We start from the raw sequence: 57,671 nt of genomic DNA, 5'->3' as shown, positions 1-57,671 counted from the left end.
GCTTACCTGACGACCGAGGAATACCAGCTGCCGCAAATTAAGGACGGAAAATTTTTAACGACTTTAAGCAACAAGACGCTCCGTCAATCGTTCGGACAAAACAATCCGATGTATACCGGCAAAAATGTAAAAGCGTTTCAGCCGGACAAATACGCTCCCGCCGGTTCGGTCAACAAATACAATGGATCGTACAACGCGGAATTCAACACGATCGTACGCGATGTCGTCTTCAACAACAAAGACGCGAACACGGCGCTTCGCGAAGCCGCCGAGCGGGTTAACAAGAAAATCGAGGAAACCGAGGTGGCATCCGGAGCCAAGTAAACGGTTACCCGCATGTGGAACGAATCATCCATCGCAGCTACGAACTACGCGACCGATCCCATCCGAAGGAGAGTGTCCCCGTGAACGTAATCGCTTCGTGGATTCGAATCACTCATCGTCCGTTCCGCCGCTTTATGGCTATAACGCTAATCTTCTGCTTGTCGCTCGGCCTTCTCCCCCTCGCTTCCGCACAAGCGGAAGCCGGGGTTCCGGAAGGAACGAACTTGCTGGCAAACGGCGGTTTCGAGCAGGCCACAAACTCTTTGCCCGCTGTCTGGAACCGGTGGATTGCCAGCGGCACACCGCAATATTCCGTCGATCAGGCGGTCTACGAGGAAGGCACCCGTTCGCTTCGCATCCAGGCGGAAGCGCCGGCCAGAAGCAGCGCGACGCAATCGGTCGGCGTAGAGGCGGGCAAGGCGTACCGGCTTAGCGTTCGGGTGAAGATGGACAATATCGTCTCCTCCGACAAAGGAGTTGTGCTGCGCTATCAGTTTTTCAATTCGGCCAATCAGAAGGTCGGTGCCGACTCCTTCGCCGGGGCCCGCAAAGGGACGAGCGACTGGGAGCAAATAACGCACAAAGTTACGGTTCCCGAAGGAGCGGTGCGCATGCTGTTCGAGCTGTTCCTGTGGAATGCGTCCGGCACCGTCTGGTTCGATGAAGCCAAAGTGAGCAAGGAGGTTATCGTTACGGACATGATTGCTTCAGGGCATCCGCGTCTTCTGACTACGGCCTCGGACTTCGCCGCCTTGCAGGGGCGCCTTTTGACGGATTCCCGGCTTGCGGGCTGGCAAACCATTTTGACCGCTAAGGCGGATCAAATTTTGACCCAACCGGCCTCCCATTACGAGCTTCCCGATGGGGTACGACTGCTCAGCGTGAGCCGCAAAGTGCTGGAACGCATTTACGCCTTGGGCATGCAGTATAGGCTGACGGCAGATTCCCGCTATGCGGAGCGGGCTTGGACGGAGCTTGCGGCCGCGGGCAGCTTCCAGGATTGGAACCCGAGCCATTTTCTCGACACGGCCGAAATGACGCACGCGTTCGCCATCGGATACGATTGGCTGTACGACTACTGGACTCCAGAGAGAAGGACGTTTCTGCGCGAAGCGATCATAACCAAAGGATTTACTCCCGCGCTCGCCGGATACAACCGTCCCGACTTCTGGGTTAATACGACCAACAACTGGAACTTCGTGGTGAACGGTGGAATCGGCATGGGCGCATTGGCTCTCGGTGACGAGCCGGATATCAAGGCGCTTGCCGAGGATTTGCTTCAGCGCGGCTTCGCTTCGCTGCCGAAAGCGCTGCCCCAATGGGCTCCGGACGGAGGCTGGTACGAAGGCCCCGGTTATTGGCAATATTCGATCCAATACATCGGCGTCTATTTCAAAGCGCTGCAGACGGCATTGGGCACCGATTTCGGTTTGTCGCAGAGCCCGGGGCTACAGCTAAATGGCGACTTCCCGATCTTCATGTCCAGCCCGATCAATCAAATATTCAATTTCGCCGACGCCGGGTCATCCGTTCCCAACTCCCCTTCGCTGCACTGGTTCGGCGAGCAGTTCGGCAAGCCGGAGTACGGCTGGTGGCAAACGCAGCGGGTCGATACGAATCCGTCGCCCCTCGATCTGCTCTGGTATGTGCCGAACAGCTATACCGGGCCGCGGGCCGCGCAGGTCGGGCTCGACAAATATTTCCGCAACGTGGAAGCCGTCACGTTTCGCAGCGCTTGGGAAGATCCGAACGCCCTGTTCGTCGGCTTCAAAGGGGCAAGCGAGCAGAAAAACCATCACAATCTCGACGCCGGTACGTTTCTGTTCGATGCGCTGGGCGTCCGCTGGGCCCAGGAGCTCGGAGCCGACAATTACAATTTGCCCGGATATTTCGGCAACCAGAGATGGAACTATTATCGGATGCGCGGAGAAGGGCAGAACGTGCTGGTCATCAATCCGGGACTGGGCCCGGAGCAGGATTCTTCCGTCGCGATCGAGATGAGCCGCGTGGAGTCATCACTCAAGGACGCTTTGGCCATCGCCGATTTGACCGCCGCCTACGCGCGCGATGTCCATAAGGCGGAACGCGGTGTCCGGCTGCTCGACAACAGACGCCAAATGGTCGTCCAGGATGAAGTGTACGCGAAAGCGCCTTCGGATTACTGGTGGTTCATGCATACGTCGACGGAGGTGGACGAAATCGCTCCCGACGGCAGTTGGGCGATGCTTACGAAAAACGGCAAGCGGCTGTGGGCCTGCATTCTGTCTCCCGCGCAAGCGAAGTTTACGGTGATGGACCCCGTACCGCTGCCGACTTCTCCGAGCCCCGGCGGGCAAAATGCGAACGCCGGCATCCGCAAGCTGGCTATCCATATTCAGGACGTCCAGCAATTGAGCTTGTCCGTGCTGTTCGTCCCGCTGCGCGAGGGAGAAGCGCCGCCGGTCACGCTGCCGCCCGTCGAACCGCTGTCCGAGTGGCAAATCGCTTCGTCGGCAACGCCTTTGCTTAACGGCATCTCGTTGGATGGCAGCCCGCTCTCCGGATTCGACGGCAAGACGTTTACTTACGACGTCACCCTGCCCTCCGGCACTTCCGCTCCGCCGGTCGTTACGGCTTCGGCCGCCGACCCGAATGCGAACGTCGCGGTCCACCAGGCGTCAGGCTTGCCGGGAAGCGCAACGGTCGACGTATCGCTGCCCGGTGGCGGGAGCACCCGATACGCCGTCTACTTCCCGGGCCGCTCAAGCGCGGGGCAAGCCGGACTGCCAGTATCCGCGGTAACGGCAAGCGGAGACGACGGCAATGTTCCGGCCAATACGATCGACGACGATCTCGATACTCGCTGGTCCGCTCTCGGGGACGGACAATGGATCGCTTTCGACCTCGGCTCGGCACGTACCGTGCGCAGCGTATCGCTTGCCTGGTATAGAGGCAAGGAGCGAACGTCCTCCTTCGATATCGACGTTTCGGCCGACGGCGCGAGCTGGACGAACGTTTATTCAGGCAGCAGCTCCGGCCTCAGCGAGGAATTGGAAAACTATGGGACCGGTGATCATTCGGCGCGTTATGTCCGAATCGTCGGACACGGAAATTCGCAAAATTTGTTCAACAGCATTACGGAAGCACGGGTATACGACCGGGTAGCCTCCGAGCAGAACAAACCGCCCAATTTGAAAAGTGTCGTCCTTGCCGCAGACCAGACGCGGTTGAAAGTAAGCCAAACCGCCCAGCTCCTGCTTTCCGGCACGATGACCTCGGGTGGACCGTTGGATACGAGCGGGGCCGGCGTGGAATATGTATCCGTCAATCCGGCCGTCGCTGCGGTAAGCGGCAGCGGCGTCGTGACCGCGATTGGCGAAGGCACCGCCAAAGTAGCGGCCATCGTCACACTGGGTGGTTATGTCAAAATCGCCGCGCTCGAATTTGAAGTGAACGATCCGCTTAGCGCCAAATTAAATCCGGTGAAAGACACCTTCGTGCGAAACGGCGATTACGCCGGCAGCAATTACGGTGGCAATACCAGCATGGCGGTGAAGAAAAGCAGCGTCGGCTTCCAGCGCGAAGCATTTCTCCAATTCGATTTGAGCGGCATCGCCGGGGATGTAATGTCCGCCTCGCTTTATTTGTACGGAGCGACGAACGATTCAGCCGGCACGGAGGTGGACAATACGATCCGCGCGGTCTCGGACGATAATTGGACCGAGACAGGGCTGACTTGGAACAACAAGCCTGCCGTTCAGGAATCGTTATCCACCGTTCGAGTGGACAATACCGCGGCATGGCGGAAGTTCGACATCACACCCTACATTGCGGCGCAGCTCGCGGGCGACAAAATCGCCAGCGTATCCGTCGTTCAAGATGTAACGTCGGGTCTGGCCTCGAACTTCAATTCCAAGGAGAATGCCAACAACAAGCCGTATCTGGAGATTAAATTGGCCGATAGCGAGGCTCCGGCTCTCAGCGTTACGGGAGTAACCTACAATCAAGGCTACGCTTATGGTGCCACGCCGATCATCTCGGCAACCGATGCGGGCAGCGGAGTCAAGTCGCTATCGCTGCAGTTGAACGGACAGCCGTTCGCTTCCGGTTCGTCCGTTACGGCTTTGGGGCTGCATACGTTGAGCGCGACCGCCGTCGATTTCGCCGGTAACGCCGCGGCGCAAACGGTCGCCTTCGCCGTATACGATCCGACAAAGGGACCTACAACCGCAGCAGGCTGGTTCTCCGCTGCGGATGCCGGTACGGTTACTGCGAGTACTTACAATAAAATCCATCTCGTCGCCAAGCTGGGCTACGACAACCACATGCTGCCGGAAGGAAGATTGAGCTTGCACTTCCAGTCCAGCGGGCTCAAGCTCGAGCTGGACGGTCTTCAAATGCTGGCGATCGATACATCCGGCTTCATTGCGCAGGGCATCGCTCGCGGTTCGGATCAAGCCGATTATAGCGTTCGGCTTTCGATACGGGAAACTGCCGCGAATATGCGGCCTCTCGCCTCATTGACCGTATTGCCGATGGGGATATCCGATCCGATCTTCGAGGCAACCGATCGTCCGCTAACCGGCAATGTGAATTTTCACTAAATGACTCCTAAACGAGAAATAGCTTCCATCGGCGCTTATCGGCGTCCGTGGAAGCTGTTTTCTTTACTTATCGGGATTGGCCGCCGGGACTAAACTCGCGCGGGAAATCCTGGAACCATTTCGAAGGAGGCCAGCCGTATTGCGAATAAGCGACAACGGCCGCGGCGACGAGTACCGACACCAGCACGCCCCCGAGACCCAGACGCGTGCGCTGATTGTTGTTCCTGTACTTGAAGTTGACCCATAAATACTCCAGGCCGAGCACGATAAACACAAGGGGCCATGCTTGCTCCGCATAACCCAAAACATCCGAATCCACCGTCCAGTCGGCAAGAAGAGCACCGCCGCTTGCCAGGAGGATAAGCCCTGCCGTTATTTTTCCCACTCGGATCATGACAGGCACCCCCACCCGCGTATCATTTAGGCTTGGACGAATTTCTTAGAAACACCACGATCCCGATGCCGATCAGCACAAGTCCCCCTACCATCGTCCCCATCTTGTCCAGCAGCATGCCGATCCAATCGGGCTTGGCACTGAACACGAAGAACAATCCGCCGCATCCGACCAACAGCCATCCGATATAAGTAGGCGAGCCCGGCTTGGCGGCAGTTCCAGCGTTCGGACCGGGATCACCGTTTGGAAAAGCGGAGATCGAATACCGGTAAGCATTCACCTTATCGACCGATTGCAGCGCATCGAACAAGCTGTAGAAATATATAATCGGCAAAAACAGGGCAAGAAGCGTGATGAGCGGAATGCTCGACATATTGATCGAGAAATGCACGATCGCGAAAATGTCCATGATGATGAGCAGCATGATCATCAGCCCTTTTTGCATCAGCCCGAGATAGAAATGCCCGGTTCCCGGTATGCATAGCGACAGCACCCCGGCAACCCATTTGCGCTTTCTCGGCATGATCGCGGCATATGGATCGAACGCCCCCCACGGGGGAGGCTCGGGTGTTTGCGCCTGATGCGCATCCAAGCTGCCGCTGCGCTTATCGGCACCGTCATTTCCCCGTTCGGGATTTCGTTGCTGCGGTTCATCCATAATCTCGTACTCCTCCTCCTTACTCTACCGATATATTCGATACATCGCCGAGCGCCTTCAGTTCTTCGGCTGCGGCCATCAGCAGCTCGGGCTTCCCGAGTCTTAAGGACAACGTAATGCGAACCTGCGACTGTCCGGAGCCGGACGTCCCCAGCTGTACGATCGCCACCTTGCGAATTTCCGCGCCCTGCACCGCCAGAACGGACGTGACGGAGGCCAAGCCGCCGGGGCGGTCGGACATTTCGATACAGACGGTTCGCAGCTGTTTGCCGCGCAGCCACTTTTTCTCGACTTTGTTTAATATCCATAAAATGATCAGAACGAACAGCGTCGTTACGACTGCGGAATAATAAAATCCCGCACCTGTAGCCAATCCGATCGCGGCTACGACCCATAACGATGCAGCCGTCGTCAATCCGGAAATGGAGTTGCCGTTCAATACGATCGTTCCGGCCCCCAAAAATCCGATGCCGGTAATGACTTGGGCGGCCAGGCGCGCCGGGTCGAGACGCACGTTCGGTTCGTTCACGAATTGCCCGAATCCGTACATGGACAACAGCATAATGAGGGAAGCCCCCAAACAAACGAGGATGTGCGTGCGAAAACCGGCCGGGTGATTGTTCTGCTCCCGCTCCAATCCGACAAGTCCGCCGAGAACGAGAGCGAGCACCAGCCGCAGCGTCATATGCAGCGGATCGAGAATCCACGGGTTATCCAAGTTGTCACCTCCGGTCATTGCAGGGCTTGAAAACGTTGGCAACTCCTATTGTATCACGGAATGCGGAAAAAAATGAGCGAAATAACCCTGCATAGCAAAGTCTATAAAGAGAGGCGGCAAAAAAAGCAAGGAGGCGGGAAGGCGCTCCACTTCCGTTAAAATCATGTTCTCTTTACAGGATATAAGCGGTTAGAACACGACTTTAAAGTCAGACGCTCCGCTTTACGCACACTTCCCCGCCTCTTTTTCGTATTCCATTCTCACCTATCGACTTTGACAACAAATAACCCTAAAAAGCCTAACAAAAAAGAACACCCGCTCGGGTGTCCTCTAAGGCTGATACCATATTTGTTAATGTTCATGCAAGAAAAAATTATGGCTTGATCCATTTGACGATATCGGAAATGATGTAGTCCGGAACGTTGGCCGGAACGGCGTATTCGGCGCCTGTCGACTCCCCGTCGAACTCGACGAGCGTATGATTTACTTTCGGGTACAGCTTGTACTCGACGTCGGAACGGGCCGAGAGAGACTTTTTCCAACCGTCCAGATTGTCCGGGAATACTTGCACATCGTTGCCGCCTTGCAAGATAAGCATCGGCACCTTCTGGTCGGCCGCCTCTTCGCCCGCGTACAGGTTGCGAATATCCAACCACCAGGCCGGGCTGCCCAGCAGGAAGCCTTTAGGCGGATTGTCGAGGGAATATTGAGGATCCTTCAGCAGCTTCACCTGCTGCTCGTATACCGCGACCTGCTGCTCCGCCAGCTCGGTCGGCTGTCCCGCCTGTTTCAGCAGTTCCAATTGAACATTCATTTGCTCGACGAGGAGATCCTCAAGCGGCCGGGACGGTCCCGACATAACGATCGCACCGGCGATGCCCTTGCCCTCCTCCAAGATGCGCGGCATGAGCATTCCGCCTTGGCTGTGCCCGGCAACGTATACCTGCTGCGGATCGATGCCTTCTATCGATTTGAGCAATTGTACCGCGCTGACGGCATCGTCGACGGTCTCCTCGTTCGCCGTAAAAGGAGCAATCATGCGCTGCGATTTAATCGGATGCTCGCGGGTAATTTTCTCGTACCGGAGAACGGCTATCCCTTGTGCGGCCAATCCGACGGCCAGATCGCGGAACGGCTTGACGGAGCCGATCGATTCGTCCCGATCGTTCGGACCCGAGCCGTGTACGAGTACGACGGCGGGGAACGGTCCGTTACCGGCAGGCATGGTCAAGGTGCCGGGAAGCGCCAGCGGGCCATCCCCGATCTTCACTTCCTTCTCGCTGTATTTCGTTGTATCTTCGTATACCGGCTTCGTATAGCCGCTGCTCGAAACCATAGGCGAAATGTACAGATCGTCAATGCCGCCATACGTATCAAAACGTACGGTCATCTCGAACGGAGCGACTGCGGAAGTTTGGTATAGGACCGTCGCGTTGCGATGCACCGAGCTGGAGCTTTCGGCTACGGACAATTGCGGTCCCAGCTGACCGTACATTTGGGCGATGCTCGACCAATATTGCATAAGGAATTGCTCCGGCATAAAAGACTGCAGCGAGCCGTTCAAATAACCTCTCGCATCTGCGAACCGGCCGCCGTTCAATGCTCCGATGAACGCGCTGGCCAGCAGCGGGTAATCGTCCTTTGCCGCAATAATGGAATTCGTCTGAGCGTTCCAGTCCGCTTTTATGCCGAACGCTTCATTTAACGCCGCGAGCGGAACAACCGTTTTCTCGTTTATTAGCTGAACGGGCTTGTCCAACTGGATTTGTTTTTCATTTACGACAATCGCCGATTCGCCGATTTTGGCCAAAATACGGATTTTCCCCCGCGCGACGACAGCGGTCCTGTCAGCTTCATTCCAATTGACAACCGCGCCTATCGCTTCGCTGAAATCACGCAAAGGCACTACTGTCGACGCCGCTGCTGGAGCAGGCACCGGGGACGCAGGCTGAATGCTTTGGGAAGCGGGCTGCCCGGACGCGGACGGCGCAGGCGCGCTCTGCGCAGATACGCCGGCGGCGGGAACGGCCAGAGCCAACGCCAATGACGCGGCGGCAAGACGTCCCGCCGTGTTTAGTCTTTTTTTCATAGTGAAATTCCTCCTTGTCTCTCTTCCTTTTCTCTATGAATAATACGAACGAAAGGCCTAATGGTTCATTTTCTGCGAAAATTTTTTTCAGGAAAAAAATGACGGGAGGAAAATCCCTCCCGCCACTATTCCGGTGCCGCCACTTCTTATTCGCGCTTGAGCCGCTCGACGATCAACTGATTGACGAGCCCCGGATTCGCTTTCCCTTTCGACTCTTTCATCACTTGGCCGACGAGGAAGCCGACCGCCTTCTCTTTGCCCGCCTTATAATCGGCCACCGATTGGGGATTCCCCTCGACAACCTTGTCCACGATCGCCTGGATGGCGCCCTCGTCGCTAATTTGCACGAGTCCTTGCTCCTCGACGATTTGTCCCGGCTTCTTGCCCGATACGAGCATTTCCTTGAACACGGTTTTGGCTATTTTGCCGCTGATCGTGCCTTTCTCGATAAGCCCGATCATTTCGCCGAGGCCTTGTCCGGTCACCTGCACCGAATCGATTTCCAAGCCGTTCGTATTCAAGTAGCCGAGCAGATCGCCCATAATCCAGTTCGAAACGGCTTTGGCATCTTTCGTATGCTCCAGGCTTTCCTCGAACAGATCGGCCAGTTTCTTGGAGGACGTAATGACTTCGGCATCGTAAGCCGGCAGCCCGAGCTGTTCCGTATATCTCGTTTTCCGCGCGTCCGGCAGCTCCGGAATCGAGGAGCGGATGCGAGCCTTCCATTCGTCGTCGATATACAGACGGACAAGGTCCGGATCGGGGAAATACCGGTAATCGTGCGCTTCTTCCTTGCCCCGCATCGATAGCGTCTTCCCTTGCGCTTCGTCCCAACGTCTCGTTTCCTGCACGACGACTCCGCCGCCGGACAAGATGTCGGCCTGGCGCTTCTCTTCGTACTCCAGCCCGCGCTGAACGCCGCGGAACGAGTTCATGTTCTTAAGCTCCGCCCTCGTGCCGAATTGCTCCTGCCCGAATGGGCGAATGCTAATATTGGCATCGCAGCGCAGCGAGCCTTCCTCCATCTTCACGTCGGACACGTCGCAATATTGGATAATCGCCTTCAGCTTCTCCAAATAAGCGCGCGCTTCCTCCGGCGACCGGATGTCCGGCTCGGAAACGATCTCCAGCAGCGGGGTGCCGACGCGGTTGAAATCGACAAGCGAAGCGAAGCCGCCGTCTACATGGGTCAGCTTGCCCGCATCCTCCTCCAGATGGAGCCGGGTAATGCCGATCCGCTTCGTTTTCCCGTCCACCTCGATGTCGATCCAGCCGTTTTGGCCGATCGGTTGATCGTATTGGGAAATTTGGTACGCTTTGGGCGAGTCGGGATAAAAGTAATTTTTCCGGTCGAACTTGCTGTGGGTGGCGACTTCGCAGTTGATCGCCATCGCCGCTTTCATCGCGTATTCGACCGCTTGCCGGTTCAGCACCGGCAGCACGCCCGGATGCCCCAGGCATACCGGACAAGTATGGGTGTTCGGCGGCGCCCCGAATTCGGTGGAGCAGCCGCAAAAGATTTTCGTGTTCGTATGGAGCTCGACGTGAACCTCGAGCCCGACTACGGTTTCGAATCGTTTGTCCGTCACGGGATGTTCGCTCCTCCTTCTACAGCGCGGGGCGCAGCTTATGATGTTCCGTATGCTGCTCGAACGCGTGCGCTACACGCAGCACCGTCGATTCGTCCAGCGCTTTGCCGATAATTTGCAAGCCTACCGGCATCCCGTCGGCCAAACCGCACGGAACGCTGATCGCCGGCACGCCGGCCAGATTGACCGGTATAGTCAATATATCGTTCAAATACATCGTCAGCGGATTGCCGATTTGTTCGCCGATTTTGAAGGCGGCCGTCGGCGCCGTCGGTCCGATGATGACGTCATAGTTTTGAAAGACGTTGTCGAAATCTTGCTTGATCAGCGTACGCACTTTTTGCGCCTTCAAATAATAGGCGTCATAGTAGCCGGAACTGAGGGCGTACGTTCCGAGCATGATGCGCCGCTTGACTTCGGGGCCGAAGCCTTGACTCCGCGATTTCACGTAAAGGTCGAGCAAGTTGTCCGGATCCGCCGCTCGAACGCCGTAACGGACGCCGTCGAAGCGGGCCAGGTTCGAGGAAGCCTCGGAGGAAGCGAGCAAATAATAGGTCGCTACCGCGTATTCCGTATGCGGCATCGACACCTCTTCCCAGGTCGCTCCCAAGCTTTCCAGCGTCTTGAGAGCGGTCATGACCGCATCTCTCACTTTCGGATCGACGCCCTGGCCGATATATTCTTTCGGTACCGCGATGCGCAACCCCTTCACGTCGCCGCTGAGCGCTCCGATATAGTCGGGGATGTCGACCTTTGCGGACGTCGAATCGTGCGGGTCGTGACCGGCAATCGCTTGGAGGACGTAGGCCGCATCCTCGACGTTTTTCGTGAGCGGCCCGATCTGGTCGAGCGAGGATGCGAACGCGACCAGCCCGAAGCGGGAAACGAGCCCGTAGGTCGGCTTCAGGCCGACGACTCCGCAATAAGCGGCCGGCTGACGAATCGACCCTCCGGTGTCGGAGCCAAGGGAGAAATACACTTCCCCTGCCGCTACCGAAGCAGCCGAGCCCCCGCTGGAGCCTCCGGGAACATATTCGGCGTTCCAGGGATTCGTTGTGACTTGAAAGGCCGAGTTTTCGTTGGAGCCGCCCATCGCGAACTCGTCCATATTCAGCTTGCCGATCGTGACGGACTGCGCTTGCTTCAGCTTCTTGACAACCGTGGCGTCATAAATCGGGTCGTAGTTCTCGAGAAACCGGCTGGCGCAAGTCGTCGTCAATCCCTCGGTCACGATATTATCCTTGATGCCCGCGGGCAGTCCGAACAGCAATCCGCGATCCCCGCCCTTTGCGAGCTGCTCGTCCAAAACGCGTGCGGATTGGCGCGCGCCCTCTTCGTCGACGCGGAGAAACGCCTTGACCGTGGAATCCACGCTCCGAATCGCATCGAGCGATTGGTCGACCAAGTCGGCGACGGTCAGTTCCTTGCCGGTCAGCCGGCTATGTATTTCCTGAAGCTTCAGGTCGAACAAAGACAAAATAAAACCTCCTCGCAATGAAACGGATTATTCCAAAACGGCCGGAACTTTGAACTGTCCGTCCTCTTCGTCCGGAGCGTTCTTAAGCACGCTCTCGATTGGCCAAGACGGCCGCACGGCGTCTTCCCTCATGACATTGGACAGCGGCATCGGATGGCTGGTCGGCTCGATTCCGTCCGTATCCAGCTCGTTCAGCTTTTCCGCATATTTCAGAATGGCGTTCAGCTGGTGGGTAAACTTCTCCATTTCGGCTTCGTTCAATTGAAGCCTCGCCAGCTTCGCCACATGCTCGACATTTTTCGTCGTGATGCTCATCGCTCGCACCTCCCGCTTTTCGCTTGCACCCCAAAAGACGACCATAACCGGCACCGCCGATATGGCCTCATTCATTCCTCCTATTATAGCCTACAAGGTAGTGGAACTCAACATCGTTGCCGTCGACTCTTGGCGAATCGGGACGTCAAAAAGCCCCACAAAAAGTGGGGCTTTTTCTCCGGGGCTTACCCATGTACTTTGCGGGGACCCCGGGACTTATAAAGTCTATACGATCCAAAAGCTCCTGCGGATGCGCTGTCCACGGGAGCCGTCGCTTGCGAATGCAAGCCTGTGATCTCAGTCTCCGCCCTTGGCAGCGAGGGCGATTTCCGGCGAAGTAAGCTGATCGTAGAACTCGGCGTATTTGTCCTTGTCGTCGCTGGCGCGAAGCGCCATAGCCACGCGGGGATGCTCGTTCAGGACGCCCGTCATCATGTAAGGAATAATGTATCCCCACTCGACTTTCTCGCGAAGCGGGATCATCCGGCGCTCGATCACTTCGAGAATCGGGCGCAGCTCGTATTTCGGATTTTTCAAATAGCTGACGAGCAGTTCGGTGTTGCAGTTGCCCGCCGCCCGACCCATGCCGAATACGGATGCGTCCAAAAACTGCACGCCCCGCTCCGCCGCCATGATCGTATTGGAGAACGCCAGCTGCATGTTGTTGTGAGCGTGGATACCGAGCGTTTTGCCCGGCAAATGGCGCTGAAATTTCGCGACCAAATATTCGATGTCGCGGTGGTGCAAGCTGCCGAACGAATCGACCACATAGACGACGTCGACCGGGCTTTTGGCGATTTGCTGGAACGCTTCGATCAGATCGTGTTCCATTACGTTGGAGAGAGCCATAATGTTGATCGTCGTCTCGTAGCCGTAGTTGTGGAACTTGTTCACCAGATCGATCGCCTTGTCCACATCCTTGACGTAGCACGCTACGCGGATCATGTCCAGCATGCTTTCGCTGCGCGGCAAAATATCGTTCTCGTCTACCCGTCCGATGTCGACGAGTGCGGAAAGCTTCGTGTCGCCCTTCTCCGGAATGACTTCGCGCAAGAAGGCTTCATCCAGAAAACGCCAAGGACCCGCTTCCGCGCCCTTCAGCAGCTTCGGAGAATTTTTGTATCCGATCTCCATATATTCCACGCCGGCCGCGTTCAACGAATAATACAAATCGCGAACGAATTCGACACTGAAGTCCCAGTTGTTTACTAGCCCGCCGTCACGGATCGTGCAATCGAGTATTTTGGCGTTTGAGTCGTTCATTACAATATGTTCCTCCCGAAAACCGTTTAATGCTAATCATAGCTTATGGAAAGAGAACGTGTCAATATTTGACGAAGGGCGCGGCAGCGGACAAGCTTGACGTCGACAAGCCGAAAAGAACGGAAGCTCGGCCTTCAGCCGGCAGGAAAACAAAAAGACGCCTTGTCATGAGGCGCCGGTAAAAGAATGAAATAAGTTCGGGTAAAGCTTTAGGTCAAATCCACGCTTTCAAGTTGATTTGCCGGATAAAATCTTGCTGGGACTGCACTTCTTTGTTGCTGTCCTGCGTTTCCCCGCTGTCGCTTTCCCCGTTCATGACACGTCGGAACAGTTCCTCGTTCTTCGTCGCGAGCGCATAGTCGATCAACGCTTCCCGCTCGATCCGATCCGCCTCCTGCTGGAACAGCGTCTCCTCCAGCTCGATGTCCATCGCCGGGACAAATACGTTTTTGTTGACCTTCGGGATACGTACGACATAGTCGAACGCGTTGTCCGCATTGCGGTCGTAAGCGATAATATATCCATAATCTCCGATCGGGAGATTTTGCTCGAAACTGTCGGATAAAATAATGACCTTTTGACCGAGACGCAGCATAGTCGGTTCCTCCCCCCGTTTTGCCGGTCAAGGCAAAACTTTTCTACGAAAACGATCGCAGCCATTCGACTTTTCAAAGTTTCGTATGTTGGTATATATCGTATCAAATTCGAGCGGCAATGTGAAGTAGCGCATTCCGCGCCCGACGGACGAAACGGGCGGAATAACCGGATTTTGGACAGACGGTCGGACGGTTCCGCAAAGTTTGGCGGACAAGTCTAGCAAATCGCCTGATGGATATCCGATATTAGTATAATCGGATGCCGGGCGATGTAGACCCCGGTCAGGTCAATTTCAGTCCGCTGAACGGAAGGAAGGGCACGCTTGCTCAAGACGGCAGAAGTTCTTTGCGGCCGAGCAGACGAACGGCAAGCCACAGCATCGCCGCGACGGCGGCGATCGTGACGGCCATCGCCAGCGGCAGACCGGAACCGGCAGTTCCATCGTTCAGAACGGCAGCTGCATGGCCGGAAATCGTACCGGGACTCCACTCCATGTAACGGCGTAAAGCTCCGGCCAAAACGGAGAGCAGCGCAACGATACCGACCGAAAGGAAAGCGATCGCACCGCTGCCGCTCATAACGGAGCTGAACATGACGGCTACGGTTACGACGAATGCAAGCCAAAGCCCGTACAGCAGCATGCTATGCAAAAATCGGACCGGTTCCACGGAACCGATCAACAGCTCCGTGTAGTACCACGAGGAAGCATAGCCCGCGGCGAACGAAACGACGCCGATCGTGATCGAGGCCGCCCATTTGGCCGTAATATAAGATGCGAAGGAAACCGGCTTGACGAGCACCAGCCCGGCGGCTCCGCTGGCGCGTTCGGCGGATACGACCCCCATCACGGAAAGGATGAGAATGAGTACGCCAAGCATACCGTATTGGGACAGCGTCTGGGCTAGCACTGCGGCACCGGTCGGCTTCGGAATTTCGATCACGGTTCCTTCCGGAAGACTGCCGGCGGCCTGCAAAATATCCGGCAAATAATAGGTCATAATCGGTTGGGATACGCCGAGCAGCACGAATACGAGCGGCACCCAAATCCATTTCCGGCTTCGCCACAGCTCCATCATTTCTTTGGCATACAGAACGAGCCAAACCGTCATCATGCTTTCACCGCCTTCATGAACAATTCCTCCAGCGTCGTACGTCCCGCCTCGAATCGGACGACCGGAATCCCGCGCTCTCCCAGATCGCTCCACAGCCGGGTACGCGCTTCCTCCAAATCGGTCACGGCCAGCCGGGCCTCGTAACGGCCGGACTCGATCTCTTTCACGAAAGCGAAGTCTCTCCACCGCTCCACGGACTCGTCCAGCGGCGATTCCGCCTGCACCCTGATGACGGGCTCGCTGTATTGTCGCCTCACATCCGCAATCGTTCCCGCTACGGCGATACGTCCTTTATTCATAATCAAAATGTCATCGCACATTTCCTCGGCGTCATGCAGCACATGCGTCGAGAACAGCACTGTCGTCTCTTTGCGGATGAGCCGGATCATCTCGAGCACTTCGCGCCGTCCGATCGGATCGAGCGCCGACACGGGCTCGTCCAGCAAAAGCAGCTTCGGGCGGTGGATTAGCGCTTGGGCAATGCCCAGCCGCTGCTTCATGCCGCCGGAGTATCCGCCGATACGCCTGTTGCCCGCCTCCTCGAGGCCGACCGTCCTTAGCATTTCTTCGGTGCGGAGCTTCGCTTCCTTCTTGGGCATCCTGGCAAGCCGTCCGGAAAAAATCAAATATTCGCGGCCGCTCATCCAATTGTAGAAGGCCGGATATTGCGGCAAAAATCCTATAAAGCGCCTTATATCGGCGGAAGGACGCAAAGTGCCCGGCGCCGTCTTGTCCGCATTCGATGCGAAGCGAACCTCCCCTTCGGTCGGCGCAAGCAAGCCGGCCAGCATCTTCAGCGTCGTCGTCTTCCCGGCCCCATTCGGGCCGAGCAGAGCTACGCAGCGGCCTTCCTCGATGGCGAACGTCAAGCGGTCCACGGCGGCTGCCGAATTGAACCTTTTAACCAATCGCTGCACGTTTACGAGCGTCATGAGCTTTTCTCCTTTCCGAAGACGAAATAAAGAACGGGTCCGATCAACTGGAGCAGCACGATAACCAGAATCCAGATCCATTTCGCCCCTCGCGTCCGTTCGGCGCGAATGCAGTCGATCAATGCGACTGCGAGCAATAAGAGCTGGGCGACAATTACGGGCAGGATCAGTCTCCAATCGACGGTTGAAACCAATTGTTGCATCGGCATGCACGTTCCCCCTAACCTTGCTTTTTCCGGAACAAAGAAGTACGAACGACGATCCAATACACGAGGAGCGGAATCGGGAACTGGATCAATCCCCAAAGTCCCCAGAGCCACGGAAAACTCCCTCTCTTGCGCGCGTCCAAAAACAAAAACGTGCTTTGCGTCAGCAGCACGAGCGCGATCGCGGCGAACGCCCAAGCCGGCAGCGTTTGCGTCGAATCAGTCACGTCCGGTCACCCGCTTCCTCCGGAGCGCAGCCGTGATGACGAACGGAACCGCAGCGACGGCGGTAAGCTGGATGGCGAGGAACAATCCCGGACGGCCTAGCGTAACGGCGGCGTAAACGGTCAATATGCCAAGAGCCGATAGCCAGAACAGCGTCAGGTCGCGTACCAGCTTCCGCCTCGACTCCCGCTTGCCCAGTACGACCATTCGTTCGAAGAAGTCGCCGCCCGGTACTTCCGGTTCCGATAGTCGGTCCACTTTATCCAATTCGCTCCTGAGCAGGATGTCCAGGGGATCCTTCTCCGAATGCCCGGTCTCGCCTGGAACTGCGGGGAAGGCTTCATCGCCATTCTCGCCGTTTTCCGGATGACTCCGCACCGACATCGGTTTCACGGCACTGTTTTGTTCGCGTCTACGTTTTTGTTTCTTCAAGCGGTTCCAACTCCATTCGCAAGCTTTTGATCCCGTTATGGATGCGGGACTTGACCGTGCCGACGGCGATGTCCAGCATGCCGGCTATTTCCTCGTACGCGTAGCCATAATAATGTTTCAGGACGATCGGGATACGGACACCGTCAGGCATCCGCCCCAACGCGTCCAGCACGTCCGACCACTCTTCGCCCTTCTGCTCGGCATGCCACTTGATTTGTCTCAAGCTCAGCTCCCCGTCCCGCCACTCCTTCTCCCGCTTCTTTTTTCGCGCATGGTCGAAATATAGATTCGTGCCGATCGTAATGAGCCACGACGAGAACTTGGAAGTAAAGTTGTACAGCCGTATTTTCTCGATGCACCGCATCATCGTTTCCTGGGTCAAATCTTCCGCCAAAGCGGGCTGAAACGTGATTTTGGTCATATATTTCAGCAGAAAAGCGTAATGCTGCCTGAGCAGCCGCGCCAGAGCGTCCGAATCCCCCTTCTGCGCGCGTTCGATCCATTCTCGGTCATCCATTCGAAGGCCGGTCTCCTTGTTGGCATTTGTTGCATCGGTTCGTCTTCTCATTGTTCGTCAATAGTACGTTCGGGATGCGGGAATCGTTCATTTGGACAAAAAAGTTTTTTTCAAGCAAGCACGAGACGACAAAAAAGGACCTGCCGACGATCCGACAGGTTCCTGTTAGACATAGCTCCTATTGTTGAACAACACGGCTCCCATATCGGGGCACGACCGCTATTCCTTCCCGCGAAACGGTCAGCTTCTCGAAGCCCGTTTCCGTAATCGCGTATGTATTCTCGATGCCGACGACACCGCGCCCGGGAAACGTGAATTTCGGCTCGATCGCGATCACCATCCCGGGTTCCAGCGCGTAGCGGAATCCTCTGGCCAGCACCGGCAGCTCGTCGATTTCGAGTCCGATGCCGTGACCCAGAAATTTGACCTGATCCGCGCCGAAGCCCATAAAGTGATCGCTTAAGCCCGCTGCCCGGACTTGCTCCAAAGCCGCCGTATACAGCTCCTCGCATATCGTCCCCGGCATAAGCCGCGCCTCCGTTTCCCGCAGAACCGTCTCCGACAGCTCGTACGCCTGCCGCAAATCGTCGGGCAGCTCGCCTATAACCGCAGTACGCGTCTGGTCGATCACGTAGCCTCCGATGCAGCAGCCGATATCGATCAAAATGGGCTCGCCGGTCCCGATCGGCCGCCATCCCGAGCTTTGCGGGCTCGCCGGACCCAGCCCTTCTCCGCCAGCGGGACCGTCGAAATAGGTCGGCGTCGCAGCTGCCGCACCGGCACCGATCATCCCCGTAATTATTTCCTGATTATAACCCCGCACACGCATCAAACCCATATGTCCGTTGTGGCGGATGACGGACTCCACGACCGCCATCAGTCCGACCTCCGGCATTCCCTCCTTCAACGCCGATAGGGCTGCCTCATACGCCATATCGATGACCCGGGCCGACTCGCGAATGGCGATAATTTCGGCAGCCGATTTAATCATCCGGATTTCCCTGATGAGCATCGACCCGTCCACCCACCTTGCGCCCGGAAGAGCCCCCTCCAGCCTTTGGAACAGTTGGACGGGAAGGACGTCGTACTCCGCGGCGACGACCGTTTTCTCCCCATCCCGTTTGCGGAACTGCCGCGGAAACGCCTCCGCCAGTCTCGAACCGAAGCCTCGCATGGAACCGAGCTCTTCTACGGCCACATCCGCCTCTTCTCTTGCACGGACAAAGCTCCTTCTGACGAAGTACACCGGCTCTCCCTCGGCCGGAATGAACAAGTATCCGGTTTGCATCGAACCGATGAAATAATAAAGATCGACATTTTGCGTAATGACGCAAACGTCGATGCCCGCCTCCTTCATTTTGCTTTGCAGCCGCAAGCGGCGTGCCGAGCGTTCATCCATTGCTCCATTCCTCCTCTTTGTTCCATTATACAATCTTTCGTCCGGAAAGGAGGAAGATCGCCAGGACGGGCGAATACGTGTATAGAAAGAAATCGATTAATCAGGAGGGACGTCATGGAAAGCGCACTTTACCGAAGCGGCGCGTTTACCGCTCCGGGCGGATTTACGTCCGGCATCGAGGGACCCGCTTGCGATCGCGATGGAAATGTTTACGCCGTCAATTACGAAAGGCGGCATACGATCGGCCGGGTCACGCCCGAGGCCGAATGCAGCGTATTTATCGAGCTGCCGAACGGCAGCGTCGGCAACGGCATCCGGTTCAACCGCGCGGGCGACATGCTCATCGCCGACTACACGAACCACAATCTAATAAAAGTGGATATGGAAACGAAGGAGCTCACTGTCCTCGCCCATGAGCCGAAGATGAACCAGCCGAACGATATCGCCATTGCCGATGACGATACGGTTTTCGCCAGCGATCCGAACTGGAAGCAATCCACCGGCAACATGTGGCGCTTTCGCCCGGACGGAGCCGTAACGCTGCTGGAAAGCGATATGGGAACGACGAACGGCATCGAGGTCAGCCCGGACAACCGCACGCTGTATGTAAACGAGACCGTTCAGCGCCGCGTATGGGCGTACGACTTGTCCGAGAACGGAGACATCTCCGGCAAACGGCTGCTGATCGAGTTTCCGGACTACGGCATGGACGGCATGCGCTGCGACGTCGACGGCAACCTGTATATTACCCGCTTCGGCAAAGGCACGATCGCCAAAGTATCCCCGCTTGGCGAGCTATTGACGGAAATTCGGCTCAATGGCACCAATTGCACGAATTTGACCTTCGGCGGACCGGACGGCAAAACGTGTTACGTCACGCTCGCGGACACCGGCAGCATAGAATGCTTCCGGGTCGAGACGCCCGGACGGGAATGGGCGATGAGCCGAAGATAATGGAAACACCCGTCGGAAAGGCGACGGCTGTTCCGGGTCTTTGAGAAAGTGATCAAAAAGAGGATGCATCGAGGGCAAAGGGATGGGGAATGCACTCCACTTCCATTAAAATCGGGTTGTCTTCATGAAAAGTAGTGGTTACAACTCGATTTTAAAGTCAGACGCTTCGCTTTACGTACATTTCCCCACCCCCTTTTAGAAGGTTCTATTCTCTTTTTGACTTTCTCAACAGCCTTAAACAGCCGTAGGAGAGCGACGGCTGTTCTCTTTTGGAAATAATCAATGAATCTGATTGCGCAACTGTTCGATCTTTTGTTCGGAAAAGCCGGTTGCAAGGGCAATCGCGGAGTCGCTCAGCCCCATGCCGATCAAATTTATCGCCACCGATTCTTTTCCCAGCATCGTTCCTTGCTCAATGCCTCTTTCCATGCCTTCTTCCATTCCTTCTTCGATGCCCTTCAGCTTGATCGCTTCCAAATTTTTGCCCAATCCCATGACCGTTACCCCCTTCTCCTTCATTTCTTCGATCAATCGCTCCACTTCCTTGCTGTCGGGAGGGAGCTGCAGCGCGATCATATTGGCCAACCAATGAATAAAATGCTCCTTCATATCTTCCGGCATTCCCCGGATCGTTTCCATCAGCTTGCGCAACCGTGTCAGCAACAGCTCCCGATCCGCCGTTTGATCCAATAAAAACACGGAGCCTATCGTATTCGACAAGTCCAGCAGCTCTTCCTCGGCGTAGCGCTCCACATCGAGCAAAACGTATTCGAAATCGAGCAGCTCCGGTCCGAACGACTCCTCGTTTGCCAGCAGTTCCCGAAAACGCCGCTTCGCCGACCATGGTCTGCTACCGTTGTAGAGAACGATCGGTACGATGGCAGGCAACGAGTAGGGGGCCGTCGTGTCCGCGACCTCCCTGTTCCTTAGAACAAAGCGCCATATTTCCGTCTGATATAGGAGAAGGCGGTACGGCATTTCATAATCGACCTTAGATTGCAGTTCAAGCAGCACGTAAAAAATAAGGTCCCGCCCGTTCAGGCGTACTTTGTATACAAGATCCGCTTCTTTCCTTCTAAAATCGGCCAGCACGAACGAATGGTTGATTTCCTCGACTTGCGCTTCCTCCACATGTAGAACCCATTCTTTCTTGACGAAAGATCGCAGCAGCTCGACAAACAGCTTTTTGCTGGATAGCAAAAATCGGTATGAGCTATCGTGCGGCTGTGGGAAATCGTTCATCCTATCCCGTCGCTTTCTATTATTATACCGCAGAAGCCGGTGCGCAGAAACCGGCTAACGGATGATCGACTTCAAAATACAAGCTCGGCCGTCCCTTTGATCTCCCAAGTTATCGGGCCCAGCACCGTATAGGTGCGAGGATAGACGAGCCGGACGATCATTACGACGCCCGGCTTGGCGAGCGTCACCGTATAGTTATAGTCCGTGTTCGTGTACGTATATGGAAACGGCCGGTTCTCATTAACGATCTCCAGCTCGAGCACCTCCGCCCGGGTGCGCCAGAACGTGTCGGGCAGCGGTTCGTTGGCCCCATCCAGCCGCAAATTCCGTTGCAAATAAAGGAGAGCGGCCGCTTCTGCGGAGGCGGGATCGATCGACACGATTCCATCCTTCAGCTTGTTCCGGTCGACTTGCTGCGCAGCCGCATGTGCCGCCCGATTGACCGCGTGCTTCCCTTGAAACAACGCCTGCAGCGCTACCTCTTCATCGGCTTGCAGCGCCTGCAGCAGCATGATGAAGCCGATCAGCAGCATAAAGGCGATCAGCTTATACATGCGCGACGCTCCTTCCCGCTATGGCACATATTCGCTCATTTTCATGCCGGAGGCAGCCATCCGGGCGCTCGCCGCAGGCGTAGCGATGCCGAGCAGCCGGTCGATATCGAACATCCCGTCATAGGGATAAGAGATATCGAGCTCGATTCCAGCGCCCCGCAGCACGGGTGACGACGGATCGGACGCGTTCGCGCCGTTTGTCGCCGATACGGAATACCACAGCTTCCCCGTCTGAAATCCGTGCTGCCGAAGCCGCTGTCTGGAAGCTTCCATTGCCGCTTGATCCACATAGCCGTGGGAAGCGTTCGCTCCGACCTCCAGCATATAATCGACTTCCTTTTGCAGCATGGCCTGCCTGAACAGGATGACGTGCTTGTAGGTAGGCGCGAACATCGCCCAGCACAGCATCCCGGCAAATAAAACAAACACCAGTATTTGCTTCATAGTTCGTTTGCCACGATCATGGATTGATCGATTGGATCGTTCCGTTCATCCTGCCGCCTGTCGATCTTACGCTTTGTTCCATCCCCGTGCCGCCGCCTATCGTCGAGGTATAAATGGCGATTACGACAGTGACCAGCATGACGGTAACCAAGATGTGCCGCATGACGGAGCCTCCCCCGGATGGTCACGAGCCCGGGCTCAAGCTCGTAATGTCCAGGTTGGCGGTATCTCCCTTAGTCTTAATGTTGTTCCGCATTCCGGTATTGCCGCTATTAATAATCGAGGTAAACAGCAGCGCCATTACGATCATCATCATGACAGTCATCAAAATATTTCTCACAAGTCCATCTCCTTTTTTTGTATGGTCGATCGGGAGCGACGGACGCTCCGCTCAATTCAGCGCTTCAAACAGCTTCTGCCCCTCCTGCACCCACGGATAAACGAAAATGCGGAACGTATTCAATATCGGGATGCCCGCTATGACGAACAAGACGTACGAGGTCGTTTCCTTGCGGCTGTCCTTCGCCATATCCAGCTTTTCCTTGTAATCCTGAATCCGCTCGCGCAGCAGCGAGTAGTAGCTGTCATTTTCGTTCATCCTCAGCGAATTGATCGTTTCGGCGAAGCTGTACGCTTCATCGGTGCCGAGACGGCGCTTGAACCGCTTGATCGCCTGCTCCGCGTCCTCGTACCATTCGTTCAGCAGCAGTTGGAGGTCGGAGCGAATCGCCGTGCAAAACGGGATGCACCGGCTCAGCTTGGCATGAAGGCCCATTTTCGAGCCGCTGTAGTACAGAAGCTGGTTGCTCAGCGTATAAATTTCTTTCATCATTTTATGGGAGCGGTATTTCCCGAGCGATTCCAGCAGCGTTCGGTCGAAGCCGAGCATCACGATGGCGATCATTCCGGCGGCCGCGATGTAGACCGGTTCGATCCAAGGCAGCCTCCAGGAATGCTTCATTCCCAAGTAGCCGAACGCCGACAGCAGCACTCCGGCCAGCATGGCAATTCTTCGTATCAGCTCGTACAGCAGCGGATCGATCCGAAAGCCGCTTTGCAGCAGCAGCCGCTCTTTTCCTTCCGCACCGGCGGTCGATCCGGTTATACCGAACAGCTTCAGTACGAACGGAGGAATCGTCCTGCGACCAATGAAACGCCTGAGGGCGAGCAGCGGCCAGCGTCTTCGCCTCCGCGGCCAAGAATGAAATAAGAAAAATAATGACGTAAACAAGGCTGCGAACAAAGCGGAGTTGGCAACCGCCTGAAGCCAATACAACTGCTGGGACTCGATGACCATCCCTGTTTCCCCTCACATTCTCCGGATCGATAAATAAATGCCCATCAGAAACGACGCAAAAATAAGCAGCAGCCCGTCCAGCAGCATATTCCGCCCTGCCGGATCGACGACATAATACAAATAGGCGTTTTCGGCGTTGATTTTGAAATTGATAAAAAGAAACAGCAGTAGAAACAAAATGGACGAGAAGTTGGCAAGGCGTATTTCCAGCAGCCGGTTCCGTTCCGCCTGGTCGGATCGCTGCGCCCGCCGCATGTCGGCAATCAGTTCCTTCAAGCTGCCGCACAAATCGTTCCCTTCGGTCAAGCCTACGCGCAAAATGTTCGCAAAATAATCGGCCCATATATGGCCCAGGCTGATCGAAAACACGCGCAGGCTATGCTCCGTATCTCGGCTCGCCGTCAAATTGCGGTACAACTGCTCGAAAACCGGCTTCATCGCGGACTGCATCCGGTTTTCCTCAAGCGTCACTTTAAGCGCGGTACGAATGTTGCTTTGACCGGATGCGATATAGTATTGGTAGAACAGCTCGACCGCCGGCAAAAAATCGAGTCTCGCCTTCATCTGCAGTCCGAGCAGCCGCATCCGCAGCAAAATATACGGCAATAGGCCAAGCATCCCTCCCGTCGACAAGACGCCTTTGATATTATGGAAGCAAACGAACCCGCCAATGATCCCCGTCAACAGCAGCAGCATGGAAACGAACAGGAACGTGCCGATATGGTACCGGGCCTGTATCGATTCAAGCAAATCGTTCAAATGTCCGTACAGCCGATTGTATTTGGACGCCAGCTGCGCGACGCGGTTGGCGAACGTCCCCCGCTGCACATAGTTCAACCGGTAACGTGCCGCCGAGCGGCGGATAAGCATCTGCAGCAGCCGGTATAGGAACAAATAGGCCAGCATAAACAGCAGCAGTAAAAAAGCGCCCTTAGCCAAAATCAGCATCGCTCGGTCAACCCCATCTTCTCCATCACACCGCAGTCTTCCGGTCCGTACTTCATCATTCGCTTAACCGCCCGACTCGAGAAAGGCTGCGGGTACGTCCACGCCCGGCTAGCGAAATCGAAGCGAACGATGTCCCTTACCTTCACTTCCCCATTCTCGTAAACGTATTCTCCTATCCTCAGAAGCTTGCGCTTGCCGTCGATCAGCCCCATCTCGATCCCGATTTGGGTTACATACTCGGTAATCCGCTTGGTCAGACGCGCAGGGCTCATCCCTCTCCCGTCGAGCATGCACATATCGGCGATCGCATCCGGCGCGTCCTCCAACTCGTTGACATGGACCGATGTAACGCTTCCTTCATGTCCTCTCGTGCATGCCCGAACGTAAACGTTGGCGTCATCGTCGCGAATTTCGGCGTGACAGATCCGTTTTGGGGACTGGCGCAGCGCAAGCTTGAACGCCTGATTGCCGGAGTGAACGGAGTCGTCTTCGCTAACCTCGTATTCGATAATATTTTTATTCGGGAAATCCCGTTTCAGCATAAGCTCGTGCCGCGTCTCGATCGTCACGATCCGTTCGTGGTCCGGCAGTTCGGCGATCATCGCCTTGATCAAGTTCGTCTTGCCGGAGTTCGTCGGACCGATGACCACCATATTGAAGCAGCAGCGCAGCAAGCACAGCAGCACCGTCCGGATTTTATCGTCCATCGTTTCGTAGTCGGAATGGCACAACGTGTGCAAATTGAAATATTTCATCGTATAAAATCGGATCGTCATCGTCGGCTCGGCCGTAAAGCCGAAGCCGGTCAGCGTCACCCGCGATCCGTCCTTGAGCGACACCTCCGCCCACCGCTTGCGCGGATTGATGACCTCGTTGTTGAACAACACGAGGTTTTGCTGAATCCGTTCAACCTCCTTCACATGTTGGAACTTGTGCAGGGAAGGGATCGCTTGGCCGCCTCTAACCTCGAATATATCTCTGCCGACTACCTGGATCTCTTCGAGCCCCTCCCTATCCTTCAGCAGCAGCTCCAGTACGTTCATGCCGATCACCTCGGCAAATACGGCTTCGGCCAAAGTCGCATACCGCCGGTTCGGAGGCACGATATGGTTCATTCGGCGTTTGGCCAACTGGTCGTTAATGATCGCGATAAAACGGACCCGCTCCTCTTCGAATCCGAGCACCGCTCGGTTTAACGACTCGCTGTATTGCTGCCGCTCTTCCTCCGTCCTTCCTCTCGAGGCGACGAGAACGCCGCGAATGTCCTCGACGCACCTCTGAAAATCGGGATGCTCGTCCTCCGGCTGCGTCCATGTCTCTATCGCTCCGGAGGTCGGCTGCTTCGCCTCCTCTCGTCGAAGCATGGAATAAGCGAGCACCGAGAACTTGCGTTCCGTCAACTCCCCCATAGAGTCCGCCCCGCTTTGCCGGGCTTTGCGAACAACCGGGCGAACAAACGATTAACCGGATGGGAGCGCAGCTGCACCGCCGTTTCGAATCCGCATAACGCCGTCAACAAGGATACGATTCCGACGAGATCGCGGCACATCGGATGCTGGCCTAGAAGCACGTCAAGCAGCTTGCCCTGATTGACCGCTTCCGTCAAATCCGCGTATTTCCCGACTTTCCCGATAAAGGAAAGGCCGGTTTCTTTGCGGATGTCCCTCTGCCGGATGCCGGCCGAATTACCGTTCTTGTCGGCCTGGGTCAAGACGAGATCGAACGAGTCGGCATTCAGCCCGATAATCGGACTAAGCCCGCGCAGCCAACGATCCGTATCCTCCTGGAAATGGGTCAGGTCCGGGGTCGTCACCAAAATGCGCGATTCGGCCTGAAGCAGGGCGCACACGGTAGCCGCATTGTCCCAGTATGCGTTTACCTCGACGATGCAAACGTCGAAAGTCCGCTTCGCCGTCTGCAGCAGATGCTCGATGTCCTCCGCGGTGAAAAACTCGGCCTGCTCGCGCAGCTGGTTGCCGAATAATACGCGAAGATTCGGCACTCCTTTCACCGTTTCGCAATAGGATCGTAGCCGTTCGGGGCGCAAGCTCCGGGAACGGATTTCGGCGCGGAGCTGATCGAGGCTCGCCTCCGGCTTCTCGATGCCGATATACCGGTGCAGCTTCGAGCTTTTCAAATTGAGACACAAGTAAGCGACCGACCGCGCCGTACGGCAAGCCAATCCGACCGCCGTACCGAACGAAACGAATGTCGTACCGATATTCGGCGTCGATCCGACAAAGACGATGCTTTTGCTGCCATTCTCGGCAATGTCTCCGCGATTTCCATAAAACCGCTGAAGCAGCACGCCATTAATACTTTCCCTGGTCCGGTGCGGGAGCACATAGTGGATTCCGTTTACGATGCAATATTTGATCCACTTTCCGTTTTCGTTCGCGTCGTGACGATCGGACAACAAGACGGTAAAGACCGCGCCGGGGCAAACCTCCTTCACTTGCTCGACATAGTCGCAAAATCCGGCAAGTCCGAAATAACGGTCGGACAATACGATGTGATCGAATACGAGCGCTTCGAGCGAACCGCTCAAGGCGTCCGGTTGCTGGAACCAATGCAGCCGATCCTCTTCCCGGACTTTTCCCGACACCCAATCCTGGACGAGTACCTCGTCCTGCGTTACAAATGCGATTTGCACGTACGATTACCTCCTTCCGATTCCGCCTGCCGTCTCTTCCGTAAGAGACGAGGCGGATAGCGCGATAACGAGCTTTGCCTTCTTGTCCCGGCACGCTCGGTCGATCGCAAGCCACTGCTCTTCGGTCAAGTTCAAATTGATCTGATCGATCGACCCGTTCGCCTCCCGGCGGGACGCATACATTTTCTCCGTATCTCCGTTCACCCGCGAATACAGATTGGGAGACTTCGGATTGTCCACTTCGACATTGGCGGACGATTTCACCGACGCGACCGTAATCTCGGACCCGAACAGGCGTCCGGAATCGCTGTCGACGCCGGATACGTACACGTTCACCTTGTCCCCGGCACGAATCCCGTTGGATACGGATAAAATGTAATCCTTCGGAATTTGAAACGTGGACTGGCCGCGCGAAGGCAGCAAATGAAACTTGTCCACCTTCCATGACAGGATCGGCTCGTCCGTTCCGAGCGGAACGACAGATTCCAGACCGGCCAGCTGCGCCAAATCCGTAAACATGCCTTCTAAGAACGAACCGGCCATGACCGGCTTGTAGGTCAGCATGTCGGCTTCGATCATGGTTCCGGCCCGGATAAAATCTTTCGGAACGACGACGCTCACCGTTTTTTGCAACTCCACCTGCTTCAGCTGCAGCTTGTACACGCCATAGACAAGAAGCGCGGCCAACAACGCGGCAGAGCAGCTGATCAGCAGGTTTCGTTTTTTGTTCACCGACGCATCCCCCCGTTACGCCGAAAAGGACGCAAACGGCCGGTTTCCCGGTCGCCTGCGTCCTTCGCAAACGTTGCTTCGCTTTATGATTAACTAAACATATTATAACATTAATGTTTAACTTTGTAAACTATTTATTGCCGGCGATGTACCCCGTATGCATCATTCGCATTGCCGATAATCGTCACCGGGACATCCTCCGTTCTGACTACTCCATTGGCATAGAGGATCCGGAAATGGATCGGCAGCGCTCCCGCGGGAATGCCTTCGGTAGCGGACATGAACTTGTCGTCGAAAAGTGTTCCCTCGAAACGGGTCGCATCTGCACCCGAACGGACCAAATCAACGCTCGCCACAAGTCGATTACCGTCGATCCCGATCGTATCGATCCATGCCGTCGCTTCCGCTACGGGGGCAGGCGAGCTTGTCGTTCCGACAACGAATGTTTCGCCGGAATAAAAGTCTTTCGGCACGGTCGTCGTGTTATGGCCTTTATCGTTATGAATAACCAGCCACCCGGGGGTATGGTCGACCCGGGATCGGATCGTTAGCGGCGCAGCATCCAGCACTTTCGTTACAGTGCTTGAAGCCAAACCGTCGGATACGGTCAAAGTTACGGTATACGGTCCGGGCAGCGCGAAATGCTCGGCAACATTCGGCGTACTATATGCGCGGATAATGCCGTCAGGGGTCCGGATCTCCCACGAGTAGGTCAGAGCGTTGCCGTCGGGATCGGTCGACAAGTCGTTCAAGTAGACATGATCGCCTTCCCATATCGGTTTGGGCGACCAATCGAAACCCGCTACCGGCGGCCGGTTGACCAACAGCCACTTATCCGACGACCATCCGGACCACACATATCCGTCATGCACTCTCACCCGCACCCGGAGCTTTTGCCCGGCCGGCAAGTCAGTGCCGACAAGGTGGCTTTGCGTCGTGCCCGAGGTGTTTTGCGACACCTCCCCGGAATCGTACACGACAGCCGTATTGGCCTCATTGACTACATGCACCTGGTACTTCAGGAATATCGTACCCGGATCCGGATCGCCCTGATTCCACGTAATGGTCGGCGTCGGAACCTCGATCGTCGGACTCGCCTGAGTTCCCGACGGATACGTGACGTCTGCAGACGGCGGCATGTTGATCAGCATCCAGCCGATGTTGGAGTACGGAGACCACTCATATCCGTCGAAAACTCTTACTCCGACTGCGAGAGGAACGCCGGTCTGGAGATCGGCCGTCACGGTCATACTCTGACTCGTCGATTGGGTCCACTGGCCGCCGTAGTTTTCATAGACAAGATAGCCCATGTTCGTAACGACTCTGACGTGGTATTGTTGGAAAACCTCGCCGTAGGGCAAATCCGGATCGTACTGGTTCCAGACGATCGTCGGTCGTCGGTTTCCTTGGATGATAGTCGGCGCGGCCGCCGACTGGCCATCCGGAAACACTAGCGCTGCTGTCGGGGGGCTGCTGACGATCATCCATCCTATATTCGACCAGTCGGACCATAGTTCGCCGTCGCTAACCCGAACCTGGACCTGATATTTCTTCCCTACCGGTAAAGCTGTTGGAACAGGCCATGAAGCACTATTGGACAAGGTCCATTGCGTCCTTTCTCCTGTTTCCAGCACGATCGCACCGGACTCGTCGGCTATCTTCACATGATAACCTTGAAAAATGGTTCCCGCCGTGTCAAGCTGATCCCACGTTATGGTCGGGACAGACGTATGGATCAGATTTGGACTCGCTTGCGAGCCGTTCGGATACGTGAGCGTCGCCGTCGGCCGGTTGTTGCCCGGCGGAATAACACCGACATTCACGGTCGTCGTTACCGGATAGCTCCATGCCCCGTACTCGTCCCGAACCATCAGGCCCAGCGTGTACGTACCGGTTTCCGTCGGTCTCGTCATTTTGGATTCCGAATACTGGCCGCTTGGGGAAATGGAATAGTATTTCCGTTCCATGATGCCGCGTGTGGCGCCGTAATCGATGCCGGTCGAGTCGGGAGGCGAATAGTTCGACGCGTTGATCCAACGGTCGGGATCGTAGCTGCCGTCGCTGTATCCGATCGTGCCGTCCCCGTTCACCCATGCCGACATGACGGCGACCGGCCTGCGGTGGACAATGAGCCGTTTGGCGAACGTGTTCGAGTCTTTCCTGTAGCTGTCGAAGATGCCGCTCGGATATGGATGCTCCGGATGCGGATCGTCGCGGGCTTGCAGTTGAATCGTGTATAGGCCGACTTTATCGAAATATTGCTGCGGTCCCGTAAACGATTGTCCATGCATCCCGGATACCCCTTGGTTGTTAAAAAACTTCGGACTATGGTACATCATCCATCGGAATGCCCCGGACATCGGATCGTTCTCCGGATCGGTGAAGGCGATATTCTCATAGCGCGCTTCCGCCCGGGCCTCTCCGTCCTCCCAAATCGCGTATTGCGTCATCCATTCGATGTTTTGGGTCGGAACGGATTGCATGCCGACGCCTTTAAAGCTGACGTACGATTTCGTCGTAAACGGTCCGAGCTTGCCGCTGGCGAACGTGCCGTCCGTCGCGGACAAATACGGAACCCCGTTCAGCGTGACGGCGATTTGATTGCCGGACATGCTTACCTTGAACACGTAATCGGCCGACGGCTGAAACGGATACGGAATGCTGGCGAGCACCGCCCGGCTGCCCCCGATGTACCGGGAAATGTACAAGGTCGAGGCGTCGGCTTCGACCGCGTACCGGTTCGTCGGATCCTGCATGCGGAATGAGAAGCCGGCCAAGCCGGTATCGATATTCGGATGCCGCATCGTCATCGTGTACGTCAGCTCCGTGTTGTCGTACGACGTGCCGGACATGAACTGCCCGAGCTGGAAACCGTTCCGGGTGACGTCCTGCCTCGGCGTGCCCCGAGCCAAGTAAAGGGCGCGATCGGGGGAGTCGAAGCCCTGACCGCCTCCGCCAGTGACAGTCTGCTTGTACACCTGAAAGATCCCCAGGAATACCCCGTCCGCGACGTATTCCCCACTGACAAGGGTCGACGTTTTTTCTTCGTCGGAGAAACCCAAATCTTTGCGATTCACCAAGTAGGTTCCCGAACCCCAATTCCGGTACGTCCCGGCATCGCCGGTGATCGTATCCGGAGCGCTATTTAACGGCCCATAGCCGCCGTTGGATAATATATTGAATCCGGAACCCATGTTGCTGATCGGCGTTCCCGGCCACCAGGACAGCGCGCCGGTCGCCCCGTCGAGCAGCTCCTGATAATTGTTTACCGTCGGGGACGTACAACCGGTCGAGCAATAGGAGAATGTATAGCTTCGCGTAATCAATTGGTTCGTCACCGGGTTAAACGCCGCGACTTGCTTGGCCTCCCAATTGGTACTGAATATGGTATCCGGATCGCGGTAAAATCCCGTCCCGTTCAGCTTCGTCATCCAAGCCAAATTCAAATTGCCGTCTACCTTGAAAGCGTAGTAGTCCTTGTTATAGAAATTGGTCGCACTTGGCGTCTTGCACTTGTTGAAGATGAAGGAGAAGTACTCCCCGTCGAGCCCTCTGTACAATCCGGTTGGGCGGTCGAACGTGCAGGACGCAGCTCCGTCCATGCTGGCCGGGAACGTGAGCGTATTTTTGCGCACCGTATTCCCTTGCGGATCGATCTCGATTTGCTCGATTTGGTAATTCCCGCCGTAGCTGTACGTATCCCTGACGCTCAGCATGACCAGATTTTCGCCCTTGTCGAACAGGGTAAAGTACTTGCTCTGCTTGCCCGTCTCCAGAAAAGGAACTCGATTGGTTCCGGCGACGTCGGCATTGTTCGTGGTTACTTTCAGCGCTCCCGTGTAGGAGTCGTACACCAGGATTCGGGCCATCTGCTCAGCGGGAAGATCGCTGCCCCAGTATGGCGCTGCAACCATACAATCGCAACCGGATCCGCTTTCCTCGTCGTAGTAGTCAAAATATTCATAAGCAGCCTTGTATTTGTTGCCGCCGCCGAGGAACTTGTAAATATTCTCGCCCGCGACCCCGAAGCCCATGAACGTCGAATATGAGTAAGTGTATGTCGTGAATCCTTTCGCGCCGGTGTAGTTGCCGTTGTTGATATTGGCGATATTGGCCTGCAGCGTCGTATAGTCCGCGTACACGGGAACCTGATACGAAATCGACGTATAGTCGCCGTTAGCGTTAAGGATATAGTCATACGGGTCATCTCCGTTCGGCCACGTATGCTTCAAATACGTTTCAAACGGCGGAACGCTGACGGTCGTTGCGGCATACTTCGGCATTTTGCTCAAGTTGTACCCGTAGAGGCCGGTCGATGTTCCATCGCTGCTTACGGTATCAAAGATCAGATGCGTCCGGTTCGTTTGGACGATATTGCCGTACTTCGCCGGCGTTAACGACGTCACCCCGCCAACGGTTGACGGTACGAGTACCGGCTGCATCGTCGTCGTATCGACCGTATCGATCCCCTTGTACGGTGTAATCCGGTTCGCGCCGAAGCCGTTGTCCGAATAATAATTGAAGTACGGACGATACGTAGTCTGACCGTTGCCGTGGTAGTACTGCGACGAAACGTCGTACTTGCGCTCCATGCCTTTTCCCAAGCCGGATGCCAACGCACCGTTTTGAATGCTCCAGGAATGCAGACGTTTTGGCAACTGGGTGTTCGTGTTCACGTCATACAGCGGCCACGACATCATCATTTGCGCGCTGAACGTCGACGGAACGTCCACGTCGGGCTGCTGGTTTTTCCCGAAGATGTCGAACGAAACGGTCGGAGCCAAATTGATCGTATCCAGCACAAGCAAGCTGACCGTTTGCGTGGCCGAGGCGTCGGCGCATTTCCCGTACTCTTCGCAAACCGTCACATCGAACAAATATTTGCCTACCCGGTTCGGCGAGAACGAAGCTTTCTCCATCGTCCCCCCGAGCCATTGCCATCCGTCGTCCTCGAAGCCGTTGTTCGCGGCGTCGTACTTGAACCGGTACGAAGCCGATGTCAGGACGTCCGAATCCGGGCTGTACGATTTGTTGAACAGCTCGTATGTGTGCCCGCGAAGCCCGAGCGGCGGTACGTCGACCTTGCCGACCGGCGGTTGATCCGGCTTGACGACGATCGGGCAGTTGGCCGGAGCGAGCGATTTCAGCCCTCCGCTGTCATACACCCACAACTGTACCATGGCGGTAAGGTCCGAATCCGTCAAATTGCTGTAGGAGGTTTGTTTGTTTACCCATTCGTCGCGGCTATGGTTGATGGTCGATCCGGACGGGCTGTAGCTGTACGTCGAGAGAAACTTCGACTGATCGACCGGACGGTTCGCCTTGACCGGCGACGGTGCGCTGCACCACGCGATAGGATTCGGCGGAATGACGTTTAGAAACACCATCCGGCTCGTCGCTTCGCCTCGTCGGTCCGTTCCCGTAACCCGGATCGAGAAGTTGCCGAGCTCGTCTGCTTTGATGTTGTAAAAATGGTCTTCCCGTCGATCAAAGCCATATTGGGCCGAGAGTCCTTGAATCCAGCTCGTCGTGCTGCCGGCGAAATCCCAATTCCATGTGATCGGGTAGTCTTTTTCCTCATCGTACGGCGACGGCGGTGTCGAGCTTGGGTCGTCAATAATCCGCAAGTTTACATGCGATCCCAAGATGACCGTAGACACCGGATCGGTCCCCGTCCGGTTGTTCTCCAAGAAAAACCCGGCCCGGAACTCCGGAGGCGTATTCGGCTTGTCCGATGGCTGGATGACCAACGGCTTCTCGTTGATCCAACCCGTATCGCCGCAGCTTGTGTAGATTTGTAGCGCGACCATGCTGGTACCTATGGACAGGTTGTCCGGATAGGATGGATACAGGAATGATGTTGTCGTCGTACGCCCGTTGATGTTGTTCGTCGTCCAAGTAACTCCGTTTTGTATGAATCGATATTGATGATAGCGGTACGTGCAACTGCTCGGAATTTCGAAGTTTTTCGGTACGGCTTGAAAATTGTCGGTATATCGGATAGTCGAAGGAACAAGATCAAAATCGCCGTCTATGCCGATATTTACCGGAAACTCATATTCGGCGTAATTATTCAGTTCCCCTCCGCTATCCCCTTCATCAATAGCCCCCTTTCCTGTCCCATAGTCTACGTAGAGCCCGAATCGGAGCTTCTGCGGACTTATTGCCGTATATGTAAATGTGTCTGTTAAAACCTGATCTTTATTTATTGAACTGAAATGCTTATCGAACACCGTACCGCCGCTGCTAATATGCTTGACGATGACTCTGAATGGAGTGTTGGTTATCGGTGTCCCCAAGTTTTTGAATTTAATGGTGTACGTTTTGAGCTCGTCGAGTTTTACGCTGCCGGTTGTGGTGATGCCGTCCGGGAGTAGATCGGGTTTGGCTGCGGGTTCGTATTCTACTTCTAGGGTGTAGGGGTACTGGTAGGTGACGGCTTCAACGTCTACGGTAAAGGCATTGTAGTACACCATTAAACTGGCGCCATAAGCAGGAAGAGGTTTGGCGTATGGTGATGCTTGCATAAAGCTTTGGGTGAACCTTACTACGATGCGGTTATCCGGAGTTAGTCCTCCGGGATTGGCATTGATAGTAATCGTGGACGAGTCCACAGATCCGTCAAGGTCTTCGTTATCGGGTCCGGGTACATCTTCTCCGTCAATGACCTCGGCTGTCACTGTTGCATTAGAACGATTCACGACATCGGTAAGGACCGCAAGTCGATCGGCCGTTACAAACTCTTTTTCCACAGGACCAGTCGCCGAAAGTTTCGTATCGATGCATCCAGGAAAAGCCGGCATCCCGAATTCGTCGATGAAAGACGAATTCAAATCTGTTGAACGACAGGTTCGATGTTCTCCATATTCCGTATAACTGTCGTCCATGCGATCAAAGTCTGCGTGCCAGTAATCATCTCCGCTTGCTTTCGCATAGCGATACCAAGCGTAATAGCTTTCCGTGGTTTTGTTTTCTTTCGAGAAGATTTGAACGGGAACACCGGACAGCGTTTCGGCGACAGTATACTGCATCAGTCCTACCGCTGTGACGAGATCCTTGACTTTCACATTATTATTGAGGAGAGTCGCCTTCCTAATGACATAACCGGCCTTTCCAATCTCAGTATTCGTGGCCAATCTTTCATATTTACTAAACCGCTGATCGTCTTGCCAGCTGTCTTGCGTCACATATGTAAGTGGCAAGGTTTCCGCCCAAACCGTTGATGTGGAAAATGGCGATAACAGAATTGTGCCGATAAAAAACAGAACGAGTACAACGGCTACACCTGTGAACCATTTCTTTGACAACTTCATCTCTTCTCTTTCTCCCTATTCACTTCGTTTGACCGGTATAGTCCAAATAAGCCTCTTATCGTACGTGTTATTCGGAGGAATGGCTGAAGATTGTATGCTCACAAAGATGTCGTCTCCCGTCTCCGCGTTCTTCGAAATGACTGCGGCAGGAAATTTACCCTTCAGGAAATCTTGGTACGAAGTCTGTGAAAATGCGGACAAATTCCCTTTTCTTTCTTCCTCGAAATTGGGTTTAAAACCGGTAACAGAATATAGCATATAATCGTATCCAGTGCTGTAGGTTTGAGGATCATGATTATATACGACTCGACTTTTAAAATAAAGCAAATAGGCACCCTTAAGCTCGCTAACAGGTTGTGCTTTGGCTGCCCTAAGATTCAACCACTTCAAATTCGAAATATCTACCATGTCCCGGTGTGGATCGTCTAGATCGTCCAGATCGATGGCGATCAAGGCGTCCAGTTCTCCTCGGTAATTGCCATCCGGGGTCTCGACAAACATATTGTCCGGATTCCATTTGCTGGTCGGGCTTACTTTCCCAAAAAACTCCGGCATCACCGTAAAAATATTCGTCTTATGCCACGCCAGCTCCGCCCGATTGACGGCGTGCTTATCCACCTCCAGCTTACCGCCGCCGTTGACTGTCAAAATGCGCTCGATAACCGTGACTGACTGCGCCCGTGTAGTCGCTTCACTCTCCCCCAGCTGCCCGCCCGACAAGCCTTGAATAAGACCGGCTTTGGCGGCCAAGTACATCAGCTCGCTGTCGGACTTAGCGGCATCCGGCTTCTGCAGCTCCTTGTCCGTCGCTCGCACGATCATCCGGGACATTTCCTGCCGCGTAATCGGCGTGTTCCAATCTCCGCTGGAAAAGTCGCTCCAGCGGTGGATGCCAGCGCCTACGGCGACGTTGACGTAAGGAAGGTACCATTCTCCGTCACTCGCTTTTCCATTGACGGAAAGCTTTAACGCGGTGACAACCATCTTGACGAATTCCGCACGCGTAACCGACAAGTCCGGTCGAAACGTACGATCCTCGTAACCGTCGACGTACCCTTTGCCGACCGCTTTTTCAATCGATTCCTTCGCCCAATGAGCTGCGCTATCCGTAAACGGATTCGGCTCCGCACTCGCCGAGAAGGATACGAGAGTCGCTCCTATGATGAATGGCCCCGCTATTTTTCTCAACATCATTCATTCCCCTTTTCTTGGCAACGGTTTTAAAAGTAGTATCACATAATGGCTGGTTATCCGTCCACAATTTCCCACAGCATTTAACCTAACCAACCTTTTAACCCGTAAAATAAAAAACGCCATTATCCGCGTTCATTCGAACGCAGCATAATGGCGGTGCTTCCGCAGCAAGCAATATTATATTCCAAAAAGTAACATATATTGAAATGGCTTGTCAAGCCATAAACGGGGTTAAGTATCGGATTCCCGCGCAAAACGCCCGATTCATGATTCATCGGCAGACGGGAAGGCTAAATATAAGGGAAGCTCTTTACCAGAAGAGGAGGAATGTTCATGCCTTGGAACAAGCGCGATTATCCCGAATCGATGAAGAATCTGGACGGGCGTGTACGCGGCAAGGCGGTGGAAATCGCCAACGCTTTGCTGGAGGACGGATACGAAGAAGGGCGGGCCATCGCCATCGCCACCGCGAAAGCGAAGGAATGGAACGAAGATCACCCGAAGCATGATACCGATGAAAGCGACAATGGAACAGGGAAGCGTTCCGCCTCGTCCCGCTCCAATCTCCATGTCGTGCCGTACGAGGACGGGTGGGCGGTTAAGGAGGAAGGCAATACCGAACCCCGCTTCACAACGGATACGAAAGAGGAAGCCGTGAAAAAGGCGCAGCAAATGGCCTCGGACGCCAACATCAGCGCCATCGTTCACCGCAAGGACGGTACGGTCCAAACGTCGCACAATTACTCGTAAAAAAGGCGGACAAGGTAACGGGCTTCGGCGCCGATACGCCGATGAAGCGCCCCGGCCAACCGGAAGAGCTGGCGCCGGCCTATGTCTATTTGGCTTCGGACGATTCGTCCTAAATGACCGGCCAGTTTCTGCATATCAACGGAGGGGAAGTCGTCAACGGCTAAACCGTTCCATTGTTAGTTTCTCTCCCTAAAGTCCTAAAAGAACAATAAAAAACCAACATGCCGCGTTCGCTTGAACGCGGCATGCTGGCGTTGCCTTCGCAACGAACCCGGTCCGTCAGTCGAACCGGAACCCTTGCTCCTCCAAATATGCCCGCATATAAGCACGGGCGGGACGCTTGAACTTGTCGGCCATTTCCTTCGACCAGGTCGTATCCCGTTTCCCGCCCGTCCGCTCGATATAATAGTCCCGGGTCCTCCGGTCGTATTCGTCGATCGACTCGGCCTGAGCCGTCTCGTCATACGTTTCGCGATGCAGCACCGCACGCAATGGAAGACGGGGCCTTACGCCCGACTCGTGGTCCGGGTAGCCGAGACACATGCCGAAAACCGGATAGACGAGCTTCGGCAAGTTCAGCAGCCGGGTCGCTTCCCGCAAATTGTTGCGGATGCCGCCAATATACACGATGCCGAGGCCGAGCGACTCCGCGGCGATCGCGGCGTTCTGGGCGGCCAACGCCACGTCGACGGTCGCTACGATGAAATTTTCCATCGTACCGGATACCATCTCCACGCCTTCCCGCTCGCAAGCGAGCTTGTCCCGGCTCAAATCCGCGCACCAGACCAACAGCACCGGGCATGACTCGACATGCTGCTGATTGCCCGCGACTGCCGACAGTGCCCGTTTCGTCTCCGGATTCGTCACGGCGATGACGCTATAGGCTTGTACGTTGCTGGAAGTGGACGCCATCTGCGCGGAACGGACGATCGCTTCCAGCACTTGCTCCGAAACCTCGTCGGGCTTGAACTTGCGTATCGATCGGTGCCGCTGCAGCAGCCTGGTTACATTATTCATAAATAATCCTCCGCCTTCTCGGGTACGCCGAGTCCCCGTAATATAAATACGGCCGCATCGCGGTACATATTGTCGAAGGTCGGGACGCCGTCGCTCAAAATGGGCAAAAAGTAGTCGGTATTTTTATGGAACAGCAGCGTCCCCATCACGAAAAACATCGTATTGTCCAGCGAACGGAATTGAAAGACGCCGGTCTCTCTTCCTCTCTCCAGCAGCTCGCGCACCTTCAGCCATACCGGAAATATATTTTGCTGGATCGTCTCGACACGCGCGGATTGCTTGAAAATCTCCTGTTGAATGATCATGACCAGATCCGGGTCGTTCAGCCGGAAACGGGTCACTTCCTCCACAAGCTTTTTGATGCCGATAATGGGGTCGTGAAAATAAGGCTCATACGCCTCCATACGGTTCCCCGGAAAAAATGTTTTAAACAACGCGACGAAAACATTGTCCTTGCCGCCGAAATGGTACGAGACGAGAGCCACGTTGGCCCCCGCCTCATCGCATATTTGACGTACCGACGTGCCGTCGAACCCTTGCTTCGCGAACAGCTTCTTGGCAGCCAGCAAAATTTTCATCTTCACATCGGGATCCGTTGCAGACATGCGCATCTCCTCGTCCTATGGCGTCCATGAAGCGATCGTGCCTGTTGTCCTGTTAGGACCATTATGGCTCGTTCCCGGTCAATTCGCAAGCTTCGGGGAGACGGACGCGACGGCGCTTGCCGCGGGAGCCTTCTCTTTACGCAGAGCAGTGATGAGCAAACCAACGGCAATCGAGCAAAGCATAACCGTCACGAGTCCCGCTGCCGCACCGCCCATGCCCGGACCGCCGAACAGCAAATTCATATTGCCTTCCACTGCATAGGTAGCCGGCAAGAAGCGGCCCAAGTCGTAGTAAAAGTCCGACAGCAGCTCCCGAGGCACCATGGCTCCGGACGATACAAGCTGTGCGGATAGCATAATGATGTTCAGCAGCATGCCTGCATTGCCGAGAAGCAGCAGGAACAGCTGGGAGAAGAACATAAATGCGAGCAGGCAAAGCGTCTCGAAGCCCCACAGCGCCATAAATCCGTGCGCCGATTGTCCGCCGAGCAGCATGACGAAGGACGAACCGACCAGAGCGGTAACGACCGCAGCAGCAACGTTCAATATCCCTCGGGCCGCGAACTTGTGCCAACGCCCGACCTTCGGACCGATCATGACGGAAGCTTGCTGCAAATTCATCCCCATGATCATGGAGCCGACAAAAGACGCGAGCACGAGCATCATCGGCACCATCTGATTGTTCATGCCCGTTACGGGGTTCGTCGATTGGACGTTGGCCGTTACTTTCTCCGACAGCGCTTCTGCCGTGCTCTGCGCTTGTGCGGCCGGTACGTTCATTTGCGTCAGGACGGCTTGCGCGCCGGCCGCGACAGCCTGTTTGTTTACGGCAGCCGTCACGTTGGCCGCGACGCCGGACATTACGCTTTTGATCATGGCCGGATTGGACTCGTTGACCCAATATTGCAGTTCGCTCTTCTGACCAGGCGTCTGCAGCCGCTTCGAAAAGTCGACGGGAATGTGCATGACCATCTGTACGTCCCTGTCATTCAGCTTTTGTCGGGCTTCGTCCACGGAAGCTTCGATCGATACTTGGAACGGCAAGCCGCTTCCGATCTGTTCGGCGATTTGTTTCCCGAGGCCGGCGTCCTCGTTGACGATGGCGATTTTCAAATGCGACGTATTGTCCGACACCCCGTCATAACCCGTCATCCAGACGATGCTGAAAATGAGCTGGAACATGATGGCGGTGGCGATGCCGATCTTCGTCGGCGTCTTTTGCAAAAAAGCTTTCAAAGCGTTCCCCATTGAATTCGACTCTCCTTTTTTCCATTTAAACATTTGTTTAAATTAAACATTTGTTTAATACAATAGCAGCAACAATCTTCGTTGTCAATATGTGCGAGCATGCGGGCTTTATAGTACAACGCCCCTGGATGAAACGGGTTCTCAATTGTTTCCCAAAAGATAAGCGTCACTCCGTACGGTGCGAAACCGTTTATCAATCGATGGGCAGGCCAACCCTCGTATACCGGCTGACGGATACCGGCAATGAATTTTTTTGGTGAATCGATTGTTGGAACTGCACCAGCTTGGTACAATGATAGTAATATTTGGTACTCCTTCCATTAGGTCGATGTTTGTCCGCAGACCAAATTTCAATTTTCTTATGATCCCATTTAAACGACTTGGAGTACCAAAGGCTACAATACGTAAGAGGAGTGTGAAGATTATTGAAACATTTTGCAGTAACCGTATCACTAGTCCTAACCGTAAGCTTCATAACCGGATGCTCCGTATGGCCGGACAAATCGACCTCAACCGTTCCGAACGCCAAAGAAATCACCATTGTTACGATGGATTCAAACGCCAAGAACCGGATCAGCGCGTTCGAGAATAGCGCCAAGCAGTTTGAAGAAGCGAATCCGGGGGTCAAAGTAACCGTAGAAAAGCTCGCTACGCCAAAAGGATACAGCGCGGCTCTGATGGAAAGGGCACAGGATAAAAAACCGATTGATCTCATCTACAGCAATTATGATCGTATGCTAATCGAGCAAAATACTTTTGCCGACCTATTACCCATGTTTAAGTCGGATAAAATGACTACGGACGACCTGTACGAGAAACTCGTTGAGATGTCGACTGTAAAGGGAAAGCTGATCGGGATTCCTCTGAATCCGCTGCCGCTTGCCGTATTTTACAACAAGGAATGGTTTGACAAAGCCGGAATGCCATATCCAGGCAAGGAGTGGACCTGGGATCAGTTTTTGAATCAGTCGATTAAGCTGCAGGCGGCTAATCGGGTCGAGGGGAAAGAAATATACGGGAGCATCGTTCCGATGGACCTGCATACGTTCGAGTCGCTCGCTCAGAGCACCGGACAAAGCATTATAGCACCCGAGGGGAATCGGGTTAGCGGTTATTTGAACAGCAAGCCGGTGGTAGCGGCATTCGCCAAGCTGCTGAGCCATATGAATACAACCAAAGCGAGCAAAGGCGTTTCCGCCGTCGGTGCTCCGGTTTATAACGAATTACGTGCATTTAACGCAGGCATGGGCATTTCTGTGACAAATATGTTCTCTCCTCTAGAAAGCGTTCAAGCAACGGCAGGAAAATTCGGTATTGCCGGATTGCCCTATTTGGAGAAGGGAGCAAAAGCCAACGCGGTTTATTATAACCTGCTGACCATAGCCGAAAGCTCCAAGCAGAAGGAGCTTGCCTGGAAGTTTATGAAGGACGTCATCCTGAACGGAGACAGCCAGTTCCAGAAAGATTGGGGGAAGGCAGATATGCTGACCGTCAAATCGGCCATACCCAAATCGGGACAGCTTAAATTCCCGGGAATGGATATATTGATCGACGAATTGAATTATGCGGTCAAGCCGATCGTCTATCGGAACAGTGCTCTCAGCGGGGTCAAACTGACAGACAGGAGCCTCCTGACTGCGACAACCGAGGCTGAAGTCATGGCATCGTTATCGGCGCTTGCCGAGGAAGTTGACACACAGCTAAAGGATATAAAATAAACGGCGTAAAGAGCGGAGCCGTGATGAATGTCTTGCTTTGGCTTATGAATAAGATGTTTCGAGTGGACCTCGACCAGACTTAATGTCGTATTATCGATACGGCATTAAGTTTTTTTCTAATCGAATAAAATACCGCGGATAACTGACGCGTCTGCCGGAAAGGGCAAAGCGAATAGGCTCACCGCTTGCCTGAGCCGCTCACCGTCGTACGGTTTCTCCCTTTGGACTTCGATTCATACAACGCCCGGTCCGCCTCTTCGATCAATCTGCGATAATCCCCATTGTGCGGCCACGCCGTAGCCGTGCCCGCGCTGATCGTCACATGGCCGAATCGGGACGATTCATGACCGAGACGCAAATCGTATACCGCCCGATGCAAATAGGCCGAAAGCTTCCTGACGCCTTCCTCTTCCGTCTCCGGCAAAATGACGACGAACTCTTCCCCTCCATAGCGGGCGATAAAGTCTTTCGAACGCTTCAAGCTGCTGCGGAGCGCCTCCGCCACCGCCTTCAAACATTCGTCTCCCTGCTGATGGCCGTACGTATCGTTGTACAGCTTGAAATGGTCGATATCGATCATGATGATGGACACGCAGCGGGCATTTCGTAGAGCCCAGTTCCATTCTTCCACGATTTTCGCATCGAACGCCCTCCGGTTGGAAACGCCGGTCAAGCCGTCCAGAAACGACAGACGCTCCATGACTTCGTTTTTGCGCTCCAGCTCCTTGCGCTGCGCGAATTCGACGATTTTATACCGTTCCATCACATACCCGACTACGGCCGCACCGATCAGGGAAGAGAACAAATACAAATTGCTATTGATGTATGCCAAATAGGCGGTATCGTCCCGGCCCGCCTGAAACGGCTCTTGGACGATGCATACCGTGACGGCGTAACCCGCCACCAAAACGACGGAAACGGCTGTTGCCTGGATCCAGCGCAAGCCGAGCAGCGTAAAGTTGCCGAATATGATCAGCATCAGGCCTGCAAAGTAAAAATAATTCGCCGGCTCCTCCGGCCGGAGCACGGCCAGAATCCCGATCGAGCCGCTGCCGGAAACGAGTTGTACGACGCACATGATCGACTGCAAATGCTTTTTGAACAATTGGGTAAAAGTCAGTCCGTAGCTGACAAGGATGAACGGGACCATAATCCCGTAGCGGATCCCCCATAACTCATGCTTGGACATCGGTGCCGCCCATATATCGTCGATCCCGAGCAAGCCGAACAATACGAGTGAAACGATCAGCCCGAACCGAAGGACCGACAAATGCTTGGAAACGTAATAATGGCCGAACTCTTCCTCCATATCGGGCTCGAGGTAAAGGTTGAACCGTTTTTTCAATGCGTACAGCCAGCTATTCAACCCATACCACGCTCCGACGAAGAATCATTTCGATATATACACACGAAAACCGGGACCGCAGCGGTGTGCGGTCCCGTATTTCATTCTATTTGACTTGTACGTACGCCTCTGCTGCGCCCGACTCGACGGACGTTCCTTCCACGATCGTCCACTTCGCCCGATCATCCGGAGGCAGCCATTCCACCCTCGCGTTCAGAAAGCCGCGCCGATTCAAAATATGGTCCAGAAAATCGCGGTGATAGCCCGGCACCGTCACGTTCCCGTCGATCCCGTCCAGCTCGATCCAATGGGCCGTCTGCTTCTCCGGCTCCGTCGTGGACAGCGCGCCGTTCACTTCGTGGGCGATCAGCAGAAAGCATACGGAATGATACCCGATTATATTGTTCAAGAACGTAATAACGCCGATCATCTCCAAAGACGACACTTCCAGGCCCGTCTCTTCCCGCATCTCGCGGACGCACGCTTGCTCGATCGTCTCGGTCGGCTCCACGTGACCGCCCGGCGGGATGAACAGTCCGTATGTTTTATAAGCCGGATTCAGCTTCTTGATCATGGCGATTTTGCCGTCGCGCATCGCGATGCACGATACTTGAACACGGACCGAAGACATTGGATGCGTACCCCGCTTGTCGAGTGATCTATTTTCCAAACTATCCAACATCATTAATTCTACGTCTGCGGGTCAAATCCTCTTTTTATTTGAAAAAACGGTCTATCGTTTGAATCCGGGCCGATCCCGTTCTATTTCTCATTCCGTCACGCGGGAGCTTCCACGATCTTCATCAAATTCGTCGCCCCGCTTCGACCGACCGGCACGCCGGCCGACACGATAACCGCATCTCCCGGCGACAACGCTCCGCTCTTGACGGCGCTTTGCAACGACGATTCGAGCATTTCGTCCGTAGTAGGCGCCGGTTCGCCCTTTACTGGGATAACGCCCCATACGAGACAAAGCCCGCCCATTACGCTTTCGTTCGTCGTTACGGCGATAATCGGCACTTTCGGCCGGTATTTGGACACCATGCGGGCGGTAAATCCGCTCTCCGTCGGCGTCAATATCGCCTTCGGCTCTAGATCGAGCGAGGCGCCTACGACCGACTGGCTGATGACCTCGGTCACATTGGTCGGATGCAACCGGATTTTTTGCTCGAACGATTCGCGGTAAGGCAAAATCGTCTCGGTTTTCTCGGCGATGCGCGCCATCGTGGCGACCGACTCCACCGGATATTTGCCCGCAGCGGTTTCCCCGGACAGCATGACGGCGTCCGATCCGTCCAGTACCGCGTTGGATACGTCGCTCGCTTCGGCGCGCGTAGGCCGCGGGTTGATTTGCATCGATTCCAGCATGTGCGTGGCCGTTATGACCGGCTTCCCGGCCGCGTTGCAAGCCCGGATCATCCGCTTCTGCACGAGCGGAACGTCCTCGACCGGAATTTCCACGCCCAAGTCTCCGCGAGCGACCATAATGCCGTCCGATACCTCCAATATTTCGCTCAGGTTGTCGACGCCTTCTTCGTTCTCGATTTTCGAGATAATCCGGATATGTTCCGCTCCGTGCTGCTCCAGCAGCTCGCGTATTTGCACGATATCCGCAGCCTTGCGGACGAACGAGGCAGCAATGATATCCACCTTCTGCTCCACGCCGAACCCGATATGCAAAACGTCACGCTCCGTCACGCCAGGCAGCGATGTCCGTATGCCCGGCAAGTTGACGCCCTTGCGCGGCTTCAGCTTGCCGCCGTTGACGACACGGCAAACGACCTCGGTACCTTCCGCCTGCTCCACTACCAGCTCAATGAGACCGTCGTCGATCAAAATGGTCGAGCCTGCCCGTACATCCCGCGGCAGCTCCGGATAGTTGACCGACACGCGCCGGCCGTCGCCCGTTATCGTCTCCGTCGTCAAAATGAACCGGTCGTTCTCGGCCAGCTCGTAAGACGGCTCGGCCAGCATGCCGATCCGCACCTCGGGTCCTTTAATGTCCATCAATACCGCTACGTAGGCTCCCATTTCCCCGGCCGCTTGCCGCACCCGGCCGATCCTCGCCGCGTGATCCTCCAGGCTGCCATGCGCCATATTCAGCCGCGCTACGTTCATCCCGGCAGCTATCATCTGCTTCAACACATCGACCGAATCGCAGGCAGGCCCCATCGTACAAACAATTTTCGTTTTGCGCATAATCGTTTTCTTCGTTCCTTTCGCTCTCGGATGTACAAGCTCCCGCCTTCATTGTACGTCCAAACTTCGAAAGGAATCTATGAAAAATAGTACGACATGTGTAGAATAGTATTGCAAGAAAGAGAGGAGTCGTGCCTTCATGCTGCAGGTCATCGAGGTTCGTCAAGATAAAGGGACGCGCTGGTTCAAAGAAGCCGACCCGGCAGACGCGGTCCGGTCGCTCGCTCTCGTCACGTACGGCTCATGCGTCTATTGGATCGGAGGAAAAAAAGTCGTCGCGGAAAAAGGAGACATGCTGCTCATTTCGGACCGGACCGCCTTTTACGGCAAAAGCATTCCGACGGTGCTGCATGAAAAATACGTCATTTCGTTCCGCGTAGCGGGACCGGGAACGCCGCCCATGCTGCCGATACTGGACACACACCCGTACCTCGTATGGAAAACCGGCCTGTACGAGCTGATCGCCGACCGGCTCAAAACCGCCTTCGTGCAATGGAACGAATCGCTCCCCTACCGGGAAACGATGGCCCAGGCGATGCTGCTTGAAACGCTCGTGCACGCCAATCGCGAGCTGGATCGGGGAAGCCCTTCCCATGACAAATACCGGCTTGTCGAAGCGATGCGCGCCTATATCCAGCTTCATCACCGGGAGTCCGTATCGAAAGAGCAGGTAGGCGAAGCGATAGGGAGAAGCCCGAACTACGCCGCTACGCTGTTCCGCACCGTGACGGCCCAGACGATCGGCGACTGCGTTCACGCCGCCAGAATGAAAACGGCGCAATATTTGCTCCGTCATTCGCTGCTTACGGTAGCGGAAATATCCGAATACGTCGGATATACCGATCCGTCCTACTTTTACCGTATCTTTAAACGTCATACCGGCCGCGTCCCGTCCGAGCTGCTGGCGGAAAGAGACGAGTCCTTGAACTAGCTAGCCCCGGCACCGCAAAACGAGGCAAAAAGAGGCTTGCCGCGCCCGAGAGCGCGGCAAGCCTCTTCTCCTATCCCGACAGCCGCGGACGCGGCAGCCGTTTCACACGTAAGGGTTGTTGAGCTTCTCGAAACCGATCGTCGTCGACTTTCCGTGCCCCGGATACACTTTCACATCGTCGGACAGATCGAATAACGTACCGTGAATCGATTCCATCAATTCGCGCTGACTCCCGCCGGGCAAATCGGTCCGGCCTACGGACAGCCGGAACAGCACGTCCCCGCAGAACAGCTTGTCGCCGTATAGCAGGCTGACGCTGCCCGGCGAATGTCCCGGCGTGTGGAACACACGGAACTTCTCCCCGAGCAGCTCCAGCGTCTGACCGTCGTCCAACGCGTATTCCGCTTGTTCGGTTACGATCGGCCCTCCGAGCTCCGGCCATCTGGCCGAGCCGTTTTTCTTCGGATCGGCCAGCCAGTCGGCTTCGGCATCGTGCACGTAGACCGGGCACTTTTTCCATTTGCGCAGCTCCTCCACCCCGCCGATATGGTCGAAATGGGTGTGGGTGAGCACGATCGCCTCGATTTCCATCGTCTCGATGCGCTTGAACAGCGACTTCGGATTCATCCCGGGGTCGATGACGAATCCCTTCGTACGCTCCGCATTCGAGAGCAGGTATGCGTTCGTTTGCAGCGGACCGAGCTCGAAAGCATCTATGTTCAGCATAAGGATCTCCGTCCGTTTAGAAAGTGGATAGCAGGTCGCGCAGTTCCTTCGCGATCACGGCGTGATAACCGGTTCCTTCGCCATACCGGGCCATCATTTCGGTGCGCGCAACCTTGATCTTCTCTTCGTAATCCGGCGCATTCCGGTCCGGATTCGCCTGCTTGAATTGCGTCATGACTTCCTGCACCTGCTTCGGGCGCGGCCCCCATTGTCCGAGTACGAAGCCCCCCGTATCGACGAAAATGACGATCGGAATAGCGCGGCCGCCCATCGTCAGAAACTGGTCCATCGTATCGGTATGCTCTTCCATGATCAGCACTTCGACGGGTATGCCGGAGTTTTCCAAAACCCTGAACACGACGGGAACGTTGCGAACGACGTCGCCGCACCAATCGGCCGCCAATATGAGGCAGCGCAAATCGTCACGGTTCGATAGCGATTCGAAAAATTCGCGGTCGTCCTCGGAGCTCCATTCGAACCGATTGGACCAATCGAGAAATTTGTCCTGGTTTTTCGTCATCCGGTCGATAAACTGCTGCGGCTCCAATCCTTTGCCCAGCTTGTCTGCCAAGTTTTTGCTCATCGTACGTCCCTCCTTCATAATGTTGCCATCTTTATTTTATCTGAAAACGTTTATCATTGTCCATTCGGAAGCATTGGCGAAGGCGCAAACGGTCCTCCCGCTTGCGCCTTTTCGTCAGCTCTTTACTGAACTATCCTGTTCCTCGAGCAGCCTGACGATCCGGACAACCTGCTCTTCGTTTAACGGCTGCTTCGCTTTATGCGCCCGGATATGGGACGGAAGCTCGTCTTGCTTCAGCACGGCAAATGCCGGGCTTTGGCCTGCAATGCTCGCTTTCGGATCGGTCAAGCAAATGATGCCGACGACATCGGTTTTGATCTGGTTGCGGCGCAGCAAATTTTTCAACGCGAACTCTCTGCGGTACGCCTGCGCGGTCGGATCATCCGGAGAGCCGACCGTTCCGGGCTCGGCAATGCGCTCCGTAAAGCGGATCTCACCCGCCCGGCGATTCAGCTCGATATGAAACACGCCGTTCGGGCCTACAACGATCGTTTCGGCCTGCTGGACCTCGTTGCCGGGCAAGACGCGGCGACCGTCCAGAACCCGATATTCGCTTCCGAGCCGGTCAAGCACGCGCAGCTTGCCATCCGTCTCCGGCCTGGAAACGCCGGCGGTAGCAGGCTGTACGGGAACGGCCTTTCGCCTCGACCTTTTGTAGAGCAAATAAATAACGTACAGGACGGTCAGCGCGACCGCTCCCCACATAATTTCCCGCATATATTCCGCGGCCGTCTCGTCGATATTTTGCCAGTTGTCTCCGAGCTTCATGCCCAGATAGATGAAGAACATCGACCATGGGATGACCGCCAGCGTCGTCAGCAGCGTAAACTTGGACAGCGGCATGCGAGCCATGCCGGCCGGCACGGAAATCGCATGACGGACGACCGGAATGAATCTGGCCGTGAAAATAACGCCGGTCCCGTACTTATTGAACCATTGCTCCGACACATCGATATGATGCTTGTTGATCAAAATGTATTTCCCGAACTTCTCCAATACCGGTCTGCCGCCGTAGCGGCCGATCCAATAGACGAATATTTGCGCGATGACGCCGCCGATTACGCCGAACAACACCGCAATCCAGTAGTTGATCTCGCCCTTGGAAACCAAATAGCCGCCGAAGGCAAGCACGATTTCGCTTGGAATAATTTCGATCATCAAGCCCAGCATAATTCCCCAATAGCCCAGAGCGGACAACCAGGAGGTTGCCGCGTCAATCACTCCGTGAATCCAGTCGCTCATCGGTAACCAACTTTCCTTGTAAACTTGTGGGACACCCGGCACGGTTCGGAGCTGCCCGGAGCCTTGTCTACCCTATTCTACCATAAGGAGGGACGCCTACGCACCCGGATCGAGCAAACTTATCCTTCGCCCGAACCGCCGAAATAACCCGTAAGCGAGTCGCGGAGCCGACCGGATGCCGAGGTCAGTTCCCGGCCGCTGCGCGCGACCAGCCCGTGCGTCAGCAAGACAGGCTCCGTCGGCAGTATGCCGAGCCCGCCGGCTTCAACCTCCGCCTTCACGCCGATTTCGGGCAGCAGCGCGATGCCGAGCCCGCTTCGCACCGTCTGCTTGATCATCTCGAGGCTCGCGAATTCCAGAACGTCGTTTCCCTTCAAGCCCTGCGCGGACAGCAGCTCGTCGGCGCAAGTCTGATACACGCACCGGCTCCCGAAGCCGATAACCCGGGCTTCGCGCAGTCCTTCCCAGCCTTCCTGCTCGTAGACGCGCACAATGTCCGGAGAGGCGACGACGAGGAGCCGCTCCTCCTGCAGCGGATAAAAGTCGAGATCGTCGCGGTGCGGGTGCTGCGATACGATGCCGAGATCGGCCCGATGGTTCGCCACGCCGTCGAGGACCTCGCGGAAAAAGCCAGTCTCCAGATGAAGCTTGATGTGCGGGTACCGCGTGAAAAACATCCCGAAAAACCGCGGCAGCCTCGTCACGCAGAACGATTCCAGCGCCTGGAGGCGGACCGTCCCGCGGGGATCGTCCAGCCGGTTCATCGCCTCCTCGAGCGAAGCGCCCAAATGGACGAACTGATGCGCGAATTTGGCCATCTCCTCCCCCGCTTCCGTCGGCTCTACGCCGCGCGCGAGCCGGTTGAACAGCTTCTTGCCGCATGCCTGCTCGAGCAGGCGGATATGCGCGGTAACGGTAGATTGCACGTATCCGAGCTTGTCCGCGGCCCGGCTGAAGCTTCTTTCCTGCAGCACCGTCACGAACGTTTTGAAAAAACGGCCTTCAAGCATTTCGATCATCCGTCCCACCTCTTCCTTATACCGCGACCCATTCGATTTCGAAATGCTTGCTATTCTATTTATTCGCATCTGAAATGATTATGTATATGATATCATCGGCAAAACGGATTGGCAAATCCGCTTCAGGATGTGAGAGGAGGAGTAAATTATGGCGCGTTTCCAACATATGCTTCGTCTGGCCATCCCCGGATTCGGGGGGTTCCTGGCCATTTGGCTCGCTTTCGGCATCGGCGAGGCGACCCGCCTGACGCTGGTCATGGCCCCTTTCGGCGCGACGTGCGTGCTCGCGTTCGCACTCCCCGACAGCCCGCTGGCCCAGCCGCGCAATATTGTAGGCGGACATGTTCTCAGCACGCTGATCGGACTATGCGTGCAGACTGCCGCCGGTACCCACGCCTGGAGTATGGCCCTTGCCGTCGGCTTGGCCATCTGGATCATGCAGCTGACCAAGACGGTCCATCCGCCCGCAGGAGCCGATCCCCTCGTCGTCATGGTATCGGGAGCAGACTGGTCGTTCCTGTTCAGCCCCGTTCTGCTCGGTTCGGCTTTAATCGTGCTGATCGCTTGGGGCTACCATCGTCTGTCCAAGGCGCGGTATCCGAAGCAATGGCGCTGAATCGGGCCTCTCCGCCGTTTTGACGGGCCGATCGTTCTCCAGTCATGCCGGAACAAGCCTCCACATACGCTAATAGTGGATGATGGTTGACAAGCATACGGTATAAAACGATAAGGAGGAGAAACGATTGGCCTACGTACCGTCGCACCGCAAACCGAACAGACGCGCTTCCGTCCGGCTGTTCGTATTCAAGAAGAAGCATCTGCTCATCGGGCTCGGAGTTCTCATTCTGGCAACGGCTTACGCGCTGTATGCCCGTCAGGAACAAACCGCCTCCGTGACCGGAACGGCTCTGGAGACACGCACGATCCACATGGTCACGGGGGAGTTCAAAGCGACGATGCCGGACGGCAAGCAACTCGAGGCGTACCGTTGGGATCCAGGCACCGTCTTCGTCCGCAAAGGCGAGAAGGTGAAGCTCAGCATCAGCGGCATTAACGGCGTCAGCCATCCGTTCATGATCGAAGGACTCGGCTTGAACGGAGAGGTCAAGCAAGGAGCCGAAGCTGTCGTATCGTTCAAAGCGGACAAACCGGGCATATTCCGTATCATTTGCCTGACCCATCCCGACGCGGCGCACAACGGGCCGATGATCGGATATATTGTCGTCAACTGACGGCAGCGCAGTAGCCTAGCGGCCGTTCTCTGCATATGGTAATAGCAGAGAGGAGCGGGTGATGCGGCATGATGAATCCTTCCGGCGAGAAGCACAGCGAGAAGCATAACCAAAGCTTGCCTACGCTCAGAAAAATACGCCGGGCGTGCAACAAGGAGCTGTACCGGACAGTAAAACGGCTGAAAATATGGATTCCCCCGGCCCAGCTCGCCGAAGCCGAGGAGCTTTATTTGAAAAAAGTGGTGCTCAACCTGCAATTCATTGCGGAAAACAGCAGCAACCGCAAGCTGTTGTCCAATTGGTGGGACGAGAACGTCTGCCAGGAAATCGCGACGCTATGGAACGTAGAGCCCGCCGATTTGTCACGGGCGTTCCGGGATGCTTTCGGAGGCTAGACGGATTTGTCCGCCGTGGGAACAAGCCGGAGTCCGGATCGGATCGCGGCTTGTTCGCGACCCCGGAAATCGCCCTCCCCCCACAAAACGGAAGCAAGCCACGAATCCTTTTACACGACGTCACTTGCATCCAAGCGACAACCAACCCATCACATACTGGGGGGAGTTTACGACATGCAAGGCTTACGCCAATACGATTCCAAGCTGGACCCGAACTGGATTCACCTGATGCTGGCAGCCAAACAAATCGGCATTACTATCGAGGATATCCGTAAATTTTTGCGGCAAAGCCCGCCCGGAACAAAAAAGCCCGCCCGTTGACGGGCTTTTGCGGTTGTTCATTTTTGAAATCGCTTTCATTGTGGCGCATTCCGCACATTTGCAACCTAAATCCGGTGATTCGCATGCATTTTAATGCCATTTTTGTTATGATGGAGTTACAGATTAGACAGCTGAGAACGGTAAGCTAAAAGGGGATAATCGGATGATAGGCAAACGCGTCAAAGAACTGCGTCTTACGAAAGGGCTTTCCTTGAGCGAATTGGCCGAAAAGGCCGGGGTCGCGAAATCGTACCTGAGCTCGATCGAGCGGGACATTCAGACTAATCCGTCGATTCATTTGCTGGAAAAAATATGTGTCGTGCTCGAAGTTCCCATCGAAGCGTTCCTGAACGACAAAAAAAATACGGCGCAGGAGCTGGACGCCGAATGGATGGAGCTCGTACGGGAAGCGATGGCTTCCGGCATTAGCAAGGAACAGTTTCTCGAATTTCTGGAATTCAATAAATGGCGCAACAACAGATAAAGCTTGTGCAAAACTACTGAGACGACGGCGGCATATGGCGGCCGTTATTTTGCGTCGGCCAGCTCAAGCCCAGGAATGACTTCGACTTGCGCATACCCAATCTGGCGCCAATATTGAATTTCAGCAGCTCCTTTCCAATCCCGGCGTTGTTGCCTATAATGAGATCAATCAAGCCGCTCCAACCATTTCCCCAATCGGGAGGTTTGCTGATGGATCTGATAAACAGCTTGGAAAAGTTGACGACAGCCCGGAGCCAATCTCAAGACTCGCTGCCATTTCTGATGAAGATCGCCGGGATCGAGATAGGATACAAACGGAAGGCGGAGATGGTCGAAGCGCTCTTGCGCTTTTATCAGGACGAGCAAAACTTGCTTCGCTATTGGAATGATCTGTCTCCGTTCGAGAGAGACTTGCTTGAAGATTACGTCCGAAGCTCGGGAGTGTCGGATTTATCTGAAGTGCAGGCGATTTATGAAAAGCACAACGTGGCGTGGCCCCCGCACTCTTATTTATACCGGTCAGAATTTCCCGCCTGTTTGCCGACCGCCTCTCCTGCCAAAATTTTTTTCGTCGGTCGATCCATTCCCGACCCTCTCATGTTCTGGCTCGGCCGGCGAATTCCGCCCTTGCCCGCGGTTTACCATCCCGTTACCGAGGCGGCGGCACAGGGCGCCGATCAATGGCTTGTAATTGGAAACGACTTCGCCTAGCAATTGGACCGTGTCATCCGCACGGTCAATCAGTCCAAGCTGAAAACGACGCCTTCCGGAGGCATGCCGACCAAAGCGTCCGCTATTCGCATCGAGGAAGTTTTTCTGCACCGCGAGCCTCTTCCTTCCTGGCACCGCTCAATGCACGACATACGAACCGTCGAGGAGACGTCCTTGGTGTACGGAACGGTCCAGCTGATGCTGGCCGCGAAACTGCTGGACAATGTCGGCGGTTACCTCGTTGTCGGCGAAGGGGCCGAAACGTTTATGCAGCTCCGCCTTTCCGGAAAATGCCGATTATTGCTGAACGCTTATGTAAAAAGCGACCGTATCGACGAATTGAGCCGCAACCCGGAAATGAAAGTGCGGGTCGAAAGCAACATCCCTCTCGTCAACTGCCGGGAAACGGTATTACGCTACTTGGCGGAATGTCCGGCGGAACAGTGGATTCAAACCGCAGAATTGTTACGTTACATGAAAAAAACGGCATATTTCTTTCTAGAGCACGTAGTCGGCGAAATAGAGGTCTATGACGAATACGAACGCCTCTACTATCCTGGACATGAATGGGAGCAGGTCGAAGGAAGACTGATTGAAACGGTGCTGTTCGAATATTTGGCGCCTATCGGGATCGTGGACGTAATCTTGAGCCATGTGGAGAACTTATTCGATACCGAATTCCTGAGCGTCCTCTATTTCCGGATTACGCCCCTCGGCGCCGGCCTGCTCGGCATCCGGGAGATGACGGAACCGGAATTGGCCGAGCCGCCAGCCAGCTCGGGTCTGACAGTCGGGTCGGACTTCAGCGTAATCTTAACGGATAGCTGCCTTTTCGCCGTGCACAAATTGTTTTTCGACCGTTTCGCCGCCTGTATCGCCGAAGGGGCCGTAACCGTTTACAGCTTGACCTTCCCGGATATGGTGAAAGCCTTGAACGAAGGCATCGGCATTCGCGTAATTATCGACTACCTGTTCGAGCACGCGGAACAAGATCTGCCCTACAACGTGCTGGATACCCTGCTCGACTGGGAGAAGCAAATCGGCAAAATCCGCATCCGTCAAGCTACGATCGTCGAGACTGACGACGAGGCTCTCCTGCGGGAACTTCTGGACTGCAAACCGATTCGCAAGCATATGAGGAAAGCTTCGCCATTCGCTTTTGAAATCAAACCATCGTCGGCTGCAGCCTTGAAGCGGGAAATCGAGAAGCACAATCGTTTCTGCGAATTGGAGCCTTGACGCAATCCCACGCTATGCCGAGACGTTGGCGCAGACGCGAAGAAAGCTTCACTTCCGGGCTTCCCGCTCCTGTATGGCTTTCCCGCCAAGCTCGGTGATCCCGTCGTATTCGAACGTATGGACGCCGGACAAGCCTCGCTTGGCGGCTTGGATCATTCCCGCTGCAACCTTCGAGGCGGCGATCGGCTTGTACTTCCGCAAGCTTCCCGCCATAAGAACAGAAACCGCCTTGCCGACGCGCTCCGCCAGCCTCTCACCCGAACGGATCTCCGCCCGCTCCCCCAGAAGAAGCGACGGCTTGAATACATACAGGCCCGGAAAACCGTATGACCGGAGTTTCTCCTCCAGCTCGCCCTTTACCCGACTATAGAAGAAGATAGAACGCGGATCCGATCCTATGGACGATACGACGATGTATCGCGAGGCGCCGTATTGCTTGGCGAGGCTGCCGAGCAGCACCGGGTATTCGTAATCGACAACCTTGAATTGCTGTCTTGTCTTCGCTATCTTGATCGTCGTGCCTAGCGCGCAGAACATGTCGGCCCCCTCCAACTTTCCAGCCAAAGCGGCTTCCAGCCGTTCCCTGCTCCAGTCGGTCATCACTACGGCGAGCTTGGGGCTATCGGGAAACATCGCCTCTCTTCTCGTCAGGGCAATGACTTCACCGTACGCCGGCTCCTCCAACAACTGCTTCACCAGCTCGCTTCCGATCAATCCCGTAGCCCCGGCTACGATAGCCGTTCTCCCTTTTCCGCCTGCCGCCGTCCCCTTCATCCGCAATCCGCTCCCCGCAATCGGCATTTCGAATATGCCTTTACTCGTATTGTACCGCAAATGCGGAGATTTTTATTTAAGATACCAGCTTTTTGCAGTAGGATCTGTTTTGAAGAAGTCGGAAAGCAAGGAAGCTACTTTCGATGTGCCTGAAGGCCCCGGATGCATCCGATCCGATTCCACATAGTCTTGCAAATTCCAGACAAGTCCGTCATTCCTTGGGGTTGTGCCGTTAGCCCATAAATAAGGCCCCCATGCCACCCACGGATCGCCCGGTGTCGGTCCTTTTTCCCAGTCCTCGATCATCCATTTGTATGCAAATCCGCCCTCGTAAGCCCATGGCTCCTGGCTGCCGTTGCGGAGAGCGTACCCGCCGTATATACGGCTCGAGACATATAGGATATGCAAATTCGGGAATTTAGTCTTGAGAGTGCGGACGATCTTCGCCAAGGCATCGCGAAAACGCTCGGCGTCCTGCGGAAACTGCATAGTATCTCCCGCAACGACTTCTTTGAGCCAGATCACCTGCACCTGAGCGGGCGTGACTTTTGTTTGATCCAGACGTCCCTGCTGCTCGTTCCAATAGCGTGTCATGGAAGGGTCTGAAAGCTCTATGGCATCCCTGCCGCCCACCGCACCATCGACTACGACGACTCTCGGATTTCTCTCGGGATCGGCATTCGATACCTTTATGAATGATTGCGACTCCATGGTCGTGTTGGAAAATCCTACTGTCAGCATGCCGATTATGCCCTTGTCGTCCGGTTTGCCGGCAGCGTTAAGGGGACGTATCTTGGCAGCGCTTTCCATACCGATTTTCAAATATTCCTGGGACGGCTTGTTGCTTCCTCCCGCATACAATCCGCCCTCATACCCTCTATATGTACCGTTCTTCAGATCGGTAAGCGGAATCAAGTCCTTGTAATTTTCACCGGTGGGGGTTACATTCGTTCCATCGGCTGCTCCTCTTGCCGGTCCTTGGACCGAAGAGTTTGCCCCCATCAACTGACGTACCTTCGCTTGCATCTCGGATGGCAGGCTCTCGAAACCGTCTTTCCGGATCCTCGCCGATACCGTCGCTGGCAGTTTGGCCAATATGTCGGCGGGAATAGGAGTGACAGAGTCGGACGAAGTATCAACAATGCCATTGGAACGTGTACCGGAAGTGATAGGCCCGGGTGCATCCGTCTCCTTATTGGGCAGCTCATCGGTGCGGGTATCTACATAATTGCTTTGATGCTTCTGCCCGCCGTTATATATAACAACCGATGCAAATATAATTACGATACTGAAAAGGCTTATTATTACTGAAAGCGAAACCTTTCTTGACATCCATATCGTGCCCCCGGCCAACTTGGAATATTTGAATATAAGGCGGCTTGCCGCGCGCCCCTCTTCGCCAAAAAAATTCTCGAGCGCGCCCTTAATTGGCTATTGACAAACCGCGGATGTTCAGTTATATATCCTTATTCAGAGCATACCATACAACCTGTACTTTGCAACTTAATTTTGTCCCCAAAAGCCGTATGCTTTCCATCAATCCGCCCGCGCCAGCGAATCCAGAACGACCTGCATCTCGACGTCCGTGCCGATGCTGATCCGCAGCTTGTCTGCCAGACGCGGGGTATCGAAATATCTCACGTAAATATGCTCCGAGAGCAGCCGCTCATAGAGCTCCTTCGCGGTCCGACCCCCAACAGGAGGCGAAGCCAGTACGAAGTTCGTTACGGACGGGAGGACGTTCCAACCCGTTCGCTCCAGAGACTCGCAAAATTGCTGCCGCGTCATCGCGATCCGCTCCACCGTCGTCCGCATATAGTCTTGGTCCGACAAAGCCGCTTCCGCCGCCAGCTGCGCCACCGCGTTGACGCTAAATGTCTCCCTGCCCTTCCCCATCGCTTGTATCAACCGTTCGTTTCCTGCCGCAAAGCCGATCCTGCTGCCGCTTAGCGCGTACGCCTTCGAGAACGTCCGCAGCACGAGCAGGTTGTCGTACCGGTCAACGAGCCCGAGCACGGAAGTGCCTTCCGGCGCAAAATCGACATATGCCTCATCGACGACAACGAGTCCCCGGTACGATTGCAGCAGCCGCTCGATTTGCGCCGCTTGGAGACAAAGCCCGGTCGGGGCGTTCGGATTGGCGATGATGACCGCTTGTGGGTCCGATTCGAGCAGCTTCATCGTGTCGATGCGGAAATCTTCCCCTGTCGGCACGATGTCTACTCGGATGCCCGCCATTTCCGCTACTGTAGCATACAGACCGAACGTCGGATCCGGGATCGCCACCGTATCTCCATCGCACAGAAACGATTTGTACAGCAGCGTGATCAGCTCGCTCGATCCGTTGCCGCATAATAGCATCGATACGGGGATGCCGTGTAAGGCCGACAGCGCTTCACGGATCCGAAGGCAGCCCGAGTCGGGATATTCCCTGAGCAGCAGTTCCGGACGGAGCCGCCCAAACGTTTCCGCCACCTTGGGGGAAGCGGGATAAGGACTTTCGTTCTGGTTCAGCTTGATGGCAGCGGTTCCCTCTTCGGGTCGGATGCCCGCGACATAAGGCTGCAGCCTGTCGATGCGGGGGTGAATCGGAATCATGGGACTTTCTCTCCTTTCGTATTGGAAAACCGTTGTGTTACTATTACGATAAGAGAGAACTGACATTTCGAACATAGACAGAAGCTTTTTTTTGAAGGTGACAGTTTGCACCCGTGCGACTTTAGTACTCAAAACAATCTTATCCTGCCGTCATAGCCCGATTCAGGCCCGGTTAGTGCCGGTTTCAGCACTATCTGACCGGACGGAGCCGGCATTTGCCCCAAATGGCGCGATTCCGACGGCTATAGTGCTCAAAACAACCTTATCCTGCAGCCTCAGCCATATTCAGGCCCGAATAGTGCTGGTTTCAGCACTATCTGACCGGACGGAGCGGGCATTTGCCCCAAATGGCGCGATTCCGACGGCTATAGTGC

The 57,671-nt window shown here is 55.3% G+C and carries 54 protein-coding genes and 2 pseudogenes (1 of these 56 running past the window's edge); 14 read left to right on the top strand and 42 right to left on the bottom strand.

The genetic code is table 11. The annotated features are described in order from the left end of the window. Window positions 1-324, top strand: the end of a protein-coding gene (locus tag FE784_RS31515) for an ABC transporter substrate-binding protein (RefSeq protein ID WP_218103841.1). 1,005 nt of this gene lie to the left of the window's left edge; only the last 324 of its 1,329 coding nucleotides appear in the window; its start codon lies off the left edge, out of view; it ends in the stop codon at window positions 322-324. A gap of 80 nt (window positions 325-404) precedes the next feature. Beyond that, complete coding sequence (locus FE784_RS31510) at window positions 405-4,907, top strand: CBM96 family carbohydrate-binding protein (RefSeq protein ID WP_139606239.1); 4,503 nt, start codon at window positions 405-407, stop codon at window positions 4,905-4,907. A 67-nt stretch (window positions 4,908-4,974) separates the two neighbouring features. Here the strand turns inward: FE784_RS31510 and FE784_RS31505 are convergent, their stop codons facing one another. The 16 genes from FE784_RS31505 to FE784_RS31430 form a co-directional block, all read right to left on the bottom strand. Next, window positions 4,975-5,301 carry a hypothetical protein gene (locus FE784_RS31505; RefSeq protein ID WP_139606238.1) on the bottom strand — a complete coding sequence of 109 codons (327 nt, stop codon included), beginning with the start codon at window positions 5,299-5,301 and terminating at the stop codon, window positions 4,975-4,977. A 22-nt stretch (window positions 5,302-5,323) separates the two neighbouring features. Next, entirely contained in the window at window positions 5,324-5,959 is a 636-nt protein-coding gene (locus FE784_RS31500; protein WP_139606237.1) for a hypothetical protein, read from the bottom strand. Window positions 5,960-5,978: 19 nt separating this feature from the next. Further along, complete coding sequence (locus FE784_RS31495) at window positions 5,979-6,677, bottom strand: MgtC/SapB family protein (protein WP_139606236.1); 699 nt, start codon at window positions 6,675-6,677, stop codon at window positions 5,979-5,981. A 373-nt stretch (window positions 6,678-7,050) separates the two neighbouring features. Further along, window positions 7,051-8,766, bottom strand: coding sequence for an alpha/beta fold hydrolase (locus FE784_RS31490; RefSeq protein ID WP_139606235.1), 1,716 nt, complete (start codon window positions 8,764-8,766; stop codon window positions 7,051-7,053). Window positions 8,767-8,912: 146 nt separating this feature from the next. Continuing rightward, on the bottom strand, window positions 8,913-10,355 hold the full coding sequence (gene gatB / locus FE784_RS31485) for an Asp-tRNA(Asn)/Glu-tRNA(Gln) amidotransferase subunit GatB (RefSeq protein WP_139606234.1): 1,443 nt from the start codon (window positions 10,353-10,355) through the stop codon (window positions 8,913-8,915). Between the two features lie 19 nt (window positions 10,356-10,374). Further along, entirely contained in the window at window positions 10,375-11,832 is a 1,458-nt protein-coding gene (gatA, locus tag FE784_RS31480) for an Asp-tRNA(Asn)/Glu-tRNA(Gln) amidotransferase subunit GatA (protein WP_139606233.1), read from the bottom strand. 27 nt (window positions 11,833-11,859) lie between these two features. Continuing rightward, the gene (gene gatC / locus FE784_RS31475; RefSeq protein ID WP_139606250.1) at window positions 11,860-12,147 is read right to left on the bottom strand and encodes an Asp-tRNA(Asn)/Glu-tRNA(Gln) amidotransferase subunit GatC; all 288 of its coding nucleotides are present in this window, start codon (window positions 12,145-12,147) and stop codon (window positions 11,860-11,862) included. Window positions 12,148-12,444: 297 nt separating this feature from the next. Then, window positions 12,445-13,410 (bottom strand): aldolase catalytic domain-containing protein, encoded by a 966-nt coding sequence (locus tag FE784_RS31470; RefSeq protein ID WP_139606232.1) that lies wholly within the window; start codon window positions 13,408-13,410, stop codon window positions 12,445-12,447. 214 nt (window positions 13,411-13,624) lie between these two features. Continuing rightward, complete coding sequence (locus tag FE784_RS31465; protein WP_139606231.1) at window positions 13,625-14,005, bottom strand: ATPase; 381 nt, start codon at window positions 14,003-14,005, stop codon at window positions 13,625-13,627. A 328-nt stretch (window positions 14,006-14,333) separates the two neighbouring features. Continuing rightward, complete coding sequence (locus tag FE784_RS31460) at window positions 14,334-15,119, bottom strand: ABC transporter permease (RefSeq protein ID WP_139606230.1); 786 nt, start codon at window positions 15,117-15,119, stop codon at window positions 14,334-14,336. Beyond that, a complete protein-coding gene (locus FE784_RS31455; RefSeq protein WP_139606229.1) occupies window positions 15,116-16,051 on the bottom strand; it encodes an ABC transporter ATP-binding protein in 936 nt (311 codons plus the stop codon). The genes FE784_RS31460 and FE784_RS31455 overlap by 4 nt, the downstream gene beginning before the upstream one ends. Beyond that, window positions 16,048-16,260 carry a PLD nuclease N-terminal domain-containing protein gene (locus FE784_RS31450; RefSeq protein WP_246132280.1) on the bottom strand — a complete coding sequence of 71 codons (213 nt, stop codon included), beginning with the start codon at window positions 16,258-16,260 and terminating at the stop codon, window positions 16,048-16,050. Before FE784_RS31450 ends, FE784_RS31455 begins: the two co-directional genes overlap by 4 nt. An 11-nt stretch (window positions 16,261-16,271) precedes the next feature. Beyond that, on the bottom strand, window positions 16,272-16,484 hold the full coding sequence (locus FE784_RS31445; RefSeq protein ID WP_246132279.1) for a hypothetical protein: 213 nt from the start codon (window positions 16,482-16,484) through the stop codon (window positions 16,272-16,274). Next, entirely contained in the window at window positions 16,477-16,914 is a 438-nt protein-coding gene (locus FE784_RS31440; protein WP_139606228.1) for a YxlC family protein, read from the bottom strand. Before FE784_RS31440 ends, FE784_RS31445 begins: the two co-directional genes overlap by 8 nt. Beyond that, window positions 16,895-17,431 (bottom strand): RNA polymerase sigma factor SigY, encoded by a 537-nt coding sequence (gene sigY / locus FE784_RS31435; RefSeq protein ID WP_139606227.1) that lies wholly within the window; start codon window positions 17,429-17,431, stop codon window positions 16,895-16,897. The genes FE784_RS31440 and sigY overlap by 20 nt, the downstream gene beginning before the upstream one ends. A 178-nt stretch (window positions 17,432-17,609) precedes the next feature. Further along, window positions 17,610-18,830, bottom strand: a complete 1,221-nt coding sequence (locus FE784_RS31430; RefSeq protein WP_139606226.1) for a M24 family metallopeptidase — start codon at window positions 18,828-18,830, stop codon at window positions 17,610-17,612. A 114-nt stretch (window positions 18,831-18,944) separates the two neighbouring features. Here FE784_RS31430 and FE784_RS31425 point away from each other — a divergent pair, with 114 nt between their 5' ends. Then, entirely contained in the window at window positions 18,945-19,784 is an 840-nt protein-coding gene (locus FE784_RS31425) for an SMP-30/gluconolactonase/LRE family protein (protein WP_139606225.1), read from the top strand. Window positions 19,785-20,063: 279 nt separating this feature from the next. On the opposite strand, the gene FE784_RS31420 is transcribed toward FE784_RS31425, so the two are convergent. The 12 genes from FE784_RS31420 to FE784_RS31375 form a co-directional block, all read right to left on the bottom strand. After that, a complete protein-coding gene (locus FE784_RS31420) occupies window positions 20,064-21,026 on the bottom strand; it encodes an Rpn family recombination-promoting nuclease/putative transposase (RefSeq protein WP_139606224.1) in 963 nt (320 codons plus the stop codon). Between the two features lie 71 nt (window positions 21,027-21,097). Beyond that, window positions 21,098-21,580, bottom strand: coding sequence for a hypothetical protein (locus FE784_RS31415; RefSeq protein ID WP_139606223.1), 483 nt, complete (start codon window positions 21,578-21,580; stop codon window positions 21,098-21,100). Between the two features lie 18 nt (window positions 21,581-21,598). Then, window positions 21,599-22,024: a hypothetical protein gene (locus FE784_RS31410; protein WP_139606222.1), complete on the bottom strand. Its 426-nt coding sequence runs from the start codon at window positions 22,022-22,024 to the stop codon at window positions 21,599-21,601. 16 nt (window positions 22,025-22,040) lie between these two features. Next, the gene (locus FE784_RS41240; RefSeq protein ID WP_176706663.1) at window positions 22,041-22,187 is read right to left on the bottom strand and encodes a hypothetical protein; all 147 of its coding nucleotides are present in this window, start codon (window positions 22,185-22,187) and stop codon (window positions 22,041-22,043) included. A 21-nt stretch (window positions 22,188-22,208) separates the two neighbouring features. Then, window positions 22,209-22,364, bottom strand: a complete 156-nt coding sequence (locus FE784_RS41235) for a hypothetical protein (RefSeq protein ID WP_176706662.1) — start codon at window positions 22,362-22,364, stop codon at window positions 22,209-22,211. A gap of 51 nt (window positions 22,365-22,415) precedes the next feature. Then, window positions 22,416-23,321 (bottom strand): hypothetical protein, encoded by a 906-nt coding sequence (locus FE784_RS31405; RefSeq protein ID WP_139606221.1) that lies wholly within the window; start codon window positions 23,319-23,321, stop codon window positions 22,416-22,418. A gap of 12 nt (window positions 23,322-23,333) precedes the next feature. Beyond that, a complete protein-coding gene (locus FE784_RS31400) occupies window positions 23,334-24,269 on the bottom strand; it encodes a hypothetical protein (RefSeq protein ID WP_139606220.1) in 936 nt (311 codons plus the stop codon). Continuing rightward, window positions 24,263-25,678 carry an ATPase, T2SS/T4P/T4SS family gene (locus FE784_RS31395; RefSeq protein ID WP_246132278.1) on the bottom strand — a complete coding sequence of 472 codons (1,416 nt, stop codon included), beginning with the start codon at window positions 25,676-25,678 and terminating at the stop codon, window positions 24,263-24,265. Before FE784_RS31395 ends, FE784_RS31400 begins: the two co-directional genes overlap by 7 nt. Continuing rightward, on the bottom strand, window positions 25,666-26,922 hold the full coding sequence (locus FE784_RS31390) for a CpaE/TadZ family protein (RefSeq protein WP_139606219.1): 1,257 nt from the start codon (window positions 26,920-26,922) through the stop codon (window positions 25,666-25,668). The genes FE784_RS31395 and FE784_RS31390 overlap by 13 nt, the downstream gene beginning before the upstream one ends. A gap of 6 nt (window positions 26,923-26,928) precedes the next feature. Further along, window positions 26,929-27,654 (bottom strand): CpaB family protein, encoded by a 726-nt coding sequence (locus FE784_RS31385; RefSeq protein WP_139606218.1) that lies wholly within the window; start codon window positions 27,652-27,654, stop codon window positions 26,929-26,931. Between the two features lie 134 nt (window positions 27,655-27,788). Then, on the bottom strand, window positions 27,789-34,406 hold the full coding sequence (locus FE784_RS31380; protein ID WP_176706661.1) for a PKD domain-containing protein: 6,618 nt from the start codon (window positions 34,404-34,406) through the stop codon (window positions 27,789-27,791). A gap of 576 nt (window positions 34,407-34,982) precedes the next feature. Further along, the gene (locus tag FE784_RS31375; RefSeq protein WP_218103840.1) at window positions 34,983-36,158 is read right to left on the bottom strand and encodes an S-layer homology domain-containing protein; all 1,176 of its coding nucleotides are present in this window, start codon (window positions 36,156-36,158) and stop codon (window positions 34,983-34,985) included. A gap of 336 nt (window positions 36,159-36,494) precedes the next feature. Here FE784_RS31375 and FE784_RS31370 point away from each other — a divergent pair, with 336 nt between their 5' ends. Continuing rightward, window positions 36,495-36,911: a DUF2188 domain-containing protein gene (locus FE784_RS31370; protein WP_139606215.1), complete on the top strand. Its 417-nt coding sequence runs from the start codon at window positions 36,495-36,497 to the stop codon at window positions 36,909-36,911. Between the two features lie 5 nt (window positions 36,912-36,916). Next, a pseudogene (locus FE784_RS42170) lies at window positions 36,917-37,024 on the top strand (NAD(P)-dependent oxidoreductase); the annotation flags it as partial. Between the two features lie 166 nt (window positions 37,025-37,190). On the opposite strand, the gene nfsA reads toward FE784_RS42170, so the two are convergent. The 3 genes from nfsA to FE784_RS31350 form a co-directional block, all read right to left on the bottom strand. Next, window positions 37,191-37,928 (bottom strand): oxygen-insensitive NADPH nitroreductase, encoded by a 738-nt coding sequence (nfsA, locus tag FE784_RS31360; protein WP_139606214.1) that lies wholly within the window; start codon window positions 37,926-37,928, stop codon window positions 37,191-37,193. Beyond that, window positions 37,925-38,533: a TetR family transcriptional regulator gene (locus tag FE784_RS31355; RefSeq protein ID WP_139606213.1), complete on the bottom strand. Its 609-nt coding sequence runs from the start codon at window positions 38,531-38,533 to the stop codon at window positions 37,925-37,927. The genes nfsA and FE784_RS31355 overlap by 4 nt, the downstream gene beginning before the upstream one ends. 78 nt (window positions 38,534-38,611) lie before the next feature. Beyond that, window positions 38,612-39,781: a YhgE/Pip domain-containing protein gene (locus FE784_RS31350; RefSeq protein ID WP_139606212.1), complete on the bottom strand. Its 1,170-nt coding sequence runs from the start codon at window positions 39,779-39,781 to the stop codon at window positions 38,612-38,614. A gap of 425 nt (window positions 39,782-40,206) precedes the next feature. On the opposite strand from FE784_RS31350, the gene FE784_RS31345 reads away from it, so the two are divergent. Then, complete coding sequence (locus FE784_RS31345) at window positions 40,207-41,499, top strand: ABC transporter substrate-binding protein (RefSeq protein ID WP_139606211.1); 1,293 nt, start codon at window positions 40,207-40,209, stop codon at window positions 41,497-41,499. A 178-nt stretch (window positions 41,500-41,677) separates the two neighbouring features. Here FE784_RS31345 and FE784_RS31340 read toward each other — a convergent pair whose 3' ends face one another. The 3 genes from FE784_RS31340 to pyk all read right to left on the bottom strand — a co-directional run bounded on the left by FE784_RS31340 (window position 41,678) and on the right by pyk (window position 45,043). Then, on the bottom strand, window positions 41,678-42,865 hold the full coding sequence (locus FE784_RS31340) for a GGDEF domain-containing protein (protein ID WP_139606210.1): 1,188 nt from the start codon (window positions 42,863-42,865) through the stop codon (window positions 41,678-41,680). 85 nt (window positions 42,866-42,950) lie between these two features. Then, the gene (locus FE784_RS31335; protein WP_176706660.1) at window positions 42,951-43,475 is read right to left on the bottom strand and encodes an NUDIX domain-containing protein; all 525 of its coding nucleotides are present in this window, start codon (window positions 43,473-43,475) and stop codon (window positions 42,951-42,953) included. A 146-nt stretch (window positions 43,476-43,621) separates the two neighbouring features. Further along, entirely contained in the window at window positions 43,622-45,043 is a 1,422-nt protein-coding gene (gene pyk, locus FE784_RS31330) for a pyruvate kinase (protein ID WP_139606208.1), read from the bottom strand. Between the two features lie 139 nt (window positions 45,044-45,182). On the opposite strand from pyk, the gene FE784_RS31325 reads away from it, so the two are divergent. Then, window positions 45,183-45,974, top strand: coding sequence for a helix-turn-helix transcriptional regulator (locus FE784_RS31325; RefSeq protein WP_139606207.1), 792 nt, complete (start codon window positions 45,183-45,185; stop codon window positions 45,972-45,974). Between the two features lie 102 nt (window positions 45,975-46,076). Here the strand turns inward: FE784_RS31325 and FE784_RS31320 are convergent, their stop codons facing one another. The 5 genes and pseudogenes from FE784_RS31320 to FE784_RS31305 form a co-directional block, all read right to left on the bottom strand. Continuing rightward, window positions 46,077-46,700 carry an MBL fold metallo-hydrolase gene (locus tag FE784_RS31320; RefSeq protein WP_139606206.1) on the bottom strand — a complete coding sequence of 208 codons (624 nt, stop codon included), beginning with the start codon at window positions 46,698-46,700 and terminating at the stop codon, window positions 46,077-46,079. 16 nt (window positions 46,701-46,716) lie between these two features. After that, complete coding sequence (locus tag FE784_RS31315; protein WP_139606205.1) at window positions 46,717-47,283, bottom strand: thioredoxin family protein; 567 nt, start codon at window positions 47,281-47,283, stop codon at window positions 46,717-46,719. 114 nt (window positions 47,284-47,397) lie between these two features. After that, a complete protein-coding gene (locus tag FE784_RS42165) occupies window positions 47,398-47,856 on the bottom strand; it encodes a nuclease-related domain-containing protein (RefSeq protein WP_246132281.1) in 459 nt (152 codons plus the stop codon). 63 nt (window positions 47,857-47,919) lie between these two features. Further along, a pseudogene (uptA, locus tag FE784_RS42160) lies at window positions 47,920-48,525 on the bottom strand (undecaprenyl phosphate transporter UptA); the annotation flags it as partial. Window positions 48,526-48,644: 119 nt separating this feature from the next. Beyond that, window positions 48,645-49,544 carry a LysR family transcriptional regulator gene (locus FE784_RS31305; protein WP_139606204.1) on the bottom strand — a complete coding sequence of 300 codons (900 nt, stop codon included), beginning with the start codon at window positions 49,542-49,544 and terminating at the stop codon, window positions 48,645-48,647. Window positions 49,545-49,692: 148 nt separating this feature from the next. Here FE784_RS31305 and FE784_RS31300 point away from each other — a divergent pair, with 148 nt between their 5' ends. The 7 genes from FE784_RS31300 (at window position 49,693) to FE784_RS31270 (ending at window position 53,925) form a co-directional block, all read left to right on the top strand. Further along, on the top strand, window positions 49,693-50,160 hold the full coding sequence (locus tag FE784_RS31300) for an HPP family protein (RefSeq protein ID WP_139606203.1): 468 nt from the start codon (window positions 49,693-49,695) through the stop codon (window positions 50,158-50,160). A 127-nt stretch (window positions 50,161-50,287) separates the two neighbouring features. Continuing rightward, window positions 50,288-50,776: a cupredoxin domain-containing protein gene (locus tag FE784_RS31295; RefSeq protein ID WP_139606202.1), complete on the top strand. Its 489-nt coding sequence runs from the start codon at window positions 50,288-50,290 to the stop codon at window positions 50,774-50,776. Between the two features lie 71 nt (window positions 50,777-50,847). Next, entirely contained in the window at window positions 50,848-51,171 is a 324-nt protein-coding gene (locus tag FE784_RS31290) for a dehydrogenase (RefSeq protein WP_139606246.1), read from the top strand. A 174-nt stretch (window positions 51,172-51,345) separates the two neighbouring features. Beyond that, window positions 51,346-51,492 carry an anti-repressor SinI family protein gene (locus FE784_RS31285; RefSeq protein ID WP_139606201.1) on the top strand — a complete coding sequence of 49 codons (147 nt, stop codon included), beginning with the start codon at window positions 51,346-51,348 and terminating at the stop codon, window positions 51,490-51,492. A gap of 163 nt (window positions 51,493-51,655) precedes the next feature. After that, window positions 51,656-51,976, top strand: coding sequence for a helix-turn-helix domain-containing protein (locus tag FE784_RS31280; RefSeq protein ID WP_139606200.1), 321 nt, complete (start codon window positions 51,656-51,658; stop codon window positions 51,974-51,976). A 209-nt stretch (window positions 51,977-52,185) separates the two neighbouring features. Then, the gene (locus FE784_RS31275; RefSeq protein ID WP_139606199.1) at window positions 52,186-52,686 is read left to right on the top strand and encodes a hypothetical protein; all 501 of its coding nucleotides are present in this window, start codon (window positions 52,186-52,188) and stop codon (window positions 52,684-52,686) included. Window positions 52,687-52,689: 3 nt separating this feature from the next. Further along, window positions 52,690-53,925 carry a helicase-associated domain-containing protein gene (locus FE784_RS31270; RefSeq protein ID WP_139606198.1) on the top strand — a complete coding sequence of 412 codons (1,236 nt, stop codon included), beginning with the start codon at window positions 52,690-52,692 and terminating at the stop codon, window positions 53,923-53,925. Window positions 53,926-53,973: 48 nt separating this feature from the next. Here the strand turns inward: FE784_RS31270 and FE784_RS31265 are convergent, their stop codons facing one another. The 3 genes from FE784_RS31265 to hisC all read right to left on the bottom strand — a co-directional run bounded on the left by FE784_RS31265 (window position 53,974) and on the right by hisC (window position 57,297). After that, window positions 53,974-54,699 carry an NAD(P)H-binding protein gene (locus FE784_RS31265; protein ID WP_139606197.1) on the bottom strand — a complete coding sequence of 242 codons (726 nt, stop codon included), beginning with the start codon at window positions 54,697-54,699 and terminating at the stop codon, window positions 53,974-53,976. 72 nt (window positions 54,700-54,771) lie between these two features. After that, window positions 54,772-55,704, bottom strand: coding sequence for a hypothetical protein (locus FE784_RS31260; protein WP_139606196.1), 933 nt, complete (start codon window positions 55,702-55,704; stop codon window positions 54,772-54,774). Between the two features lie 531 nt (window positions 55,705-56,235). After that, the gene (gene hisC / locus FE784_RS31255) at window positions 56,236-57,297 is read right to left on the bottom strand and encodes a histidinol-phosphate transaminase (RefSeq protein ID WP_139606195.1); all 1,062 of its coding nucleotides are present in this window, start codon (window positions 57,295-57,297) and stop codon (window positions 56,236-56,238) included. Between the last annotated feature and the right edge of the window lie 374 nt (window positions 57,298-57,671).

Origin of the sequence: Paenibacillus hemerocallicola, assembly GCF_006265175.1 — a bacterium.
In the GTDB taxonomy this organism is placed as follows: Bacteria; Bacillota; Bacilli; order Paenibacillales; family NBRC-103111; genus Paenibacillus_AB; species Paenibacillus_AB hemerocallicola.
This window is presented reverse-complemented; position numbering and strand designations above follow the sequence as displayed.

Coding starts and splice junctions, on each gene's coding strand:
- FE784_RS31505 (WP_139606238.1), bottom strand. CDS start 5,301: ATGATCCGAGTGGGAAAAATAACGGCAGGGCTTATCCTCCTGGCAAGC.
- FE784_RS31500 (WP_139606237.1), bottom strand. CDS start 5,959: ATGGATGAACCGCAGCAACGAAATCCCGAACGGGGAAATGACGGTGCC.
- FE784_RS31490 (WP_139606235.1), bottom strand. CDS start 8,766: ATGAAAAAAAGACTAAACACGGCGGGACGTCTTGCCGCCGCGTCATTG.
- gatC (WP_139606250.1), bottom strand. CDS start 12,147: ATGAGCATCACGACGAAAAATGTCGAGCATGTGGCGAAGCTGGCGAGG.
- FE784_RS31470 (WP_139606232.1), bottom strand. CDS start 13,410: ATGAACGACTCAAACGCCAAAATACTCGATTGCACGATCCGTGACGGC.
- FE784_RS31465 (WP_139606231.1), bottom strand. CDS start 14,005: ATGCTGCGTCTCGGTCAAAAGGTCATTATTTTATCCGACAGTTTCGAG.
- FE784_RS31460 (WP_139606230.1), bottom strand. CDS start 15,119: ATGATGACGGTTTGGCTCGTTCTGTATGCCAAAGAAATGATGGAGCTG.
- FE784_RS31455 (WP_139606229.1), bottom strand. CDS start 16,051: ATGACGCTCGTAAACGTGCAGCGATTGGTTAAAAGGTTCAATTCGGCA.
- FE784_RS31450 (WP_246132280.1), bottom strand. CDS start 16,260: ATGCCGATGCAACAATTGGTTTCAACCGTCGATTGGAGACTGATCCTG.
- sigY (WP_139606227.1), bottom strand. CDS start 17,431: ATGGATGACCGAGAATGGATCGAACGCGCGCAGAAGGGGGATTCGGAC.
- FE784_RS31430 (WP_139606226.1), bottom strand. CDS start 18,830: ATGGATGAACGCTCGGCACGCCGCTTGCGGCTGCAAAGCAAAATGAAG.
- FE784_RS31425 (WP_139606225.1), top strand. CDS start 18,945: ATGGAAAGCGCACTTTACCGAAGCGGCGCGTTTACCGCTCCGGGCGGA.
- FE784_RS31420 (WP_139606224.1), bottom strand. CDS start 21,026: ATGAACGATTTCCCACAGCCGCACGATAGCTCATACCGATTTTTGCTA.
- FE784_RS31415 (WP_139606223.1), bottom strand. CDS start 21,580: ATGTATAAGCTGATCGCCTTTATGCTGCTGATCGGCTTCATCATGCTG.
- FE784_RS31410 (WP_139606222.1), bottom strand. CDS start 22,024: ATGAAGCAAATACTGGTGTTTGTTTTATTTGCCGGGATGCTGTGCTGG.
- FE784_RS41240 (WP_176706663.1), bottom strand. CDS start 22,187: ATGCGGCACATCTTGGTTACCGTCATGCTGGTCACTGTCGTAATCGCC.
- FE784_RS31405 (WP_139606221.1), bottom strand. CDS start 23,321: ATGGTCATCGAGTCCCAGCAGTTGTATTGGCTTCAGGCGGTTGCCAAC.
- FE784_RS31400 (WP_139606220.1), bottom strand. CDS start 24,269: ATGCTGATTTTGGCTAAGGGCGCTTTTTTACTGCTGCTGTTTATGCTG.
- FE784_RS31395 (WP_246132278.1), bottom strand. CDS start 25,678: ATGGGGGAGTTGACGGAACGCAAGTTCTCGGTGCTCGCTTATTCCATG.
- FE784_RS31375 (WP_218103840.1), bottom strand. CDS start 36,158: ATGTTGAGAAAAATAGCGGGGCCATTCATCATAGGAGCGACTCTCGTA.
- FE784_RS31370 (WP_139606215.1), top strand. CDS start 36,495: ATGCCTTGGAACAAGCGCGATTATCCCGAATCGATGAAGAATCTGGAC.
- nfsA (WP_139606214.1), bottom strand. CDS start 37,928: ATGAATAATGTAACCAGGCTGCTGCAGCGGCACCGATCGATACGCAAG.
- FE784_RS31355 (WP_139606213.1), bottom strand. CDS start 38,533: ATGTCTGCAACGGATCCCGATGTGAAGATGAAAATTTTGCTGGCTGCC.
- FE784_RS31350 (WP_139606212.1), bottom strand. CDS start 39,781: ATGGGGAACGCTTTGAAAGCTTTTTTGCAAAAGACGCCGACGAAGATC.
- FE784_RS31335 (WP_176706660.1), bottom strand. CDS start 43,475: ATGTCTTCGGTCCGTGTTCAAGTATCGTGCATCGCGATGCGCGACGGC.
- pyk (WP_139606208.1), bottom strand. CDS start 45,043: ATGCGCAAAACGAAAATTGTTTGTACGATGGGGCCTGCCTGCGATTCG.
- FE784_RS31325 (WP_139606207.1), top strand. CDS start 45,183: ATGCTGCAGGTCATCGAGGTTCGTCAAGATAAAGGGACGCGCTGGTTC.
- FE784_RS31320 (WP_139606206.1), bottom strand. CDS start 46,700: ATGCTGAACATAGATGCTTTCGAGCTCGGTCCGCTGCAAACGAACGCA.
- FE784_RS31315 (WP_139606205.1), bottom strand. CDS start 47,283: ATGAGCAAAAACTTGGCAGACAAGCTGGGCAAAGGATTGGAGCCGCAG.
- FE784_RS31305 (WP_139606204.1), bottom strand. CDS start 49,544: ATGATCGAAATGCTTGAAGGCCGTTTTTTCAAAACGTTCGTGACGGTG.
- FE784_RS31300 (WP_139606203.1), top strand. CDS start 49,693: ATGGCGCGTTTCCAACATATGCTTCGTCTGGCCATCCCCGGATTCGGG.
- FE784_RS31290 (WP_139606246.1), top strand. CDS start 50,848: ATGAATCCTTCCGGCGAGAAGCACAGCGAGAAGCATAACCAAAGCTTG.
- FE784_RS31285 (WP_139606201.1), top strand. CDS start 51,346: ATGCAAGGCTTACGCCAATACGATTCCAAGCTGGACCCGAACTGGATT.
- FE784_RS31280 (WP_139606200.1), top strand. CDS start 51,656: ATGATAGGCAAACGCGTCAAAGAACTGCGTCTTACGAAAGGGCTTTCC.
- FE784_RS31275 (WP_139606199.1), top strand. CDS start 52,186: ATGGATCTGATAAACAGCTTGGAAAAGTTGACGACAGCCCGGAGCCAA.
- FE784_RS31265 (WP_139606197.1), bottom strand. CDS start 54,699: ATGAAGGGGACGGCGGCAGGCGGAAAAGGGAGAACGGCTATCGTAGCC.
- hisC (WP_139606195.1), bottom strand. CDS start 57,297: ATGATTCCGATTCACCCCCGCATCGACAGGCTGCAGCCTTATGTCGCG.